The organism is Ignavibacteria bacterium (assembly GCA_025612375.1).
Lineage (GTDB): Bacteria > Bacteroidota > Ignavibacteria > Ignavibacteriales > SURF-24 > JAAXKN01.
This window is the reverse complement of sequence record JAAXKN010000008.1, coordinates 115,343-156,513: the sequence shown is the minus strand read 5'-3', so window position 1 is coordinate 156,513 and position 41,171 is coordinate 115,343. Positions and strand designations below refer to the sequence as shown.

Sequence of the window (41,171 nt, the reverse complement as noted above, 5' to 3'; positions counted from 1 at the left end):
ATAGAAGAATGTCTGACTTAATTAAAAATTATAATTTTGCGTAACATGAGTTAATAAAAATAAACAGAACTAAGGCTTTTGCTTTCATAGTTACTCCTAAATAAATGTGAATAGTAAAAATAATTTTTTGCCTTACCTGGGTATCAAATTGTTTTTATTTAACGTCATATGAAATAATTATGCTTTTGTATAATAACTCCTGGCTATCGGCACGACTAATAAAAATTCCAACTCTACCAATGTTTGGTGCGTAATATTCAAAATACTCCCAATATTCCAGTACATCATTATCAGGGTGACGCTTGTAGTGGTAAACCGTGCATGCAAAAGTTCCGGCCGGAGTTTCTAAGGTGTCATTAGTGGAATAACAGTCATAGTTAAGAATTTCTTCAATAAAAAACTTCTGATTAAAGGGATCGTAAACAAGAGATGGAACTGGCCATGATTCACCCTTATTTACAGGATTTTTATAAATTAAATCTCTTTTGAATACTGTATCTGCGCTGGAAATTCCCCCGCATTGGTATACGCCATTTTCCCCATTGGAATAAAGCCATTTACAATCTTCTGCAATCTGCCCTAATCTATTTTGCTTGACAGCGGCTGTATAAGTCTTTTCATTGAAATTATAAGTTACTTCTTTGGTTATTTCAACCGTAAGTGTGTCTAGAATTCGTTCTTTGCCAAAGAAATATTCATATGTTATATATTTCCATTTATTCCCCGGCTTTAATGAAAACAGATTGGCAACAGGTCCATTTGATACAGGATCTGAACGAAGAGGGTTGGATTTTTCGCATGAGGATAGTGATACGAATAAAAGGATAAATAGAAGATATTTGATTGCAAACTGTTTTCTTAGACTTACTGTGCCGGAGAAGAAAACTGTATTGAACATGATAAATTCCTTCAGACATTCTACAATAAAAAGATTATAAGCCAAATAAGATTTCAGGTTTCTTAAAATTTATTTTAATGAGCTTAATTTCTCAGTTTTTCAAGATAGAAGGATGTCAGGAGCTGGTTACCCAATAAATAAACAGATTTCAATTCATAGGCATAAGTATTTGGATAGATAAACAGACAAATAGTCCTGACAAGTGAGGGTCAATAATATATTTAGGACTCAAGTTAAAGAAAAATAAATATTTTGTCAATTGGCATTTATACCACGAATTGAATTATAAATAATGTAAACCTGGAGCAGTGGAAATTGATTCGAAGTCAAAAAGTAATCCAAAATCAACTATAGTTTTTCATTGCAAATATAAAATGCTTCTTCCCTGAGAATGCATAGCCAACATTTTGACTGGGTGTGGAAATGAGGGTGAAAAGTTTGCGATTGAAATAGAGACCTACATTCTTTTCGTCCAGGAAAACATCCTGCTGCCGGCCTTAAACATACATTACAGATTTTTCCATTTGGTTCTTAACTGTGTTGATGCATATGGCTGGGGGGAGTTATAAAAAAAGCTCCGCCCTAACTGATGTTAAAGCGGAGCTAATTGTATTTGTGTTTTGAGAAGCGGGACTAGAGCATCTTTTTTATTATTTCGTTCGTCTGCTTCAGGGCTTCGTCAATTTTGGTTATATCCTTGCCGCCTGCGGTTGCCAGGTGAGGACGGCCGCCTCCGCCTCCGCCAACGAGCTTTGCAAGCTCACCTACAATCTTGCCTGCTGCAAGTTTCTTCTCCTTAATAAGGCTGTCTGAAACTACACAAACGATGCCTACTTTGCCGTCCATCTCACTAATCAATACTCCAACGGCATCTTTCATTTTTTCACGCAGCTCGTCTCCAAAGCCTTTTAACTCATCCATGTTGGAAGCCTCAACTCTTCCCTTGAAGAGCCTTATGCCGTCAACTTCCAAGGGTGAATTAAGTACGCTGGCCAGTTTACCAAGCTTTGCCTTAAAACTGATTTCAGCGAGCTCTTTTTCAAGCTTCTTCTTTTCTTCTATTAGAAGCGAGATCTTCTCTTCTTCTTTTTTAATGTTCTCTTCCTGTTGACGAATATATTCTTCAACGCCTTTACCCGTAACGGCTTCAATTCTTCTTATGCCGCTTGCAACCGAGGCTTCGCTTACGATCTTGAACATTCCGATCTCAGCCGTATTTGTTACATGAGTGCCGCCGCAGAATTCCATGCTCGCGCCTTCAAATTCCACAACGTTCACGCGGTCGCCGTACTTGTCGCCGAAGAACATTAAGGCTCCCATCTTCTTTGCTTCCTCAAATGGGATTGCCCTGTGCGGAAGGTGACGGATGTTCTTTCTTATCTGCTCGTTTACAATCGTCTCGATCTGCTTAATCTCTTCTTCAGTAAGCTTTGAGTAATGCGCAAAGTCAAATCTTAAACGGTCGGGTCCTACGTATGAACCTGCCTGGCGAACGTGCTCACCTAAGACCTTGCGGAGTGCCGCATGAAGAAGGTGTGTAGCCGAATGGTTTCTCATTATGTCCCACCTTCTGTCCTGATCCACAACGGCTCTTACGCGCATTCCCTTTTCAATAGGGAAATCAATTTCACTGGCATCAAGCGCGTGGACGATCATGTTATAAACCTTTGAAACGTTGTCCACTTCCAGTCTGCGGTTTTTATCCGGAAACTCCAGCCAGCCCACGTCGCTTATCTGTCCGCCCGACTCCACGTAAAATGGTGTGCGGTCAAGTATTACAAGTTCGCTGTTGCCTTCTTTTCTGTGACCTATAATCTTGGCATCCACGTAAAGGCTTTCGTATCCCACGAACTCCGGCTTTTCGCTTTCATCTATTTCGAAGGATTCAACGTCGTTAATAAGAGCGCTTACGGAAGCAAACTTATCCTTTGTGGATTCCCTTGCGCGCGTGCGCTGCTCATCCATTAAAACATTAAAGCGGTCTTCATCAATGGAAAGATTTCTTTCCTTTGCCATTACGTTTGTAAGATCCACCGGGAAACCGTATGTGTCGTAAAGCATGAAGAGGTCTTCGCCCGAAATTGTTTTTCCGCCTGAGGACGTAACCTTCTCGGCAATTTTTTCAAAGAGCTCAATTCCCCTGTCGAGCGTTGTGTTGAAGCTTTCTTCCTCAGCCTTAATGATCTTTTCAATGTGCTGCTGCTTCTGTTTAAGCTCGGGGAAAACGTTTGACATGTGCTGAGCCAATACGTCAACAAGCTCATAGATAAAGGGCTTATTAAGTCTGAGCTTCCGTCCGTAGCGCGCGGCTCTTCTTAAAATTCTTCTTAAGACGTATCCGCGCCCGTCGTTACCCGGCACGGCGCCGTCGGCAATTGCGAAAGAAAGCGTTCTTACGTGGTCGGCAATTACCCTCATCGGGATCCTGTGCTCCTCAGAGTCGTATTTTACTCCCGCCATTTCAGCAATTTTATTTATAATAGGCGCGAAGACGTCGGTGTCGTAGTTGGAGCCTTTTTTCTGCAGAACGGCACAGATCCTTTCAAAGCCCATTCCTGTATCGACGTGCCTGGCCGGAAGGTCCTGAAGCTCGCCATCGCTGTTCCTGTTATACTGAATGAAGACAAGGTTCCAGATCTCAATGCACTCCGGCACACCGGCGTTGACGTACTTCGGGTTTTCGTAGTCGTCGCTTAAGTTTATATGAATTTCAGAGCAGGGGCCGCAAGGGCCTGTCTCCCCCATTTCCCAGAAATTGTCCTTTTCTGCAAATGGCAGTATGTGGCTGGGGTTAATGTCGGTCTCAGACTGCCAGATCGTGCGGGCCTCGTCGTCGGTCTTGTATACAGTTGCCCAGAGCCTTTCCTTCGGGAGCTTCCAGACTTCGGTTAAGAGTTCCCACGCCCATTTGATGGCTTCTTTTTTATAATAGTCGCCGAAGGACCAGTTACCCAGCATCTCAAAAAATGTATGGTGGTATGTATCGTGGCCTACTTCCTCGAGGTCGTTATGTTTTCCGCTGACCCTGATGCACTTCTGTGTATCGGCGGCGCGTTTGTATTCCCTGGTGCCCAGGCCCAGGAATACGTCCTTGAACTGGTTCATTCCGGCATTTGCAAAAAGCAGTGTCGGGTCGTCAAAGGGTACAACGGGAGCGCTGGGAATGATGCGGTGCCCTTTGCTTTCAAAAAAGTCCAAAAACTGTTGTCTGATTTCTGCTGAGGTCATATAACTCTTCGCTCATTAATTTTTGTTATTAAAGAAAGTAAATATAAGAAAATCCGGCAGGATTTACGAGACCAAAGTCCAAGGTCCAATGTCCAAGGTCAGTGCGGATCCCGGACATTGGACTATTTTTCATTTTTTGCTGGAGACATCCTTCATGGAAATTGTTCTGTCGAGGCCGGGCATGAGGGCCTGTATGAAGGCGTTTTTTATGAGCTCCCAGATTGTGGTCCAGATTCCCACCTCAGTTTTTTCAAAGCTTCCGCTGAAAGGCACCCTTGTTGCCACCTGCTCTTTTGGGGGATTGGTGAATATGTCCTTTACGGCACCTACAACAACCTTCCAGACCAGCTCAAAAAACGGTTTTTTAATGTCTTCTTTCCATTTGACCACTTCCACATCCTTAAGAAGCGGCTTAAGGTAGCCCTCATACTTGCCGTCCCTTGCAACCACTTCGCTGTACATGCTGAAAGTGCCCTTATGCACGTCGAATTTTGCATAAGCCTTCAGAAAATCGTTAAGTTTTACAAGAGGTACCGTAGTAACCTGCATATCGAGGTCAAAGGTCGGATCCTTTCTAAACGGGTCCAGCTTAACTCCCACCTTAAATCTACCCGTTCCCATTACATTACCCGAGGCATTCACGTCTGAAGCGAGTGTTTTAGCTACTTTCAGGCTGTTTGTTAGGTTTGTTGCCAGCACCTGCAGGTTACTTATGTATACGTCCACCTTGGGATCGCTGTAGGGATTGCGGAAATGGATCTCCCCGTCATCAATCTTAAATGTATTTATTTTAAGGGGGAAGAGGTCCTTAACCTTATCCTGCCATCTGCTGTCGGCTGTTGTCTGGCTCTGTTCTTTGGTGGGTCCCTGTACAAAGTTAACCATCGGGTGGTATATATATACTTTTGCAACCAGATGGCCGCGAAAGAGCTGTTTCCATTCCACGCTGAACTCCATTGTTCCCGCCGAAAAGAAAGGGACCGCTACTTTTCCGTTCCTTTTCTTAATTTCCACCCCGTTAATTGCATATGCCCCGCGGTATATATGCAGGTCCACGTCGTCAATATGCCCCGTATAATCGGGAAGCTCGTTTAATTTTTTATTCACCTCGTACTTTATTATGTGAGGCAGTGCAATGCGCAAGGCAACAAGAAGAACTACAATAACAATAACTACAATCAGTGTGGTTCTGCTTATTTTACTCAATATACTCATATACTTCCTTTACTCTTTCATCGGATCTTATGTCACACAAAAAAACAGCCGGCAGGGGCTTTTTCTCTACTCCATGCCGGCTGTTTTGCAGTTTTCTATAATACTATAAAACGCTTCTGCCCTGAATGATCCTTATGAGGACAGCTACAACGGCTATGATAAGAAGGATATGTATGAATCCGCCCAGTGTATAGCCGCTTACGAGTCCTAATATCCACAATACGAGCAGAACTACAAAAATAGTCCAAAGCATGGGGACCTCCCTTCACGGTAATAATAAAAGAATATTTGCCGGCATCTGAATTAATAGCATATTTATATAATTTAACTCATATTAAACTATAATCAAGGAATGAAATTATTCCCGGCAGGCATGGCAAAAATGAAGAAAAAAGCTATATTTATGGGCCGGATATTATAAGAATGAAACTAATATATATTTACATACAGCTGATTTTTCTCCTTGCCGCCCCTGCCCTGCCGGGCAGTTTACAGCAGAAAGGGTTAGACGGCGGGGAAAAAGCAATTGTTGACAGCCGGATGACGCTTGGGGAGGCCACCTCCGGGCTTAAAATCCCGTCCTACATCAGGAAAAACCTGAATCTTGTGAATGTAAATTATTATTCATTTGACGGGAAGCTCCACGAGGGGCAGGTTCTTATACGCACCGATCTGGCCGCTGAGATTCAGGATATATTCCGTGAAATTCAGGAAAGCAGGTTCCCCATTGCAAAGGTAGTTCCGGTAGTAAAATACAGCTGGTCCGACTCCCTTTCCATGGCAGACAACAACACCTCGGCTTTTAACTACCGCGTTGTAAAAGGTACAAAAATACTCTCCGCCCACTCAACGGGGCGTGCAATTGACATTAATCCCATTCAAAACCCGCAGATCCGGAAAGGTAAAGCCTCCCCGCCGGGATCAAAATACGACACTAAGGCACCCGGCACAATTACGCCCTCTTCAGCAGTTGTAAAAGCCTTCTCAAAACGCGGCTGGAAGTGGGGCGCCACCTGGAGGAGCACAAAAGACTACCAGCATTTCGAGAAGAAATAGCCCTTTTCACATTAAATTCCGCACTTTTCTTCACCTTGCCTTTAAGCACGTTTTTGTATAGATTGATTTCATAGCGAGGGCAAAAACCAATTCTTTCCGAAAGTGAAACTATGAACGACGAAGTAAAACTTCAGGCATTTGAGGCCAGGATCAATGCCGGAGGAACCATTGAACCCAAGGACTGGATGCCTGAGGGCTACCGAAGGCAGCTTATACGCATGATCTCGCAGCACGCTCATTCCGAAATTGTAGGCATGCTCCCCGAGGGCAACTGGATTACGCGCGCGCCAAGCTTAAGGCGCAAAATGATACTTCTTGCCAAGGTGCAGGACGAAGCCGGGCACGGGCTTTATCTTTACAGCGCGGCGGAGACTCTGGGAATTGAAAGAAGCGAACTTATTGAACAGCTTCTTACAGGCAGGGCAAAATATTCCAGCATATTTAATTATCCCACGCTTTCCTGGGCCGACATGGGTACAATAGGATGGTTTGTCGATGGTGCCGCAATTGTAAACCAGACCATGCTGGCCAAGTGCTCATACGGGCCTTATGCCAGGGCAAACCTGAGGATCTGCAAGGAAGAAAGCTTCCATAAAAAACAGGGTTATGAAATTATCACAGTGCTTGCAAACGGCACACCGGAGCAGAAGATTATGGCGCAGGAGGCAGTAAACCGCTGGTGGAAGCCTTCGCTTATGATGTTCGGTCCGGGAGATAAGGATTCCCCGAACAGTGCCGATCTAATGAAATGGAAGATCAAGCTTAAAACAAATGAGGAGCTCAGACAGCGCTTTGTGGACCTGACCGTTCCGCAGGCGCAGGCAGTGGGGCTTACGCTACCAGATCCCGAACTGAAATACAACGATGAAGCGGGGCACTGGGAGTATGGAGCGCTCGACTGGCAGGAATTCTTTGAGGTTATAAGCGGGCACGGGCCTTATAACCGCGAACGCATGAAGGCAAGACGCGAGGCCCACAGGCAGGGCGAATGGGTAAGAGTTGCGGCAGAAGCCTACGCTGAAAAAAGAAAAATGCTGGCTTAATTTACATCCGGCTTAAGTTATAAAATAAAATTATCAGAGGGATACATGCCGTTAAGCAGCAGTAACGATACACAATGGGCGCTCTGGGAAGTTTTCCTGCAGGAGGATGAGGGCGCCCCCCACATACACGCCGGAAGCCTGCACGCAGCAGATGCTGAAATGGCTATTCAGAATGCACGCGACGTTTATGCCAGGCGGGGACCGGTAAAAAGCATCTGGGTTGTTCCTTCTGAAGAGATCACGGCTACAACGCCTCAGGATAACGATTCATTTTTCGACCCCGCAGAGGATAAAGTCTACCGCCATCCCCAGTTCTATAAAGTACCCAAAGGAGTAAGAGGCGTATGAATGAAAATGATGATAAGCTTAAGGACGAAAAGCTAAAGACGGCGCTCTTTAATTACCTGCTGGGACTGGGAGACGACCTATTGATCTTAGGCCACAGGCTCTCCGAATGGTGCGGCCACGCGCCCGTAATTGAAGAGGATATTGCTTTAAGCAACATTGCGCTCGACTGCCTGGGTGAGGCAAATGCATTCCTTCAGTATGCCGCTGAGACCGAAGGCAGGGGAAGGTCGGAAGATGACCTGGCTTTTTTCCGCGACGCAATTGAGTTTAAGAATTTCCAGATGGTTGAACTTCCAAATGGCGACTTCGCCTTTACTGTTGCAAGGCAGTTTCTCTTCAGTTCCTACAGCTTTATTTTGTTTGGGGAGCTGCAGAAAAGCCGCCTGCCTAAACTTGCCTCCATTGCCGCCAAGTCATTTAAGGAAGTTAAATACCACCTGAGACACAGTGTGGAGTGGGTCCTGCGTCTGGGCGACGGAACAGAAGAAAGCCATTACAGGATGCAGCATGCATTGGATGAACTATGGATGTATACGGGTGAGCTTTTTTTAGATGAAGGACTAGACAGGGTTCTTATTGAAAACGGCTTTGTGCCTGAAAGCCTGAAGTTAAAGCCCCTATGGCAGGAAAGGGTAAATGAAGTGATTTCAAGGGCAACGCTTTTAATTCCCACGGAAGACAGCCATATGGCAAGAGGAGGAAGAAAAGGGATACATACGGAATACCTGGGGCATCTGCTTTCTGAAATGCAGATACTGGCCCGTTCTTATCCCGGCGCCAAATGGTAAGACATTGCCCAATGGTAAATATTAAGGACACGCATGAAATGACAACCGGAAAAGATGAAATATTAAAATGTCTGGAAAGTGTAATGGATCCGGAAGTGCCTGTACTGAGCATTATGGATCTGGGGATTGTAAGGGATGTTGAAATTTCCTTGGGGCACATAGAAGTAATGATTACGCCCACCTATTCCGGATGCCCTGCAATGAAGATGATTCAGGAGGAAATTATTTCAACGCTTAGGGCAAAAGGATTTAATGACGTTGCGGTTAAGACCGTCTATTCGCCCGTCTGGACCACCGACTGGCTTTCAGACAAAGCCAGGAATAAACTTAAAGACTACGGAATTGCACCGCCCTTAAAGACCGGGGACGAAGAGTTCATTCCTCTTATAATCAATGACGATAATGTCAGCTGCCCATACTGCAGCTCGGATGATACCGTCCTAAGGAGCCGCTTCGGTTCCACGGCATGCAAGTCGCTTTACTTCTGCAACAGCTGCCGTCAGCCCTTTGAATACTTTAAACGTTTTTAGATAATAATAAACACCAGTAAAGCCATAAGATGGAATACAAGTTTATAAAATACAAAATTGAAGATTCAATAAAACTCCTGACGCTCAACCGCCCGGAGGTACTCAACAGCATAAACAGAGAGATGGCACAGGAGCTTTGCAAGGCGCTGGAACTGGCAAAGGACAATGAAAAGATCCGCGCCGTTATGATCACGGGTGAAGGGCGGGCATTTTCATCGGGGCAGGATTTGAAAGAAATTTCGGACAGTGAGGGAAAGCTCACTGATCCCGGACTGGTGGTAAAGGAAGTCTATAACCCGCTTATAAGGATGATCCGCTGCATTGAAAAGCCTGTAGTCTGCGCGGTTAACGGAGTGGCTGCAGGTGCGGGGGCCAACATAGCGCTTGCATGCGACTTTGTAATAGCCTCAAGCAGCTCTTCTTTCATACAGTCGTTCATTAATGTGGGGCTTCTGCCCGACAGCGGAGGGACCTTCTTCCTCCCCCGCCTGGCAGGCCTTCAGCGTGCTACGGCCCTGATGATGCTGGGAGAGAAGATCACGTGTTATGAGGCACTCGACATGGGTCTTATTTACAAGGTAGTCGAACCCGAAGTCCTTTTGAAAGAAGCTGCGGCACTTTCAAAAAAGCTGGCTGAAATGCCTACAAAGAGCCTGGGATTTATTAAGCGCGCAATTAACAGGTCGTGCAGCAGTGATCTGGACACGCAGCTTGAGCTGGAGGCAAAATTCCAGCAGCTTGCAGGAATGACGGAAGATTACACAGAAGGGGTTAAGGCATTCCTTGAAAAGCGCAAGGCACGCTTCTCGGGCAGATAAAATTTTCGGCATATAAATTTTTCCGGCAGACAATTTTCAACACTTAAGCAAAAAAGAGGAGAATATGGAATATACCCATCTCGGACGGTCGGGCCTCAAAGTAAGCAGGCTCTGCCTTGGCACAATGAATTTCGGGACCTACACGGCCGAAGACGACAGCTTTAAGATAATGGATGCAGCTCTGGAGCATGGAATTAACTTTTTTGATACGGCAAACGTTTACGGAGGGGAAAACAAGGGCAGAACTGAAGAGATCATAGGCAGGTGGTTTCAGAAAGGACACAGCCGCAGGGAGAAAACCGTTCTGGCAACAAAAGTTTACGGCAACATGAGCGACTGGCCGAACGAGGGAAAACTTTCAGCGCGCAGCATTAAGCTTGCCTGCGAGGCCAGCCTGAAGCGTCTTCAGACCGATTACATAGACCTCTACCAGATGCATCACGTGGACCGCGAAACGCCGTGGGAGGAAATCTGGCAGGCGATGGAACAGCTTGTGCAGGAAGGAAAAATTATTTACGTCGGAAGCAGCAACTTTGCGGCATGGAATATAGTCGAGGCAAACTACATTGCTGAAAAAAGAAATTTCCTGGGGCTCGTTTCAGAGCAGAGCATCTACAGCCTCAGGAACCGCCACATTGAGCTTGAGGTAATTCCGGCATGCAGGGCTATGGGGCTTGGACTTATACCATGGAGCCCTTTAGGCGGCGGTATATTAAGCGGCGGGGTTCTAAAAAGGCCTTCTGAAGGCAGGCGCGCAAGACCCGCACTGCAGGAAGCCGTTGAGAAGCTGCGCCCGCAGCTCGAGGCTTACGAAAGGTGCTGCCAGGATACCGAGCAGAGCCTTGCAAACATTGCGCTTGCATGGGTTATGAATAACCCTGTTGTTACGGCTCCCATTATAGGTCCCAGAACAATTGATCAGCTGGAAGAAAGCCTCAAGGTTCTGCACATAAAGCTTTCGGACGAGATGCTTGAAAAGCTGGATGAGGTTTGGCCCGGACCGGGCAACCAGGCACCCGAGGCTTACGCATGGTAATTAATTTATTTTGCATAACGAGAGGGGCATATTGAAATACCTTTCTGTCGGGATTATCGGAGGCGGCACTATGGGGCGCGGCATTGCTTATACTGCCGCCTTAAACAAATGCAGAACCACTCTTTATGAGATCAGCCCTCACGTGCTGGAAAGTGCCAAAGAAGAAATTTACGGCATCATTGGCCGTCAGAAGGATAAAGGACGCTTTAGTGAGACTGACGCACGAAACCTGAAAGAACGCATTACATTTACGTGTGAGATGGCGGACCTTTCAAAGTCGGACCTCGTAATTGAGGCTGTAGTTGAAGAGATCTCGGTAAAGAAAAATGTTTTTTCCGAGGTGGAAAAGATCCTCTTAAAAAATGCCATTATTGCCACAAACACTTCTTCTTTATCCATAACATCAATTGCCTCGGCAGCAAAGGATCCCAAAAGAGTTGTCGGTATGCATTTTTTCAATCCCGCATACCTTATGCCCCTTGTGGAAATTATTCCGGGGCTTGCCTCCTCAGCTGAGGCTGTAGAAAAAGCGCGTGAAGCAGCACACAGCTGGAACAAAATTACGGTAATTGCCAAAGACACGCCGGGCTTCATTGTAAACCGCATAGCAAGGCCTTTCTACGGCGAAGCCTTAAGGATGCTGGAAGAAGGTGCTGCAGACGCGGCAACAATCGACTGGGCAATGAAGGTTATAGGCGGCTTCAGGATGGGGCCTTTTGAGCTGATGGACCTGATCGGCAATGACGTTAACTACAAGGTAACCGAGTCGGTCTTTGAGGGCTTTTATTACGACGCGCGCTACAGGCCTTCCATTACTCAGAAAAGGCTCGTTGAAGCAGGCCGCCTGGGAAGAAAAACGGGTCATGGGTTTTATGATTACAGTCCGGGGGCAAAAAACAGGGAGCCGGTAAAAGACATTGAACTTGCCCGTGAAATTTGGTTTCGTATTATTTCAATGCTAATTAACGAAGCCGCCGACGCACTGCATAAGAACATTGCATCGAAAGAGGATATTGAGCTTGCAATGATGAAAGGGGTCAACTATCCCCTGGGGCTTTTCAAGTGGGCTGATGAAATAGGCCTCGAAAAAGTTTTTAACAGGCTCAGAGAGCTCCAGCAGGAGTATGGCGAGGAGCGCTACAGGCCTTCAGTCCTGCTGAGGAAAATGGTAAAAAATAAAGAGCAGTTTTATCCTTAAAAATTAAACCCTGCTCAAAAATGTGAGACAAGATGAAAGAACAATTTATCAAAGAAGCATATATAATTGACGGCATCAGGACGCCGATTGGAAAACATGCCGGAAGCCTTTCCAGCGTAAGGGCAGACGATATGGCCGCGCACGTAATTATAAAAATTACAGAACGGAATCCCGGAATTGATTATGCGCGCATTAACGACGTTATAATGGGGTGCGCCAACCAGGCGGGTGAAGACAACAGGAACGTTGCCCGTATGGCGCTTCTTTTGGCAGGGCTTCCCTACACCGTGCCGGGCGAGACTGTAAACCGGCTGTGTGCCTCAGGCATGAGCGCTTTAGTTGAGGCTTCGCGCGCAATACGTTTAGGAGACGGGGACCTTTATATTGCCGGCGGCGTGGAGAATATGACCAGGGCACCTTTCGTTCTTTCAAAGTCCCCTACTCCCTTCTCGGGCCGCGCGGAAATTTATGATACGAGCCTGGGCTGGAGGTTCGTAAACCCTAAGATGAAAGAGCTGTACGGCACAGAGTCCATGGGTGAGACCGCAGAGAACCTGGCTGAAATATATTCAATCAGCCGCGAGGACCAGGACCTTTTTGCCTGCCGCTCGCAGACGAAGGCATCTGAAGCCCGGGAAAAAGGGCGCTTCAGGAAAGAAATTACAGAAGTAGAAATTCCGCAGCTAAAGGGCGCGCCTGTAATGTTCAGCAGTGATGAATTTATAAAGCCTGATACAACAACAGAGATTTTATCCAGGCTTAAGCCTGCCTTCAGAAAAGACGGCAATGGTACGGTTACAGCCGGAAACTCCTCCGGCATAAATGACGGCGCCTGTGCAATTCTAATGGCCTCAGAAAGCGCGATAAGGGAATTTAACCTTAAGCCCAAAGCACGCGTTGTGGCCTCAGCCGTTGTAGGCGTTGAGCCGGGGATAATGGGTATTGGGCCCGTCCGGGCTACACTGGAGGTATTGAAAAGAAGCGGCCTTACTCTAAATGAAATTTCCGTAATTGAACTTAACGAGGCCTTTGCCGCTCAGACGCTTGCATGCCTGAGGGAGCTTAAGCTTGAGGATAATGACGAAAGGCTTAACCCCAACGGCGGCGCCATTGCACTCGGGCATCCCCTCGGAATGTCGGGCGCAAGACTCGTTACAACTGCCATGTATGAGCTTGAAGAAAAACGCTTTCGCTACGCGCTTGCAACAATGTGCGTAGGCGTGGGCCAGGGAATGGCGGTAATTATTGAAAACATGGACTTATAGATTTTATATCATGAGCAATATATTTGAATTTGAAGGCTACCGGCCTGTTATACACGAAAGCGCATTTATCCACCCCAATGCTACGGTAATGGGAAACGTGATAATAGGAAGGGACGTATATGTTGGTCCTGGCGCTGCAATAAGAGGCGACTTCGGGGAGATAATAATTGAGGACGGCTGCAACGTCCAGGAGAACTGCATAATACATATGTTCCCGGGCGCCACGGTAATCCTTCACGAGATGGCGCACATAGGACACGGCGCAATTATTCATGGGGGCATTATAGGGCGCAACACGCTTATCGGAATGAACTCCGTAATAATGGATAATACCGTAATCGGGGACGAGTGCATAATAGGGGCCCTAAGCCTTGTGCCCGCAGAGATGAAAATACCAAACAGGAAGCTTGCCGTGGGAAGCCCCGCCAGGATCATTAAAGATGTAACAGATGAAATGATTGAGTGGAAGACCGAAGGAACAAGGATCTACATGGCCCTGCCCCAAAGGATGAAGAGCTCCTTTCGTCCATGCGAGCCCTTAAGGGAAATTCCGGAAGAAAGAATCAGACAGAAGGCAACATACAAAACCTGGAAGGAAACAAAGTAAAGATGAGACTTGAAAGCTATGCGATGGGTAAATGGTATAAGTCAGAAGGAAAGGCTCAGGACCTTTTTAATGCGGCTACAGGAGAGAAAGTAGCAGAGATAAGTTCCGAAGGGCTGGATTTTAAGGGGATGCTTGAATATGCGAGGAACGTAGGAGGCCCGAATCTCCGGGAGATGACTTTTCACGAAAGGGCCGCAGTATTAAAAAATACGGCAAAGTACCTCCTTGAAAGAAAAGAAGAGCTATATAAATTATCCCTTTTTACTGGTGCTACCAGAACAGATTCATGGATAGATATTGACGGCGGAATCGGGACCTTCTTTACATATTCAGGCAAAGGCAGGCGTGAGCTTCCGAATGAAAAGTTCCTGCTGGAAGGAGAGCCTGAAATAATCTCAAAGAACGGGACTTTTGTTGGAAGGCATATACTTGTTCCTTTGCAGGGCGCTGCCGTTCACATTAATGCTTACAATTTCCCCTGCTGGGGAATGCTGGAGAAGATTGCGCCCACTCTTCTTGCCGGGATGCCCTCGATTGTCAAACCGGCGCCTGAAGGGATGTTCTTAGCCGAAAAGGTGGTGTGCATGATAATAGAATCGGGATTCTTTCCCGAAGGCTCCCTCCAGCTGATCTCAGGGGATCCGGGCGACCTGTTAGATCACCTGACGTGCCAGGACGTGGTGGCATTTACAGGATCGGCTCAGACAGGAAGAAAGCTCAGGACACTGCCATCGATTGTGAATAATTCCGTGCGCTTCAATATGGAAACAGATTCCATTAACTGCTCAATCCTTGGTCCGGACGTTACGCTTGAGATGCCTGAGTTTGAGCTTTTCATTAAAGAGGTGGTGCGCGAGATGACAGTTAAGGCAGGACAGAAGTGTACCGCAATAAGGCGCACGCTAGTTCCCCTTAACAAAGTAGCCGACGTTGTAAAGGCGCTCAAGAAAAAGCTCGCGGACGTTAAGATAGGCAGCCCGGAAAATGAGGAAGTAAAGATGGGGCCTCTTGTAAGCCGCAGCCAGCTTAAGAAGGTAAAAGAAAAAGTAATGGAATTAAGTAAAGTAACCGAAATTGTTTACGGGTATTCGGAAGACTTTAAGCTCGTTGGTACTGCCGATAAGGAGAAGGGGGCTTTTCTTGATCCTGTACTTCTTTACTGCAATGATCCCGAAGGATGCAGTGAGCCTCATGAAGTTGAAGCATTCGGCCCTGTAAACACGGTAATGCCTTACGTTTCGCTGCACGATGCAATTAAGATTTCGAACATGGGGCACGGGAGTCTTGTAGCGTCAGTTTTTACTGCAGACGACAATATTGCAAAAGAACTCACCTTCGGGCTTGCGCCATTTCACGGAAGGATAATGGTAGTAAACCGCAATTCTGCAAAAGAATCCACCGGGCACGGCTCCCCCATGCCTCAGCTTGTTCACGGGGGTCCGGGGCGTGCCGGCGGAGGCGAGGAGCTTGGCGGAATTTTAGGAGTTAAGCATTACATGCAGAGGGTTGCCCTACAGGGCTCACCCACGACACTGACTAACATTACAAACGTGTGGATGGAAGGAGCCGCAGAAACTATGGACCGGGTGCATCCGTTCCAGAAATATTTTGAAGAGCTTAAAATTGGTGAAACGCTCACAACGCACAGGAGGACTATAACGGAGGCGGACATTGTTAATTTTGCCGGTGTAAGCGGGGACTTTTTCTATGTGCATATGGATGAGGTTGCAGCAAACGAATCTTACTTTCAGAAGAGGGTTGTGCACGGGTATTTTATAATTGCGGCCGCGGCGGGACTCTTTGTGCATCCGGCGCCGGGACCCGTAATTGCAAACTACGGCCTTGAAAACCTGAGGTTTATAAAGCCTGTTGCGGCAGGAGACACAATTTATGTAAAGCTCACGTGCAAGCGGAAATCGGAAAAAGAAATAAAAGAAGACGAAACTCCCGCAGGAATTGTTGAGTGGCACGTTGAGGTATTAAATCAGGCGAATGATAAGGTTGCGGTTTATGATATATTAACGCTGGTAAAGATGATGGAGAAGAAAGACTAGATTTTCCTCCCTGAATAGCCACGACCTTCAGGTCGTGGACCAGGGAGCTCTCTTCCCCATTTGGGCTTTAGCCCCAGATCCTCAGTATGGGAATTATAGTTTTTCCCCCGGATTATCGGGGGCTAAAGCCCGGATCTTTTTTGACCGCTAATCCACAAGCTAAAGCTCGTGGCTATTCAGAATCCGTGTAAATATTTTATCTCATAAATTTTGGAATAATGAGCGCAACAATAAAAATTAAAATTGCCGTGCCGAAGAAGAGATATCCTACTTCATTGTCAAATTCCAGGATTCCCAAATGCCCCAGGATATACGTCCAGTCGTGATAGACTTTATTTCCTCCCAGCAGGTGGAGTTTATGCGCTCTTGCATCTGAGGCATAGACGCTGATATTGATCAGGTTCTGCCCCAGCCACAGAAGTGCGCACTGGAGTCCCGTTTTATATTGGTTCCTGAAGAAATAAAATGCAATGAGCATCGGGAGCAGCATCTGTATCAAGGTTCCGCCCAGAGTATAAATAAAGCTTCCGAATATAAAAAATATAAGGTGGCCTCCCTCATGAATCACAAGGTCGGCATTATCAATTATACCGTACTCTCCCCTGTTAATAACCCAGTAAACCATGATGGGAAACATAATGGCTGAAGGAAGCCAGTGCATCAACTCATCTTTAAATGTATATTCTTTTTCTTCGGTCCGCATAAAGTTAATACCTTTCGGGAATTATCTGTTCCTGAATAACTGCAAGCTTAAGTATTTTTGTTTTTCCAAGCTCAGGCATATCAATGTGAACCAAATATATGCCGCTTGCAGCCTGGAAATTATTTTCATTTAAGAGATCCCAGGTGGCAAACTGCCCCTGCGACTCCTTATGGATTGTTCTTACCAGCTGTCCTGCCAGGTTGAAGATTCTGATTGTTGCCTTCTGAGGCAGGTGGCTGAAAGTTACAAATCTCTCGTAGCGGTTTAATTCCTGTGAGTTGACGCCGTAATAGGGGTTAGGAAAAACATTTATCCTGTCCACGTCAGCTTTAGCCGACTGGCCGTCAAACACAGGCGCTATGGACTTAAATGTAAATTTATCATCCGGTGAAAAAAGATGATTTACAAGTAATATCATCTCATCATCGCCTGTCCAGGCCTTTGAATATCTTCTGTTTACAGTAGCATGAATAAGTACAGGCATATTGCCGGAATGAATGTCGCCCGACAATGCAGCCTCAGGAGTTTCACTGTAGTCAGTATCAAAAATAAAGAACCATTCCCTCGGGCTGTTTACGCTTATGTTGTCCTTAACGGATACGGGAGGCCAGTATAGGCCATTCACCAGCCCCTCAGCAGCATTGTTTTCAAGGTAGCCGACCGCAAGCCTCCTCGGATTATAAACATCTTCAATATCGTAGGCTGCAAACGGGAAGTTCTTCTTAAAATCCTGGAATGCAAAACCCGGAGCCTTATTGATTATAAATTCGGCAAACTCATTTTTTGCAGGGGCAAGGTCAGAGCCCATGAGGTATCTGTATGCGTATGAAACATCGGGATCATTTGAGCTGACGTTTCCGTTTGTGTCAGCCGCGGCAAATTTAATCAGAATATTTTTCATTCTGTCATAACCCGCTGATGATCCGAGCCACGTTTTACCCGCACCAATAGCTCCCCCAAACCCTTCAAGGTTTAAGCCCAGGCTGAGATTCTGAACAAATAAGCGTTCACCTGCACGGATTACCCATCCCATGCCTGATTTGCCGTTATAAAGGTAAGGAAGATCCCGTTTCATTCCGCTATCCGGGCCAATCACCTTAAAGAGAATACCATCGGCTATCGGGTATCCCTCTTTTTCTGCAAGAGCTGTCTGGTTACTGAGCAAAACTTTATTCTTTGTAGTATTGGTAACCTTCCACAAGGTTTTGCCGTTTAATGTATCGAATTCTACCATGTACTCATCACCTGTAAGGAGTTCCGGCTCAACTACAAGCGGAAGTACCTCTCCGTCACTTTTTCCTGAGACGTGACTTACACTGAGCGTATCGCCGATAGAAGCTGAATAAAGAACTCCCGGGTCATTGCTGTGGGGAGCTGCTTCCACATATGAAGGAGCAGTCTCAATATTTGCGGGATCGAGGCTCGGGCTAAAGGTATATGCCGTAACGGCGAAGTAATATTTTTTACCATTTATAAGAGGAAGCTTTGTATATGCGTCTTCAGTAATCCTTAAGTATCTCTGTATGCCTGAGTCCTTACCGAACTGCTGTGCCAGGCGCTCGACGGCGCCGGTTTCCCGGTTTATCACTTCGCCGTAAATTATTTTCACGCTGTCTATAATGTCGAAGACGGCAATTCTTTTCCCCTCGGTTATCTTTGCGCCGGCATACGGTAGCTGATAGACATTATATCCCTGGAACTTGTGGGTAAGAAAATCGAACGATTCTATTTTACTTACAGAAGCCTGGTCACTTCCCCAGTTAAGCACAATTTCCTTGTCGTACTCGCCCGCAGTAAGAGCAGGTGAACTAAGTATACGTACGCCTGATCTGCTTTCCTTAAAAAACTCCCGGGCAAAGCCTGCATAGTTTTTAAGAAGTGTTACCGCCTGAAGATAGTTTACTCCGGGATCCGCGCCGGCGGCAATTTCAGCAAAGACCACTTCCTGCGTATCGCCGGGAGCCATTGTAAAGGGGCCTGAATTTACGCCAATGCGGCGGTCTGCAGCATCCTCAAGCATTCCGTCCAGATATCCGGTTTTTGCAACAGGATCTCCTGAAAGCGGGAACCTGGTCTCCCCTCCTCCCAATTCTGCCGGGACAGGATAGTAGCGGCCGTTCATGGTTTTCCCCTGCATATAGTTGTACAGCCTTAAAGTGCCGTCACTATAATTGTCCCCCAGACTAATGTCCCCTTCGAACTCTGTTGAATTTTTAAATATATAGCCGATTGAGGTCATGGGAAGATTTTTCATTCCGGGAATCTTCCTGTTATTCAGGTATGCCGTATCCATGGCCGAGCTTTTTACAGCGGGTCCCTGCATTAATGCAAAGCCGACGGCAGGCGGAGTTTCGGCGTAATAGTTGTCTTTACTGATGGAATTATATATATATCCCAGATTTAAAAGCGTATCGCAGCCGGCAAAGTCATCGGATGCATTTCCAATATCCATATCGCCCCATGTCATTGTATACATGCTGTCAATTGGTGTAGTGCTTTTATTTATGATTTTATATTTTTTGAAGATCATATTTTTCAGAGAACCCGGGTTCCTGAAAGCATATACCGTGCACTGCATTTCAATTCCGATAGGATTTGAACCGATGAAGTTCCGGGAAGTAGTCTGGTCCAGGTCGTTGGCAACGAACCAGATGGTCTCGTCGGCACCCGGTTCACCCGGGATATCTACGGAAGGGTTATACTGCCCGTCGTGATCCACGTCTTCATAAGGAGCCCCGTCAATAGCCGGCCATTCCTTCCAGTCCTTATCGTAGCGGTCCCTGATCTCGCTTTGAGTTCCTTCATTATCGCTTATTTCAGAGGAGAGGTCTGCCGTCTTATAGTCTCTTCTTACTCTATACATCCGGGCTTTTGAAGGGTCCCCGGGAGTTCCGCCCGGGAGGATCTTCCCCGGCTTCAGTCCTGAGATGTATGAGCTTCCATTAGCCCTGACCTCCCCGTTGATCTTCCCTGCCCAGAGGAAGCCCGATTCATAGACAGCCGCCTTACCGCTTCCTTTGGGATAAACGAAGCCTGAATTGCCCAAGAGGTTAATATCCGCCTGGCCGTCGGCATAAATTAAGGTGGAGATATTATTGACGTTCATATATGTGTGGGGCCACGTACCGGGATCCGCAGTTTTGTTCAGTTTTTTCCCACCGCCTTCAGCATACATGAGTGTGGATAATAAGATAAGAACGATCAGGCTGCCGTTTAGCTTATTAGGGGAGAAGTTCATTCCATGCCTCTGTTGAGTTAACGAATTTCAGGGGCAAGATAAAACATTTTATTTTAAAACGAAATCTGTTTATGGGGAATTAATAATTAAGGATCCGGGACTATAATCAAAGATTCTTCACGGATAGTCTGGGGCTAAAGCCGAATTTTTCTGCTCCGTTTCCCACGGCCTAAAAGGCCGCGGCTAGTCAGGAGTTAATACGTAATCTTAAGCGTCATGTAACTGCCGTGCCTTTTTATGTCGGTTACGGAGATGCCGGTTTTCTGCGGGGACTCATCTTTATTGCCCCCGTAGTAGCCGCCCCACGATTTTGTGGAAGGGCGCGTATCGTCTGTAAACTCGTCGCTTCTGTGGCCTTTTATCTTCTCGTCCGTAAAGAAGTCGCTCCTCATGCTCTGCAGGCGCGGAAAGCGCGAGGGGTCCTTAGGATACCAGCCCCAGGTCATTCCTTTGGTTGAGACCTCCCATTCCGAGCGGCCCCCGTCGGGCAAATATTCATAGACCCAGTGGTTACCGCCAATATTTTTCTGTTTCCCGTCGTCCAGGTAATCAAAGTCGTCACCCATCATGCCGTTCCAGTTTTTGGGGCGTTTATAATCGTCCCTCGGATAGTTGTCATCGGGCACGGGGTCGCCATTAAAGCCGTTATAAGGCACAGCCGCTTCAAGATCTATCAGATTATCGCCAAAGACGTTAATGTTATCCTTAGTCTCCTTGATGTGCCATATTAGTATTCCCTTGTTATAGCCCTCTTTGGGGTACTCATCGTAATTTGCAAAGTTTTTATCGAACTCCGTTGCGTTGTGAAATTCTATGAGGAAATATTCATCCTTTCCTCCCATGAAGTTTTCCCTTATCATCACTTTTGCTATTCTTCTATAGCCGCCGGTGATCTGTTGGGAAGTAAGGGGGTAGTTAACGTCTGAGAGTTTTATCTCGTCATAATTTTTATAATTGTTCTTGTTTATCACTATTATTTCCTCAGGCTTTATCCAGCCGAGATAGATCAGGTCATGCGATATTATTGGCGGCAGGCCGTAGAGTGAATGCTGGGATGGGATTGATGCGTTATGATACATCATGTCATATCCCCATAGTATATTATAGTGCCCCTCCCCTGCCTCAACGTCGTATCCCCTGTCGGGAAAACCGGTAAAGCCTTTGGGTGAGCCGTGGAGCCTTCCTATTATGTGCATTCTTTCATGAGCTATTGAGCCCAGGTCGCGCTGTATGCTGATAGGCCCGTCGTAAAGCACCATGCCCTTTTTGTTTTTAAGCTTTACATCCCAGCTTACAGTTCCGCCGTGCTGTGTGTTAAATTCATTTTTATTGATGCCCGTAAATACCATGTGAATTGCCTGAACGCCCTTGAAGATGTTGGGGTTCTCTGCATAAATTTTTTCTGCGGCCTCGCTTGCCATTTCATTCCAGAATACCCAGATGACGTCATCGGCCTCTTTATGCTTTTTTATCCACGAGGCAAGAGGGCTTTTTGTAGTGTAAGCCTTTCCGTCCTTCTGTTTCAGGAAATTAAAGTCGACTTTATACATTCCCCCCGAATGAGAATTAAAATAGTGGTTAAGGGCGGGCTTATGCCATTCATCGGCAGATATGGAGCCTCCTTTGGATTTTACGTAATCATTCAGCAGCCTTCCGTCGGGGAAAGAGCCCAGAAGAGGAAACTGATCATTTGACTTAATCCTGGGGTATGAGTTATCGCGGTCGGGAAAGCTGACCACAATAACGAGCTCTTTATAGTTACCCGCAAGCTTAAGGCTGTTAACCTGTGCAGGGGGAGCATTAAGCTCCCTGCGGTTCACCTCAGTTGTACAGTCTCCCGTAAAAAAAAGTAATGGAAGAAGAATTATCAGTAAGCGGATCATATTAAACTCTCATTTTGTGACAGAACACATTTTTAGACCCTGAACTTATGTAGGTAATTACGCAAATCGCGAAGTAAAAGGAAAGTCCTTATACGGGACTTAAGTTTTTCCCTTGGGAGTTAAGCGCGCTTTAGCTATTTTTAGTTTTTTAATCAGGGCAGTAATCTTAGCAGTATGTTTAGAATAGTTGTTGATGAAAATATATCTTTTGCAGAGGAAGCTTTCTCTTCGCTTGGCGAAGTGAGGCTTCTGCACGGAAGGAAAATTGACAGGAGCGCCTTAAAAGACGCTGATGTACTGGTAATAAGGTCCATTACAAATGTCAATGAAGGGCTCTTAAAGGACACTCCGGTTAAGTTTGTCGGTACGGCTACAATCGGGACCGATCACGTGGATTTGGATTACCTGAGGGAAAAAGGCATTGCTTTTTCAAGCGCCAAAGGGTGCAATGCCGATGCCGTGGCAGAATATGTTTTTACGGCACTGTTAACCATCGCAAAGGAAAAAGATATTGTCTTAAGGGATAAAACCCTGGGCGTTATAGGCGTGGGCAACATCGGAAGCCGGGTTGTGCGATACGGCAAGGCGCTCGGAATGAATGTACTGATGAACGACCCTCCTCTTAAGCGCCGGAGCATGAGCGGTGAGTTTATTTCACTTGAAGAGGCGCTTAAAGCCGATATTGTAACTTTTCACGTTCCTCTTAATATGGAAGGCGAAGATAAAACATACCACATGTTAAATGAGGAGAATCTTAAGCTCATAAAGCCCGGGGCCATACTTATTAACGCTTCACGCGGACAGGTAATTGACAATAAGGCACTTTTGGAGTTCCTGGATTTACGCAAAGATTTAAGTGTTGTGCTCGACGTCTGGGAGCATGAGCCTTCAATAAATTCCGGACTGCTGGAGAAGACTTCACTTGCATCGCCCCACATTGCAGGCTACTCGCTTGAAGGGAAAGTTAACGGCACTGTTATCATAAGGGATGCCCTCTGCAGTTTCTTAAAATGCAATGAGAGCTACAAGCCTGTTTTTCCTGAAACAGAAGATGCTGTTATTGACGCAGATGGAAGTCTATCCATTGAAAGCATCCTTTTTAATGTCTTTACAAAAGTGTATAATATACGGGAAGATAACCGCAATATGAGGCGCATCCCGGAACTTTTGCCTGAAGAAAAGGGGTTCTATTTCGATGAACTCAGAAAGCATTACAGGCTCAGGCGCGAGTTCAGCAATTACTCTGTAAAATTAAATCCTTATAACAAGGCATTTGCGGAAGTCTTAAAAACATTCAGGTTCAGCGTAAGTTTATGAAACAAAAGAGTCCGGGCGGCATAATTCAGCTTTTCCATGGGAAAGCTGCAGCTAAGAAGATTAGGGCGGCACTCTGCCTTATGCTCATCTTTGCCCTGCCTTTTAACCTGTTTTTAAGCAGCCGGTTCTCATTTACACCGAGGGAAAATACAAACGTCCCGCAGCAGCTTAATACTTTTATCTCATCGGGCGACCTGCCTTATGCGGGAGAGGTATTTACACGAAGCCTCGACAAGACGGTAAAAACCGGGACTTTCAGCGGCGTTATATCCTCTTTCAACAACTGCAGGCAGGTAAAATTCCGCTACTTTATCACAATTTCCCCGGGAAACCTGTCCAAAGAGGTAAGGACAAAGACTTTCCTGACCTCTCACTTTGCTACGGACACATAGATATAAAACACCCAAACCGGATTTAAATAATTAAGAAATGATTTAACAATTATTTTAATGGGAGTTTTATATGAAAGCTCAGCAGGATGAGTCCGTAAAAAGCGGAAAATCGACTGATGTAGGGTTTTATATGCTCGCCGGACTACTTGGAGTAAGCTTTCTTCTTATAGTCGGCTACATAATTTACGCCTTATTGTTCTAAGTTACACAAAAGCAGGCATTTGAATTATCAGATGCCTGCTTTTTTATTTTAAATAATTACACGAACAGCCACTGGATTATTATGAAGACCGGCAGAAGCACTATAATTGAAAACTTAAAAATGTAGCTGAAGAAGTCGGGCATTTTAATGTTGTTTTCCTCTGCAACCGATTTAACCATAAAGTTGGGGCCGTTTCCTATATAGGTCAGGCTTCCGAAGAAGACCGCGCCGATGCATATAGCCCTCAAGAGGGCAGATGGAATTCCCGCAATTTCGGGGATTTGCCCGAGTCCCAGAGCCAAAGAATGAAAAGTAACTGCCGTCGGGGTATTATCCAGCACGCTGCTTAGAGCCCCGGAGGCGTAGTAGAAATGCATGGGGGCATTTACACCCAGGTGCTTTGCATTTTCCTGCAGGTAGAGAAGGCATGGTACCATTGTTATAAATATGCCCAGGAATAAATAGGCCACCTCCTTAATCGGTTCCCACGTAAAGTTGTTGGATACTCTTATAAGGCGCGGGGTAAAAAGAAGTGAAAGGAGCACCATAAGAAGTATTGCAGCTTCCCTTAAGAACCTTAAATGGGCGTGTGTATTAATGAGCCCAATATACTGCTCGTTAATAAAGGCAACGGCCAGCACCACACCCAGAAGCCAGATAAAGTTGAGCTTCCCCTGGATTTTGATCGGTCTTATGTTCGTCCTGTCGAGCTTAACCCGTTCCGGCTTTTCTTTCTTATGGTAGTAAGAATCCACAAAATAGTAGATAATTAAAAGAAGGATGTTGGTAACGAGCCATTCCGGGAAAAGTGTAAAGAACCAGGAGAAGGAAGCTCCCCTTAAGTACATCATAAATAAGGGAGGATCGCCAAGGGGGGTAAGAAGCCCGCCGCAGTTGGCAACAATGCCTATAAAAAACAAAATAGTATGTACTTTATACTCCCTTTCCTTATTGGTCTGAATTACAGGGCGTATCAGGAGCATTGCAGCGCCCGTAGTACCCATAAATGAGGCCAGGACGGCGCCAATTGCAAGAAAGAGTGTATTTATGCCGGGCTTTGCCTCAATATCCCCTGTCAGGTAAATTCCCCCTGTAATTGCAAAAAGGGAGCCCAGGAGAATAATAAAGGGCACATAGTCAAAAATTATCGTCTCAAGAAGTTTTACATAAGCCCCCGCCCCGATGAGATAAACCACAATGGGGAGGCTTAATATTAAAGCAATAATAAGCTTATTCCTGTTTTTCTCCCAGAAATGGTTCATAAAAAGGGGAAATAGGGCAATTGAAGCCAGCATAAGGACAAAAGGAAGAAGGCTTATCAGAGGCACCTGCAGTTCGGCTGTTTCCATAAAATATCCCGGAATCCTAAATTTTGTTAAAGATCATGGAAAAACTAAGAAATAAATACTAATTAGAAAACAGGAACTTTATTAATTCCGGGCTTTAAAACATTAACGGACCGATTTATTAAATTGATATTCACGGCATTACTGGATATATTATTTTTTATGAATTTACGATTTTTAGTTAAAATTCTAATTATTCTTGCTGCAGTTAATACGGATATCTTTGCACAGAACGAGCCGGCTTTTCAGATTGCACGCGTCAAGTATAATGGCGGGGGCGACTGGTACAACGACCCCTCGGAAGAGGTAAATCTGCTTAAGTATGTCAGCGAGCATACGAACATAAAAGTTAAGGCAGATTATGTTTTTGTGGATCTGAACAGCGATGATATTTTTTCATATCCTTTCCTTTATCTGACCGGGCATGGAAATATTGTCCTTTCCGATAACGAGGTTACAAGGCTGAGAACTTATCTTGAAAACGGCGGTTTTTTGTACGTGGATGACGATTACGGGCTGGATAAGGCTTTCAGAAGAGAGATAAAAAGGGTTTTCCCCGATAAGAATCTGGTGGAACTACCCTTCAGCTACGGGCTTTACCACTGTTTTTACGATTTCCCGGCAGGAGTTCCGAAAACCCATGAGCACGACGGGAAAGCCCCGCAGGGTTTTGGAATCTTTCTTAACGAGCGCCTGGCTGTTTATTATACATATGAAAGCAACCCCTCGGACGGCTGGGCCGACCCCGAAGTGCATAACGATCCCCCGGCAAAGAGGGATGAAGCATTACGCTTCGGCACGAACCTGGTGGTCTGGGCACTTTCACACTAATTTTTTGTGTCTGGTTTCCGGAAAAGTGATGATTTGTCCCTGCTGAGATAGATTATTCATGCGGATATTTTGATTGTTACGACTTTTTATTTTGAACTGAACTATGAATTCATATTACAAAGAAATATTAAATAGATTTGACAAGCTTTCGAAACGGGAATACGCCAATTTAAGCCTTGCCGGGCTGGCATTTACGCTGATTATTGCGGTTTCCCTGTATCTGATATTGTCAATTCTTGAAGCGGCGGGAAACTTTTCCTCTGCCGTAAGAACGGCATTCTTCCTCATATTCCTTATAGCTTCAATAGGATCGTTCGGATATCTTTTTCTTTACCCGTTTTCTAAATACCTTAACATTTTCAGCCGTCCGGATTATAATGAAACGGCGCGCAAGGTTGGAAACTTCTTCCCTTCAATTAAGGATGAGCTTCTTAACGCCATGCAGCTCATACAGGTTAAGGAAAACGGCGGCGGAAGGTATTACTCGCAGAACCTTGCCGACGCAGCTTTTCAGCAGGTATATCTTAAAACCAAATCGGTTAATTTCAACGAAGCCGTCAGCTTTACAAAGGCAAGAAAGATGTTCCGCTATCTATCAGCTGCAGTGCTTGCTGCGGCAATTCTATTCACGACATTTTCATCACTCAGGGCTGCCTCATACAGGCTTATAAATTTCGGAAGTGAATTTATTCCGCCGGCAAAGTTTACTTTTGACGTTAAGCCCGGGGACTCCGAGGTAACAAAGGGAGAAGACGTTAAGATAAGAATTAAGGTTTTCGGTCCCAAACCAAAGGATGTAACGCTTGCAGTTAAGTACGTTGAACAGGCCGAGTTTGAAGAAAAAGAGCTGCATGCCGATTCATCGGGAAATTATTACTTTGAAATTCCAGCCGTCAGAAGCTCCTTTGCATATTTCGTTTCTGCCGAAGACGTTCAAAGCAGGCAGTTTAATATTACTGTAGTCGATAAGCCTATTATAAGGTCGATGGACGTCACCGTGACGCCTCCTTCTTACTCCGGAGGGCAGACGGTTGAGCAGAAGGATAACGGCAACGTAACATCTTTAATGGGAAGCCAGATCAAGTTCGACATTCTTTCAACCAAGGATCTTAAAAAGGCAAAGCTTGTCTTTACGGATTCCACCGAGGCTCCCCTTTCAGTAAACGGACGCAACGCATTCGGTTATTACAGAATAAAGAAGGATGTCAGTTATTCCATACAGCTTACAGACCTTGACGGGCATAATAACGACAACCCGATAAGCTTTTCAATTAAGGCGCTTACGGATAATTATCCCGCTATAGAATTTATTACGCCAAATAAAGACGTTACACTTAATGAAGACGACCGCGTGCCGCTTTTAATAAGAATAAGCGACGACTTCGGCTTCACGAGGCTCGTTATACACTACCGCCTGAGCGCATCCAAGGTTCAGAAACCTACGGATGTATTTTCAAACGTTGATATTCCGATACAAAGAGGCCAGAAAGAGCAGGACGTAAATTACGTCTGGAACCTCTCCCCATTAAAGCTTAAAGCACAGGACGTGGTAACGTATTATATTGAAGTTTATGACAATGACAACGTAAGCGGACCCAAGTCTTCCAAGACCGGGCTCTTTAACGTAAGGGTGCCTTCACTTGACGAACTCTTCAAGCAGGCGGACAACACACAGGAGTCGGCGGAAAAAAGATTAAATGAAACCCTCACCGATGCCCAGAAGCTGAAGGAAAACCTGGAGAAGATGAGCCAGGACTTAAAGCAGGACAAGAAGGACATCTCATGGCAGGAGAAGGAAAGGGTTGAAAAGGCGCTTCAGAAATTTGACGAGCTGGAGCACAAGGTTGACGACATAAGAAAAGACCTGGCAAAAATGCAGAACGACATGCAGCAGAACAACCTCCTTTCCAAGGAGACCCTGCAGAAATACATGGAGCTGCAGGACCTTTTTCAGCGCCTGAGCAGTGACGAGATGAAAAAAGCGATGGAAAAACTTCAGCAGGCCTTGCAGCAGATGAACCGTGATAATGTTCAGGCGAATATGGAGCAGATGAAGTTTGACGAGGACATGTTCAAGAAAAGCCTTGAAAGGACCCTTAAGCTCTTAAAGAGGACCCAGGTTGAACAGAAGATGGATGAGATATTAAAAAGGACTGAAGATCTGACCAAGCAGGCCGAGGACCTGAAGCAGGAAACACAGAAGAGCAATCTTAATGATAATAATCAGAAGCAGGATCTGGCAAACAAGCAGAAGGATGAAACAGAAGACCTGAAGGACCTTGAGAAAAAGATGGATGAGCTGCAGAAGAAGATGCAGGAATTTGAAGATATGCCGAAGGATAAGATGCAGCAGGCGCAGCAGGAATTTGACAAGCAGCAGAATGAACAGCTCTCGCAGGAGGCTTCAGAGAACCTGCAGAAGGGGCAGAAGCAGCAGGCACAGCAGAAGCAGCAGCAGCTTTCGCAGAACATGCAGCAGATGAAGCAGCGCATGCAGCAGATGCAGAAGCAGATGCAGCAGCAGAATCAGCGTCAGGCATTTAATGAGATGAGGAAAATTCTGGATAACCTCCTTACTCTTTCAAAAGAGCAGGAGCAATTAAAAAATCAGACTCAGAGGATGGATCCGAACAGCCAGCAATTAAATGAAAGTGCAAAGCGCCAGATGAATCTTCAGAGCGGGATGGACAAGATAATGAGTCAGATCGGGAAGCTTTCGCAGAAGACATTTGCCCTGTCACCCGAGATGGGTCAGGCCCTTGGGAAAGCTCAGCAGGGAATGCAGCAGTCGTTAAGGGATCTACAGATGCGAAACGGCAGTTCGGCCTCAGAGAAGCAGCGCGGCACGATGAGCGCGCTTAATGAATCGGCTGAAATCTTAAAGAAGTCGATGGAGAACATGTTAAACGGCCAGGGGCAGGGTTCAGGCATGATGTCTATGATGCAGCAGCTTCAGCAGATGTCGCAGAAGCAGATGAACCTGAACAACATGACGCAGCAGATGAGTCAGGGCGGGCTTTCGCTTCAGCAGCAGGCTATGATGCAGCGTCTTGCGCAGCAGCAGGATATGATAAGGAAGTCGCTTGAGGAATTAAACCGTGAAAGCAAGATGTCGGGTCAGTCGAAGAAGCTTCCATCAAACATGGATAATGTTCTAAAGGACATGCAGGAAGTTGTTTCCGACATGAAGACGCAGAAGTTAAATGACGAAGTAATACAGAAGCAGGAAAGGATATTATCCAAGCTATTGGATGCGCAGAGGTCGATTAACGACCGCGACTTTGAAAAAGAAAGGGAGTCTAATTCCGGCAAAGAAATAGCGCATCAGTCGGCAGCGGAATTGAACCTGCAGAAATCGAGGAACCGCCTGAAAGACGAACTGATGAGAGCAGTCCAGGAAGGATATTCCAAGGATTACGAAAGTCTGATCAGAAAGTATTACGAAGCTTTGCAGAAAGACGGGAACAGGTAAAGTTTAGCAGATTAGTTTTTAAGATGAGCCCTTCTTTTGAAGGGCTTTTTTATTGGATGAAGTCCAATTATTCAGAGCATCGGAGATGTGAATTGTTTGTAGCAGAGAATGATCCCCACCCCTTTTCAGAGCTCCGGAGGAGTCGGCTGCGGCCGATCTGTAGAAAAGCGACGTTCAAAAAATATAATTCAGAGCTCCGGAGGAGTGAATTGTCTGTAGAAATAAATGGTCTCAAAAATAATTCAGAGCCCTGGAAGGGCGACATATGGACCGGTATGCATAGATAATTATCTTACCCAAATAATTCCCCTTTTACGTGTCGCCACCTGCGGGGCTCCGGGGTGTTGTGGGGGATTCGGTTCCCGGGGTTCCGGCGTCCGCCGCCGCGGACTTGTCACCCGGGGCTACAAACAAGTCGTCCTCCAGGGAGGACTCTATGAATATTACTGTTCCAAATCAAATTAATAGCTTCTTGATTTCTTCTGAAGGATGGGAATAGTCCCGGCCGTATTTGTATGGCGTGTTATTTATTCTATGCGAAATCTCATAGAGGTCCATTTCCGGATCAGCTGAAAGGAAAGTTTTGGCAATGAAAACCATGTCGTTCATGGATCCCAGGACTGACCGGCTGATGGTTTTGCTTATAGTGATATTGCTAGTGTATTTAAGAATCATATTCAGGAAATCATCGTATCCCTCATGTTTCATTGCTTCCGAGAGGGCAATGACTGCGGCCTGAACAAGCCTATAGGGATTATTTATTCCCTTCCCGGGGAGAATGACAGAATAGAGGGAATGAGCGTTTGTGAAGATAATATACTGTGTTCTGTTCCATGTAAACAGATTGCCGTACCATTCATCAAGGGGAGATTCCGCGCTCACGGTTTCATCGGGAAGGGGCATTTCCTTCAGCTTTTGGGCGAGTTTGTTTGTAATTCTTAAGAGCATTATGTTTCCCTCTTAACGTTTCCATATAAGGCAGCAATTTTAGGTGTAAAAATAGTGCAATCATGGAATTAAAAAAATAGCGATGCATAATTCCTGAAGCTGTTATATCCAGATGCCGCGGTCAGCGGCTTTAAAGCAAAAACAATTTGTAAATGGGTTGATGCCAAAAGATTCAGTCGGGATGGGGAGATTAACAAAAAAGGCTGCCCCGAATTGCTTTCAGGACAGCCTTTTTTGGTTTTGTTCAATGTCAGTTGAGATTAATGCTTCTTCGGAGTTCCCTTTTCAGGTCGCTTGCCGGCGGTGTTCCGTAGTGGAACCCGTTTTCATCTTCATACCCTTTCGGCGCAGTTACCATCTCAATTACTACCCATAATACAAATACGGCCAGGTACAGGAATATGTACAACATGCTCCCCTCCCTTACTTTGTTTTATTATCGTTCTCCGGCGGGATCCACTCTTTATTTAATAATAAAATTTTCCTGGAAAAAGGAAAGGGGAAAAATCACAGCGGAAAAATATTGTTTTTTATGTGCGGGATGATTTAACGAAGGGCGCACCGCCGTGCGCCCCTACCGAAATGGTAAATTATGACTGCTTTTTGTGGCGCTCGGATATCAGTTTGTAGACGCGCGCGGAGATCTCTTTCATCTTGGGTCCTGCCTCGTCTTCTGTAAGCGGCATGAAGCACGAAATTATGTATCTTATCTTTCCATCATCAACAATGCCCACATCGTTTGTCCAGTAGCTGAACCAGCCGGTCTTGTTGTAATACATTACGTTCGGCGGCAATCCCGCGAAGAGTTTGGACTTATCCAGCTGACGCCCTAAGAATGTCTTAAGCTGCATGCTCACCCAGGGATTAATCATATCATTGGTGTAGATCCTGTACATAAAATCGGCCCCGTGGAGTGCACATGTCATTGTGCTGCGCACGGTATCGTAGCCCGGGTCCTCAAATTTCCTTTTTAAGAACTTGCGTGTTACTTCGCTTCCCTGCCAGCCATAGCGGTGCATCATATCGTTGATAGCGGGACGGCCTGCAATATCAATCATGCAGTTGGCGGCCGAGTTGTCGCTTCTTGTGATCATAAGATCCAGAAGGTAATTGATTGTCAGGGTGTCGCCTTCTTTTATAACCGGACGCGGATCTTTAAGCTCGGTCCTGCTGTCTACATCATTGGGAGCCTTGACAACGTAGGGTTCGAGCAGTGAATGCTTCCCTTCGCTTACCTGCGCAAGCACCTGTGCCGCCACATACATCTTATAAACGCTGGCAGGATAAATAAAGTTATCCATGTTCACACCACCGATCACGGGTTTGGGACCGTTGAGGTCTATTACGGCAAATGAGATCTGTTCCAGGCCATCCTCACCAACGTTAAAATCCTTATTCAGGCCGAGTGAGTTCACTATTTCCTGAAGCGATTTTGAAAGATCTTTATCCAATGTGTAGTAGGCCGGTATATTCTGTCCGTAGGCCTGGTGGAAGAAAAGGAATAAAACGAACAAAAAGGCTTTTTTCATGCCTGCTCCTCAATTTTTCAAATAATTTTATAAAATGTATTTTGTGTTTTATACCGGGTCTATATGCACGAAGACTTTTCTTACCTCGGGAAGGGCTTCAATTGCATACTGAACCTCTTTACCGATGTCGTGGGATTCTTTTGTGCTGACGGATCTTTTTACCTCTATATGAATTTCAATGTGAAACTTATCGCCGACGTAGTGTGACCTCAGGTCGTTCAGGCCTTCAACGCCACCGACTTTCAGTGCGCGGCTGGTAATTTCCATGATCAGGTTTTGATCGGCGGCCTTGCCCATAAGGTAGTCGATATTTTCCTTTGCAATTTCATAACCCGAGCGCAGGATAAAGAACGCGACTAATAGTCCCCCGATGCCGTCAACCCTGGGATATCCAATCTGAACAGCGATGACGCCCAGGAGTGCAAGCGAAGAAGCCATTACGTCGTTAATGGAGTCCACGGCCTGCGCGCGCACGGCAGTTGAGTTATACTTTTTCCCGACGTATACCTGGTAGCGGTTCATTATAAGTTTAACCACAATTGTAACGCCCAGGACCAGGTAGACAGGAAGTGAGATATTGATGTCCGCCGGGGTAATAATTCTTTTGACCGACTCCTGCACAATATCCAGACCCAGGACGCCCGCAAAGACTGCAACTATAAATGTTGCAATAGGCTGTGCGGCAGTATGGCCGAACTGATGCTGATCATCGGGCTTCATGGATGATATCCTGACGCTGTACTTAATTGCAAGTGAAGATATTATATCAGTAGAAGAATTCACCGCCTCGGATATAACCGTAAGTGAATTGGATATAATTCCCACCGTCAGCTTCATGAGAAAAAGTATGATATTCAGAAAAAGAGCCAGCGTTGTAGCTTTTTTAAGGGGATCGGCCATAAAATAAAACCTGTATTCTAATTTCTATTCCGGAAATTAATACCTTTAAGGCTAATATTCAAAACCCGGCATAAAGCCGGGTTTTAAGATAACAAAATACGCTCATTAATAAAATGCAGCTTAAGAAAATAAAGTTCTTTCCTGCTGTTACATTTTATTTTAAGACTTCTCTTCCCACACCTGTGCAATGGTTACGATATTCTTGACTGAGATTTCCATATCCTGAATTGCAACCCATTCGAGCTGGCTGTGGAAGCTGTGTTCGCCTGCAAATATATTCGGCGTAGGAAGCCCCATATATGAAAGGCGTGAACCATCCGTGCCGCCGCGGATCGGGGACATGATAGGTTCAATATCGAGCCTCTTAAGGGCTTCGACCGCATATTCAGCCACCTGCGGGTGCTTATCGAGAACATACTTCATATTTCTGTACTGCTCGATTACCTCAAAATCCATGCGTGAACCGGGGAACTGTGCAACAGCCTTCTGTGCCAGGTCCTTAACCGTGTCTTCATATTCTTTCAGCTTTTCGGTAACAAAGTCGCGTATGATGAATTTTACAGTAGTCAGTTCCTCGTTGCCGTTTAATGACGTAGGGTGTACGAAGCCTTCCCTTTTCTCAGTTGTTTCAGGAGAAAGAGTGTCCTTGGGCAGGCTGTTTACGAAGTAAGAGGCAACCTTCATTGAGTTGACCATTTTGCCCTTGGCGTATCCGGGGTGGATATTCTTCCCGAAGAACTTAACCACAACGGCATCGGCGCTGAAGGTTTCAATTTCAACTTCGCCTCTGGAAGAGCCGTCGACCGTATAGGCGTACTTTGCGCCGAACTTTTCGACGTTGAACTTTTCGGTGCCGCGTCCAACTTCCTCGTCGGGTGTAAAGCATATTTTAATTGTGCCGTGCTTCTCTTCAGGATGAGAAAGGAAATAATTTATAGCGTCCATGATTTCGGATACTCCGGCCTTATTGTCGGCTCCGAGGAGCGTAGTGCCGTCTGTAGTAATAATATCGTACCCGGTCATATTTTTAAGGTCGGGGTTTTTCTCGACTTCAATTACCTGCGAGTTATCTTTTGACAGCACGATATCGCCGCCCTGATAGTTCCTGTTTATTACAGGGTTTACGTTGTAGCCCGAAACGGCAGGTGAAGTATCGACGTGCGCAATAAAGCCGATTACGGGTACATCCTTACTGGTATTAGAAGGAAGCGTTGCAATTACATAGCCGTGCTCATCGACGTGAGCATCTTCAAGGCCCATATCCTTAAGCTCTTTTGCCAGGTCGCGCAGAAGTATGAGCTGTTTAGCGGTGCTTGGAAAAGTTGTGGATTCCTCGTCGGACTGCGTATCGTACTTAACGTAACGCAAAAATCTTTCCACGCAGGTAAACTTATAATTTGGATCAAACATTACAGCCTCTTAAGTTTATTAAGAAAATTCTTTTTTATTTTAGTACGGTTTATTTAGCAGCCGGCATTCCGATCTGTGCCCATTCCTCTTTTGAGGGTCCGTATACGCCGGGAACCTTAAGCCCCGCCTGGCGCATTAGGATGGTCATCTGCCCGCGGTGGTGGATCTGGTGAGCGCTGAGGGCAGAAACCGTATTGCCGCGTGCCCATTTCTCGCCGTACATATCGTCTTCTATAAGGAGGGATTCATCCGTCCAGTTTGAAGTAACCTGGTCCAGGAGAGACTTTGCGGCCTTTTCATAAACGCTGCAGATCTCCTGAGCAGTTCCGGGCATTGGAGCGTCCTCGGGAGGGCAATCGACTGTGAGCCCTGTTCTTTGCATCATTTCGCCTATGGACAGAGTAATATGCCATGCAATAAATCCGAGCGTGCGCCCTTCCGGCACTACTTCCTGGTTTAATGAAGCGTCGGTAAGATTCTTAAAAACCTTTACGGTAGATTCGAGTTCAAACTGCCAGTCCTTCTGGAAATCAGAGATCCTATAGTACATTTTATCCTCCCTCTCTATGAATATTAAATATTAAACAAAATTATAAAATAAACTAATTTTAACAAAAAGGAATTTAAAAAGGATGGGGAGATTGTGAGACGGATTCTTTTTATGAATAGCCACGATCGTCCGCGGATGATCGTGGAAAGGCGATTCTCTCTCCCCCGGGGCTTTAGCCCCAGATTCTTCACGGAGGATCGGGGGCTAAAGCCCAAAATTTTTTTGTTCCCTAGTCCACGAGCTGAAGCTCGTGGCAATTCAGTCGTGAACTATTATTCCCCGAGATATTTGTTGATGTAGCTTTTGGCGTCGAACTTTCTGCGGCAGCCGTACTGGCTCATGTAGCGGATTTTGCCGTAGACTTTCCGTTCTCCCCAGCCGCGGTCGTGCACGCCTCCGATGGACCACGCAATTCCCGTGTAGCCGTTCGGGTCGCGGCCGTCGAGCGAATATTTATCATTAAGATAAACAGCTATCTTCATTGCCTCTTCAGGACCCGTGGTCCATTCGAGGATCTTTTTTGCCCAGTACATACGGAGGTATCCGTGCATCTTGCCCGTAGTTACCATTTCTATCTGTGCGGCATTCCAGAGATTGTCGTGCGTGTGAGCTTTTTCAAATTCCTCAAGTGAATATATGCACTCCCTGGGGTCTGCCCTGTGCTCGTTCAGGGTATACTTCGCCCATTCGGGAAATCCATCAAACGAATCGTAATTTTCATTGTAGCAGCAGAAATTATCGGCAAGCTCTTTTCTTACTATCAATTCCTCTAAGAAAGCCTCCGTTATGCCGGGATTTGTAACAAAGCTTCCCATATTAAGTGCGACCCTTTGAGAGGCAATCTGCCCGAAGTGCAGGTATGGCGAAAGGTTCGACTGCACGTTTTTATTAGGGTTATTCCTCTCTTCGGTATAAAGCGCGGCCTTTGTTTCAATAAAAACGTTCAGTGTTCTTAAAGCCTCACCTTCTCCCGGCGTAAGCCAGTCAGCCTCCTTTACGCTGTAATCTATTTTCAGCGACTTTTCAATTTTACTCCAGTCAATTTCCTTCTGCATGGGGAATGTGTTCTCAGGCATTTTTACGGGGAGAGGAAAATCCTCAAGAAATTCTGCCAGATGCCGGTTGATTTTGGGGCGGAAAGTGTATGCCGCAAATTCCTGCTTAGTGGAGGCGACCCAGCAGGGGACAATATTGTGCGCATCGACTTCATAGATGTGAACGTCTGTCTTTGATGCCACTTCATTTTTCCACTTTCTTTTTATCCTCAAAGGATCAAAGTCGGTAACGACGGCTGCAGCATTCATTTTAGATATGAATTTTACCAGCACGTCCTTTGGCTCCCCCGTCAGTATGTGAAAAGGGACGTTATAAAGCCTGAGTTCATTTTCAGCCTCCTTTAATCCCTTAAGCATAAATGCATACTGCCTGTATGCCGCATCAAGGAACGCCGGCACAAGGCAGAAGACAACGGCCAAGGGGCGCTTCTGCTTTAAGGCCAGTTCCTGGGCAAAAATAAAGGCCCAGTTGTCATAAACTCTCTGGTCGCGGCTCATCCAGTATATTACCGCACCAGGCTTATTTGTACCCTCTTTTAATACTCTTACCCTTTTTAGGTTCATATTATTTACCGCTGGTTCCGGAATCAGATTTTAACAGACAGTATTTCATTATTTCCCTTTCAGATATTTATTAAACCATTGTTTCCGCATTTCGTCGACCTCTTTTTTATGAGTGCGCAGGAAGTGATCTCCGTTTTCTATCATTACGAGGCGGAAAGTTATTTTTTCTTTGAGCAGTTTTTCTGAAAGTGTGAGTGAATCCTTCGGGGAGACTCTTTCGTCTGCCGTTCCGTGAAGAAGAAGGATGGGGGTATTCTTTGAAAGCTTTTCCGGGAAATTTACAATGGAGCGTTTGAAGCAGGCCTCTTTGAAGGTTTCAGAGTCGTAGCTTCCAAGGTTTCTTTCATAAAGCGTGCGCATGAAGCGGCTTTCAGAGGCGCTGCAGTGCAAGTCGGCAATGCCGCCTGAAATAACGGCAGCTTTGAAGCTGTGGTTTCGTGTAAGAGTAAGGTATGTCATCATTCCGCCGCGGCTCCAGCCTTCAATTCCCCAGGTTTCATTGTCGGCCTGAGGGATTTGAGAAGCCAGGGGGATCAGGTTCAGTACGTCATTTACGTCGCTTCCGCCAAACTCGTCGTGCCCTTCGCCACCCACGTTTCCGCGGTACTGCGAAGCAAGGACCACATAGCCCCAGCCCGAGAGCTGCCCGAAAATGCCGCGCGCGGTAAAATCGTCTATTGCCCCCTCGTTTCCAGAGCCTCCGCGGTTCCAGATTACGCAGGGGAATTTCCCGCTTTCCTTCGGGTATGCAATAAAGCCCTTAACTTTAAGGCCGTCCGAAATGTAGGTTATCTTTTCAACCGTGGAATTCTCAACGGCAGAATCTCCCCAGCCGCTTTTTACCATCCTAAGCTGTGAAGGGTTAAGATCTATTATTTTCCTCTCAGTAACAATTTCACTCATCTTTTAGAGAACCGGAATAGTATAAAAAATGCTCATATAATGAGATACTTAATAGAACATTTCAGATCAATTCAATTTTAGGGGCCGCCGGCAAATTATTTTAAGGCAATGATACCCGTCTGGAAAAGTTCAGCATGAGAAGGGTGGCATGTAAGAACAATCACCTGCTTTTCCTCTGCAACTTTTCTTATGCAATCTACGGCAACCTTCTGACGCCCGGGATCGAGATTAACTAAAGGGTCATCCATTATAATAAATCCCCTGCGTCCGTTAAGGTAAAAGCCCGCCATGCCGAGTCTTACGGCAAGGGCCAGAATGTCCTTTGTGCCGGCTGAAAGGAGTTCGACAGGCATCACACTGCCGTTGGAATGCACCCCTTCGGGCACTATCTCTTTCATGGATGTTCCGGAATACTTATCTATTGTAAGCGTCTTAAGAAAAGCGTCGACCTCTTTTTTAAGGGGCTCGAACGTATCGCGGTCAATCTCTTCAAGTATATTCTTCAGTTCCTGCTCTATAAGGAGGTAGCCTTCCCCTTCCTTCTTTGCCCTTTCAAAAGCTTCTCTTGTTTCCGAAACTTCGCTTAAGAGCTCCTCGGCAGAAGAACCCGGGTGGTTTTTCTCGTGTTCGGCTTTTTCAACCTTAAGGTCGTTAAGCCTGTCTTTTTTCTCCTCATAAAGGGACTTCTTCTTTTCATATTCCCTTATAAACAGGGCGGTATCGGAGAACTCCCTGGGCAAAGGCTGGAGCCTTTTAATTTCTTCATCCAGCCTCATCTCTTCAATTTTCTGCTCTGTAAGGATGCGGCTTAAATCGTCTTCCGAAATATAGCTGCTCTGCCACTGCCTGATCTGTTTTGATTTTTCCTCAATGTCCTTTTCTACGCGTGCAAGCTTTTTACCGAACTCGGCGGACTCCTTCAGAATTTCAGACAGCGACCTTTGCGGCTTTGCCTCCTCCAGGCTTTCGTACTGCTTCTGCAGGTCGGGGAAGCTCTTATTGCCAATTTCATGCCTGAGGCTTTCGCGCAGCCTCATTACTTTTTCCAGCTGCTCTTTGTACACTTCGGCTTTCTGCCTGAGCTCGCTTTCATTTATGGCGGAAAACTTTCCGAGGAGCTCCATGTAGTTCCTGCGGGAGTCTTCAAGCCTTTGCAGGATTTCCTGAATGTTCTCGTTATCTGAAGAAACAGAAATGCTGAAGCCTCCGTCTTTAAGAACGACGCTTCCGCTTATGATACTTTCGTAAGACTCGTCAATCTTCAGTTCTATATCCTTAGGGGAATTAAGGCCTTCAGTTATATTTAACTTAATGTTTTTCCCGGCATGAATCTTCAGCCTCAGCTTCTGGGCTTCAAATTTTATTCTTAATGCGTCCAGGCTTCTTGAAGCTTTTTCCACATCCTTAATGTCCTGATCCGTTACCTTCTGAAGGCTTTCCAGCTTTTCTTTTTCAAGCATGCCCTCGTCCATGATCTTTTTTGCCCGCTCAAACTTATCTCTTATGGAGCGCTGCGCCTCATAGACTTCAGCCTTCTTTTCCTCTTCATCGAGGGATTTAATTTTTGCCAGTAGGTCGTTGCGGTTTTCAGTCAGGTACTGTATTTCAATATCGGCTCTTGGCCAGAGCTTCTGGACTTCCACGAGCTTCTGGAGTCTTTCCGAAATGACAGTTTTCTGCAGAGTGAGGTTCTGTCTTTTACCCGAGGCCTCATAGGCCGCCTTATAGCGCACGACAAAAGCTTCAAGACAGTTTTTCTCTTCCGAGATTTCCCTTATTTTCAGGATTATCTCATCCAGGCGCTTTTCAAAATCACGCGCCTTGTTATAAAGGTCCTCAGCCTTCCTTGAGCTGTAGTAAGCATCAAGAATTTTTCCAACGTCTTTTTTCCACTCGTTTCCGTAATCCCTCATTCCCTCGGGCCTGCCTGAAAGCCTGTCCCAGCGTGAGAAGTATTCCTTCACCTTAGAGTCTGTAAGCTCCTTTAGTTTGGGGACTGAGACGCCGTCCATCTTAAAGCGGGAGTTTCTTAAGATTTGCTGGATAGATTCCGAGGCCTCCCCTTTTGCCTCCATCTGTTTAATGGTTTCGGCTAAAGAGGCCTGGCGTATTATGAGCACATTTTCGTACGTGCCGCGGTTAAGCCCCAGTATTGAATTCATTTTTTCCGTGATCTCTTCGCCTGAGGTAAAATATCCGCCGCCCGGGAAACTGAGGCGGGAGCTTTTTGCGGCACCCCAGTACTTTTCGAGGCATAAGGTTTCGCCGTCAGAAACGATCTCCATGGCAACGTGCACCGTATCGCCGCCGCCGATAGGGATAAAGCCTCCCATAACGGATTTGAACTTTGAAGGCGTAAGATTGGTATCAACAAAGAGGACCGACTTAATGGCATTAACAAGCGTGCTTTTGCCCGATTCATTTTGCCCAAGGATGACGTTAAGCCCCTTGTCAAATTCTATAGTTCTGTTGCCGGTGCCTGCAAAGGGGTTCAGCTTAATGCGGCTTATTATCATTTCTTTGCCTCCTCTATGAGTCCGAATGCAAGCTGGAGGGCAAGTTCGTTTTGGCTGTTTTCAATTTTGCTCAGCAGGCGGTAAGGAAGAGAATCGGAAGAAAAGCTTTTTTCTATATAATCTTTATCTATGTTAAGAATGACGTCCTGCGTATCCGCCTCCAGGTAGGCAAGGCTTTCCTTTATTCCGTTAATAAAATCAGGGAGCATTTCGAGCTCTGTGTTATTTAAGCGCCCGGTCATCTTAAGCTTCATGAGTGTAGTTTCTTTTGGAAGCGTCAGAATTTCACTTTTAAGCCTTTCCAGGTCCTGGAGTGAATAAACTTTTTTTTCCCACGTCTTAAATGTATATGTGCCGGTTCTTATGGATTCATACTTTAAGGAATTGTCGTCCATCGCCTCAATTATCCATGCGTAGCCTTCGTGCATGCAGTCGAAGCCGTCGGGGCAAGGGGTTGAAGGCATAAAGAAGACAGGGTTCATGCTTCCGCCTGACTTTGGGAACTGAATGTGTGTATGCCCGAGGAGAAAGAAATTTACTCCGCTCTGCCTCATCTCATCAACGGTCATAGGGAAATAGTTCTGCCCCATATCGGGTGAAACCCCTTCAACGCTGCCGTGGGCAACAGCTATATGGAGAGCCTCTTTTTTCTTTTCAGCCTCTTTGATCCATCCGATCATGTTTTCAGAGGAGTGCTTTGTGCGGCAGGCTCCGGGATAGAAGATGGCGTCCCTTTCCCCTATTTTAATGCTAACAGGTTCCGGCCTTTCAAGAAATATCAATAGGTGTTCACTCATTTTCTCGCGGAATGCGGTCCAGATAGATTCCGGATCATCCTCAATAAAGTCGTGGTTTCCGGGGAGCACACAGACCGCAGTGCCCTGGAATTCATTTAATGCCTGGGCAGCTTTCCTCACTTCAGTTTTGGCAATGTTTGTCCTGTCGAACATATCGCCAGCAATTACGAACAGGTCGCACTTCCTCCCGTTAGCCGTTTGGACCATTCTTTTGAGTGTTTCCAGCGGCTCCTCTACGAGGCGTTCCTTTAAGTCCTGCGGGTAATCCCTGCCGGAGAACCTGAGGCCTATATGGATATCTGCAGTATGAAATATTTTTATGCTCATAAAATCCGGGGCAAAGTTCTAAAAATCTTACATTCACTTTCTTTCGCAATATTGCAACAATATATCAAAAACACGAGAAATAAAACAGAATTTGAGGGCGCAATTTAAAGAAAATAAAGCTATTCTCAAGAGTTGCTTATCAAAAAAATATTTACAAAATTAAATTTGTCGTATAAAAGATTCTGTTCCGGAATTGGTGTAGTC

Annotated in this window: 33 protein-coding genes; 15 read left to right on the top strand and 18 right to left on the bottom strand. The window is 45.8% G+C overall.

All coding sequences use genetic code 11. The features are described 5' to 3' along the window. Window positions 1–154: 154 nt before the first annotated feature. The 4 genes from HF312_08110 to HF312_08095 all read right to left on the bottom strand — a co-directional run bounded on the left by HF312_08110 (window position 155) and on the right by HF312_08095 (window position 5,594). Window positions 155–898 (bottom strand): hypothetical protein, encoded by a 744-nt coding sequence (locus HF312_08110; GenBank protein MCU7520171.1) that lies wholly within the window; start codon window positions 896–898, stop codon window positions 155–157. A 633-nt stretch (window positions 899–1,531) separates the two neighbouring features. Next, window positions 1,532–4,126 (bottom strand): alanine--tRNA ligase, encoded by a 2,595-nt coding sequence (gene alaS / locus HF312_08105; protein ID MCU7520170.1) that lies wholly within the window; start codon window positions 4,124–4,126, stop codon window positions 1,532–1,534. 129 nt (window positions 4,127–4,255) lie between these two features. Further along, window positions 4,256–5,341: a DUF748 domain-containing protein gene (locus HF312_08100; protein MCU7520169.1), complete on the bottom strand. Its 1,086-nt coding sequence runs from the start codon at window positions 5,339–5,341 to the stop codon at window positions 4,256–4,258. 103 nt (window positions 5,342–5,444) lie between these two features. After that, a complete protein-coding gene (locus tag HF312_08095; protein MCU7520168.1) occupies window positions 5,445–5,594 on the bottom strand; it encodes a lmo0937 family membrane protein in 150 nt (49 codons plus the stop codon). 170 nt (window positions 5,595–5,764) lie between these two features. On the opposite strand from HF312_08095, the gene HF312_08090 reads away from it, so the two are divergent. The 11 genes from HF312_08090 to paaZ all read left to right on the top strand — a co-directional run bounded on the left by HF312_08090 (window position 5,765) and on the right by paaZ (window position 16,084). Next, the gene (locus HF312_08090; protein ID MCU7520167.1) at window positions 5,765–6,397 is read left to right on the top strand and encodes a M15 family metallopeptidase; all 633 of its coding nucleotides are present in this window, start codon (window positions 5,765–5,767) and stop codon (window positions 6,395–6,397) included. A gap of 110 nt (window positions 6,398–6,507) precedes the next feature. Then, window positions 6,508–7,440 (top strand): 1,2-phenylacetyl-CoA epoxidase subunit A, encoded by a 933-nt coding sequence (paaA, locus tag HF312_08085; GenBank protein ID MCU7520166.1) that lies wholly within the window; start codon window positions 6,508–6,510, stop codon window positions 7,438–7,440. A 45-nt stretch (window positions 7,441–7,485) separates the two neighbouring features. Continuing rightward, entirely contained in the window at window positions 7,486–7,788 is a 303-nt protein-coding gene (paaB, locus tag HF312_08080) for a 1,2-phenylacetyl-CoA epoxidase subunit B (GenBank protein ID MCU7520165.1), read from the top strand. Beyond that, window positions 7,785–8,576 (top strand): phenylacetate-CoA oxygenase subunit PaaC, encoded by a 792-nt coding sequence (gene paaC / locus HF312_08075; protein ID MCU7520164.1) that lies wholly within the window; start codon window positions 7,785–7,787, stop codon window positions 8,574–8,576. Before paaB ends, paaC begins: the two co-directional genes overlap by 4 nt. Before the next feature lie 38 nt (window positions 8,577–8,614). After that, window positions 8,615–9,106, top strand: a complete 492-nt coding sequence (gene paaJ / locus HF312_08070) for a phenylacetate-CoA oxygenase subunit PaaJ (GenBank protein ID MCU7520163.1) — start codon at window positions 8,615–8,617, stop codon at window positions 9,104–9,106. A gap of 29 nt (window positions 9,107–9,135) precedes the next feature. Next, the gene (locus tag HF312_08065) at window positions 9,136–9,924 is read left to right on the top strand and encodes a 2-(1,2-epoxy-1,2-dihydrophenyl)acetyl-CoA isomerase (protein MCU7520162.1); all 789 of its coding nucleotides are present in this window, start codon (window positions 9,136–9,138) and stop codon (window positions 9,922–9,924) included. 64 nt (window positions 9,925–9,988) lie between these two features. Next, the gene (locus tag HF312_08060) at window positions 9,989–10,960 is read left to right on the top strand and encodes an aldo/keto reductase (GenBank protein ID MCU7520161.1); all 972 of its coding nucleotides are present in this window, start codon (window positions 9,989–9,991) and stop codon (window positions 10,958–10,960) included. 31 nt (window positions 10,961–10,991) lie between these two features. Then, a complete protein-coding gene (locus HF312_08055) occupies window positions 10,992–12,158 on the top strand; it encodes a 3-hydroxybutyryl-CoA dehydrogenase (protein MCU7520160.1) in 1,167 nt (388 codons plus the stop codon). A 47-nt stretch (window positions 12,159–12,205) separates the two neighbouring features. Continuing rightward, window positions 12,206–13,423 (top strand): 3-oxoadipyl-CoA thiolase, encoded by a 1,218-nt coding sequence (gene pcaF / locus HF312_08050; GenBank protein ID MCU7520159.1) that lies wholly within the window; start codon window positions 12,206–12,208, stop codon window positions 13,421–13,423. Window positions 13,424–13,433: 10 nt separating this feature from the next. Beyond that, on the top strand, window positions 13,434–14,030 hold the full coding sequence (locus tag HF312_08045; protein ID MCU7520158.1) for a gamma carbonic anhydrase family protein: 597 nt from the start codon (window positions 13,434–13,436) through the stop codon (window positions 14,028–14,030). Window positions 14,031–14,032: 2 nt separating this feature from the next. Further along, on the top strand, window positions 14,033–16,084 hold the full coding sequence (paaZ, locus tag HF312_08040) for a phenylacetic acid degradation bifunctional protein PaaZ (protein MCU7520157.1): 2,052 nt from the start codon (window positions 14,033–14,035) through the stop codon (window positions 16,082–16,084). A gap of 196 nt (window positions 16,085–16,280) precedes the next feature. On the opposite strand, the gene HF312_08035 is transcribed toward paaZ, so the two are convergent. From HF312_08035 to HF312_08025, 3 genes are all read right to left on the bottom strand, one after another. After that, window positions 16,281–16,787: a hypothetical protein gene (locus HF312_08035; protein MCU7520156.1), complete on the bottom strand. Its 507-nt coding sequence runs from the start codon at window positions 16,785–16,787 to the stop codon at window positions 16,281–16,283. 4 nt (window positions 16,788–16,791) lie between these two features. Then, window positions 16,792–20,025 (bottom strand): T9SS type A sorting domain-containing protein, encoded by a 3,234-nt coding sequence (locus tag HF312_08030; protein MCU7520155.1) that lies wholly within the window; start codon window positions 20,023–20,025, stop codon window positions 16,792–16,794. 194 nt (window positions 20,026–20,219) lie between these two features. Then, on the bottom strand, window positions 20,220–21,908 hold the full coding sequence (locus HF312_08025; GenBank protein MCU7520154.1) for a hypothetical protein: 1,689 nt from the start codon (window positions 21,906–21,908) through the stop codon (window positions 20,220–20,222). A 174-nt stretch (window positions 21,909–22,082) separates the two neighbouring features. Between HF312_08025 and HF312_08020 the strand changes: the two genes are divergently transcribed. Then, window positions 22,083–23,225 (top strand): 4-phosphoerythronate dehydrogenase, encoded by a 1,143-nt coding sequence (locus HF312_08020; protein ID MCU7520153.1) that lies wholly within the window; start codon window positions 22,083–22,085, stop codon window positions 23,223–23,225. Beyond that, window positions 23,222–23,617 (top strand): hypothetical protein, encoded by a 396-nt coding sequence (locus tag HF312_08015; GenBank protein ID MCU7520152.1) that lies wholly within the window; start codon window positions 23,222–23,224, stop codon window positions 23,615–23,617. Before HF312_08020 ends, HF312_08015 begins: the two co-directional genes overlap by 4 nt. Before the next feature lie 258 nt (window positions 23,618–23,875). Here the strand turns inward: HF312_08015 and HF312_08010 are convergent, their stop codons facing one another. Then, window positions 23,876–25,168, bottom strand: a complete 1,293-nt coding sequence (locus tag HF312_08010) for a sodium:proton antiporter (protein ID MCU7520151.1) — start codon at window positions 25,166–25,168, stop codon at window positions 23,876–23,878. Window positions 25,169–25,327: 159 nt separating this feature from the next. Here HF312_08010 and HF312_08005 point away from each other — a divergent pair, with 159 nt between their 5' ends. Both HF312_08005 and HF312_08000 read left to right on the top strand, forming a co-directional pair. Then, complete coding sequence (locus HF312_08005; GenBank protein ID MCU7520150.1) at window positions 25,328–25,996, top strand: DUF4159 domain-containing protein; 669 nt, start codon at window positions 25,328–25,330, stop codon at window positions 25,994–25,996. A 103-nt stretch (window positions 25,997–26,099) separates the two neighbouring features. Beyond that, complete coding sequence (locus HF312_08000) at window positions 26,100–29,468, top strand: hypothetical protein (protein MCU7520149.1); 3,369 nt, start codon at window positions 26,100–26,102, stop codon at window positions 29,466–29,468. 456 nt (window positions 29,469–29,924) lie between these two features. On the opposite strand, the gene HF312_07995 is transcribed toward HF312_08000, so the two are convergent. From HF312_07995 to HF312_07950, 10 genes are all read right to left on the bottom strand, one after another. After that, window positions 29,925–30,416, bottom strand: coding sequence for a hypothetical protein (locus tag HF312_07995; protein MCU7520148.1), 492 nt, complete (start codon window positions 30,414–30,416; stop codon window positions 29,925–29,927). A gap of 250 nt (window positions 30,417–30,666) precedes the next feature. Continuing rightward, complete coding sequence (locus tag HF312_07990) at window positions 30,667–30,828, bottom strand: hypothetical protein (GenBank protein MCU7520147.1); 162 nt, start codon at window positions 30,826–30,828, stop codon at window positions 30,667–30,669. A gap of 178 nt (window positions 30,829–31,006) precedes the next feature. Further along, window positions 31,007–31,945: a serine hydrolase gene (locus tag HF312_07985; protein ID MCU7520146.1), complete on the bottom strand. Its 939-nt coding sequence runs from the start codon at window positions 31,943–31,945 to the stop codon at window positions 31,007–31,009. A gap of 48 nt (window positions 31,946–31,993) precedes the next feature. Beyond that, window positions 31,994–32,845: a cation transporter gene (locus HF312_07980; GenBank protein MCU7520145.1), complete on the bottom strand. Its 852-nt coding sequence runs from the start codon at window positions 32,843–32,845 to the stop codon at window positions 31,994–31,996. A gap of 159 nt (window positions 32,846–33,004) precedes the next feature. After that, window positions 33,005–34,255, bottom strand: a complete 1,251-nt coding sequence (gene pepT / locus HF312_07975) for a peptidase T (GenBank protein ID MCU7520144.1) — start codon at window positions 34,253–34,255, stop codon at window positions 33,005–33,007. 49 nt (window positions 34,256–34,304) lie between these two features. Beyond that, the gene (locus HF312_07970; protein MCU7520143.1) at window positions 34,305–34,805 is read right to left on the bottom strand and encodes a hypothetical protein; all 501 of its coding nucleotides are present in this window, start codon (window positions 34,803–34,805) and stop codon (window positions 34,305–34,307) included. 272 nt (window positions 34,806–35,077) lie between these two features. Continuing rightward, entirely contained in the window at window positions 35,078–36,424 is a 1,347-nt protein-coding gene (locus HF312_07965) for a deoxyribodipyrimidine photo-lyase (GenBank protein ID MCU7520142.1), read from the bottom strand. 48 nt (window positions 36,425–36,472) lie between these two features. Beyond that, window positions 36,473–37,327 (bottom strand): prolyl oligopeptidase family serine peptidase, encoded by an 855-nt coding sequence (locus HF312_07960; protein MCU7520141.1) that lies wholly within the window; start codon window positions 37,325–37,327, stop codon window positions 36,473–36,475. A 95-nt stretch (window positions 37,328–37,422) separates the two neighbouring features. Then, a complete protein-coding gene (locus HF312_07955; GenBank protein MCU7520140.1) occupies window positions 37,423–39,843 on the bottom strand; it encodes an AAA family ATPase in 2,421 nt (806 codons plus the stop codon). Continuing rightward, window positions 39,840–40,967 (bottom strand): hypothetical protein, encoded by a 1,128-nt coding sequence (locus HF312_07950; protein ID MCU7520139.1) that lies wholly within the window; start codon window positions 40,965–40,967, stop codon window positions 39,840–39,842. The genes HF312_07955 and HF312_07950 overlap by 4 nt, the downstream gene beginning before the upstream one ends. Window positions 40,968–41,171: the final 204 nt, after the last annotated feature.

Coding starts and splice junctions, on each gene's coding strand:
- HF312_08110 (MCU7520171.1), bottom strand. CDS start 898: ATGTTCAATACAGTTTTCTTCTCCGGCACAGTAAGTCTAAGAAAACAG.
- HF312_07950 (MCU7520139.1), bottom strand. CDS start 40,967: ATGAGCATAAAAATATTTCATACTGCAGATATCCATATAGGCCTCAGG.
- paaJ (MCU7520163.1), top strand. CDS start 8,615: ATGACAACCGGAAAAGATGAAATATTAAAATGTCTGGAAAGTGTAATG.
- HF312_08090 (MCU7520167.1), top strand. CDS start 5,765: ATGAAACTAATATATATTTACATACAGCTGATTTTTCTCCTTGCCGCC.
- HF312_07980 (MCU7520145.1), bottom strand. CDS start 32,845: ATGGCCGATCCCCTTAAAAAAGCTACAACGCTGGCTCTTTTTCTGAAT.
- HF312_08035 (MCU7520156.1), bottom strand. CDS start 16,787: ATGCGGACCGAAGAAAAAGAATATACATTTAAAGATGAGTTGATGCAC.
- HF312_08010 (MCU7520151.1), bottom strand. CDS start 25,168: ATGGAAACAGCCGAACTGCAGGTGCCTCTGATAAGCCTTCTTCCTTTT.
- HF312_08030 (MCU7520155.1), bottom strand. CDS start 20,025: ATGAACTTCTCCCCTAATAAGCTAAACGGCAGCCTGATCGTTCTTATC.
- HF312_08100 (MCU7520169.1), bottom strand. CDS start 5,341: ATGAGTATATTGAGTAAAATAAGCAGAACCACACTGATTGTAGTTATT.
- HF312_07960 (MCU7520141.1), bottom strand. CDS start 37,327: ATGAGTGAAATTGTTACTGAGAGGAAAATAATAGATCTTAACCCTTCA.
- HF312_08065 (MCU7520162.1), top strand. CDS start 9,136: ATGGAATACAAGTTTATAAAATACAAAATTGAAGATTCAATAAAACTC.
- HF312_07965 (MCU7520142.1), bottom strand. CDS start 36,424: ATGAACCTAAAAAGGGTAAGAGTATTAAAAGAGGGTACAAATAAGCCT.
- HF312_07985 (MCU7520146.1), bottom strand. CDS start 31,945: ATGAAAAAAGCCTTTTTGTTCGTTTTATTCCTTTTCTTCCACCAGGCC.
- paaC (MCU7520164.1), top strand. CDS start 7,785: ATGAATGAAAATGATGATAAGCTTAAGGACGAAAAGCTAAAGACGGCG.
- HF312_07970 (MCU7520143.1), bottom strand. CDS start 34,805: ATGTACTATAGGATCTCTGATTTCCAGAAGGACTGGCAGTTTGAACTC.
- HF312_07995 (MCU7520148.1), bottom strand. CDS start 30,416: ATGCTCTTAAGAATTACAAACAAACTCGCCCAAAAGCTGAAGGAAATG.
- HF312_08060 (MCU7520161.1), top strand. CDS start 9,989: ATGGAATATACCCATCTCGGACGGTCGGGCCTCAAAGTAAGCAGGCTC.
- HF312_08015 (MCU7520152.1), top strand. CDS start 23,222: ATGAAACAAAAGAGTCCGGGCGGCATAATTCAGCTTTTCCATGGGAAA.
- HF312_07955 (MCU7520140.1), bottom strand. CDS start 39,843: ATGATAATAAGCCGCATTAAGCTGAACCCCTTTGCAGGCACCGGCAAC.
- HF312_07990 (MCU7520147.1), bottom strand. CDS start 30,828: ATGTTGTACATATTCCTGTACCTGGCCGTATTTGTATTATGGGTAGTA.
- paaB (MCU7520165.1), top strand. CDS start 7,486: ATGCCGTTAAGCAGCAGTAACGATACACAATGGGCGCTCTGGGAAGTT.
- HF312_08045 (MCU7520158.1), top strand. CDS start 13,434: ATGAGCAATATATTTGAATTTGAAGGCTACCGGCCTGTTATACACGAA.
- alaS (MCU7520170.1), bottom strand. CDS start 4,126: ATGACCTCAGCAGAAATCAGACAACAGTTTTTGGACTTTTTTGAAAGC.
- HF312_08095 (MCU7520168.1), bottom strand. CDS start 5,594: ATGCTTTGGACTATTTTTGTAGTTCTGCTCGTATTGTGGATATTAGGA.
- paaA (MCU7520166.1), top strand. CDS start 6,508: ATGAACGACGAAGTAAAACTTCAGGCATTTGAGGCCAGGATCAATGCC.
- pepT (MCU7520144.1), bottom strand. CDS start 34,255: ATGTTTGATCCAAATTATAAGTTTACCTGCGTGGAAAGATTTTTGCGT.
- HF312_08020 (MCU7520153.1), top strand. CDS start 22,083: ATGTTTAGAATAGTTGTTGATGAAAATATATCTTTTGCAGAGGAAGCT.
- HF312_08005 (MCU7520150.1), top strand. CDS start 25,328: ATGAATTTACGATTTTTAGTTAAAATTCTAATTATTCTTGCTGCAGTT.
- HF312_08000 (MCU7520149.1), top strand. CDS start 26,100: ATGAATTCATATTACAAAGAAATATTAAATAGATTTGACAAGCTTTCG.
- HF312_08025 (MCU7520154.1), bottom strand. CDS start 21,908: ATGATCCGCTTACTGATAATTCTTCTTCCATTACTTTTTTTTACGGGA.
- paaZ (MCU7520157.1), top strand. CDS start 14,033: ATGAGACTTGAAAGCTATGCGATGGGTAAATGGTATAAGTCAGAAGGA.